Annotated in this window: 34 protein-coding genes and 1 pseudogene (1 of these 35 running past the window's edge); 10 read left to right on the forward strand and 25 right to left on the reverse strand. The window is 73.4% G+C overall.

Annotation, left to right across the window (positions count from 1 at the left end; genetic code table 11):
* Positions 1 to 103: 103 nt before the first annotated feature.
* From AB0G50_RS14575 to AB0G50_RS14600, 6 genes are read right to left on the reverse strand one after another with little or no spacing between them, the layout of a single operon-like run.
* Positions 104 to 1,708: an ABC transporter substrate-binding protein gene (locus AB0G50_RS14575; protein ID WP_360107328.1), complete on the reverse strand. Its 1,605-nt coding sequence runs from the start codon at positions 1,706 to 1,708 to the stop codon at positions 104 to 106.
* Positions 1,705 to 2,754, reverse strand: coding sequence for a MupA/Atu3671 family FMN-dependent luciferase-like monooxygenase (locus AB0G50_RS14580; RefSeq protein ID WP_360107331.1), 1,050 nt, complete (start codon positions 2,752 to 2,754; stop codon positions 1,705 to 1,707). Before AB0G50_RS14580 ends, AB0G50_RS14575 begins: the two co-directional genes overlap by 4 nt.
* A gap of 6 nt (positions 2,755 to 2,760) precedes the next feature.
* Positions 2,761 to 2,931: an MbtH family NRPS accessory protein gene (locus tag AB0G50_RS14585; protein WP_360107334.1), complete on the reverse strand. Its 171-nt coding sequence runs from the start codon at positions 2,929 to 2,931 to the stop codon at positions 2,761 to 2,763.
* 24 nt (positions 2,932 to 2,955) lie between these two features.
* Positions 2,956 to 4,281 carry an MFS transporter gene (locus AB0G50_RS14590; RefSeq protein WP_360107337.1) on the reverse strand — a complete coding sequence of 442 codons (1,326 nt, stop codon included), beginning with the start codon at positions 4,279 to 4,281 and terminating at the stop codon, positions 2,956 to 2,958.
* Between the two features lie 23 nt (positions 4,282 to 4,304).
* A complete protein-coding gene (locus AB0G50_RS14595) occupies positions 4,305 to 8,213 on the reverse strand; it encodes an amino acid adenylation domain-containing protein (protein ID WP_360107340.1) in 3,909 nt (1,302 codons plus the stop codon).
* A gap of 19 nt (positions 8,214 to 8,232) precedes the next feature.
* A complete protein-coding gene (locus AB0G50_RS14600; RefSeq protein WP_360107343.1) occupies positions 8,233 to 14,001 on the reverse strand; it encodes an amino acid adenylation domain-containing protein in 5,769 nt (1,922 codons plus the stop codon).
* A gap of 174 nt (positions 14,002 to 14,175) precedes the next feature.
* Here AB0G50_RS14600 and AB0G50_RS14605 point away from each other — a divergent pair, with 174 nt between their 5' ends.
* Positions 14,176 to 14,667 (forward strand): GNAT family N-acetyltransferase, encoded by a 492-nt coding sequence (locus AB0G50_RS14605; RefSeq protein WP_360107346.1) that lies wholly within the window; start codon positions 14,176 to 14,178, stop codon positions 14,665 to 14,667.
* A gap of 171 nt (positions 14,668 to 14,838) precedes the next feature.
* Complete coding sequence (locus AB0G50_RS14610; RefSeq protein WP_360107349.1) at positions 14,839 to 15,360, forward strand: M15 family metallopeptidase; 522 nt, start codon at positions 14,839 to 14,841, stop codon at positions 15,358 to 15,360.
* Positions 15,361 to 15,390: 30 nt separating this feature from the next.
* Here the strand turns inward: AB0G50_RS14610 and AB0G50_RS14615 are convergent, their stop codons facing one another.
* The 7 genes from AB0G50_RS14615 to AB0G50_RS14645 form a co-directional block, all read right to left on the reverse strand.
* Positions 15,391 to 16,785 (reverse strand): HAMP domain-containing sensor histidine kinase, encoded by a 1,395-nt coding sequence (locus AB0G50_RS14615; protein ID WP_360107352.1) that lies wholly within the window; start codon positions 16,783 to 16,785, stop codon positions 15,391 to 15,393.
* Entirely contained in the window at positions 16,782 to 17,468 is a 687-nt protein-coding gene (locus AB0G50_RS14620; protein WP_360107355.1) for a response regulator transcription factor, read from the reverse strand. Before AB0G50_RS14620 ends, AB0G50_RS14615 begins: the two co-directional genes overlap by 4 nt.
* Positions 17,469 to 17,518: 50 nt before the next feature.
* Positions 17,519 to 18,385 (reverse strand): class I SAM-dependent methyltransferase, encoded by an 867-nt coding sequence (locus tag AB0G50_RS14625; RefSeq protein WP_360107358.1) that lies wholly within the window; start codon positions 18,383 to 18,385, stop codon positions 17,519 to 17,521.
* 222 nt (positions 18,386 to 18,607) lie between these two features.
* The gene (locus AB0G50_RS14630; RefSeq protein ID WP_360107361.1) at positions 18,608 to 19,162 is read right to left on the reverse strand and encodes a hypothetical protein; all 555 of its coding nucleotides are present in this window, start codon (positions 19,160 to 19,162) and stop codon (positions 18,608 to 18,610) included.
* Between the two features lie 86 nt (positions 19,163 to 19,248).
* Complete coding sequence (locus AB0G50_RS14635; RefSeq protein WP_360107364.1) at positions 19,249 to 41,547, reverse strand: hypothetical protein; 22,299 nt, start codon at positions 41,545 to 41,547, stop codon at positions 19,249 to 19,251.
* A gap of 80 nt (positions 41,548 to 41,627) precedes the next feature.
* A complete protein-coding gene (locus tag AB0G50_RS14640) occupies positions 41,628 to 42,020 on the reverse strand; it encodes a hypothetical protein (protein WP_360107367.1) in 393 nt (130 codons plus the stop codon).
* A gap of 33 nt (positions 42,021 to 42,053) precedes the next feature.
* Entirely contained in the window at positions 42,054 to 43,451 is a 1,398-nt protein-coding gene (locus tag AB0G50_RS14645) for a PepSY-associated TM helix domain-containing protein (protein WP_360107370.1), read from the reverse strand.
* A gap of 156 nt (positions 43,452 to 43,607) precedes the next feature.
* Between AB0G50_RS14645 and AB0G50_RS14650 the strand changes: the two genes are divergently transcribed.
* The 8 genes and pseudogenes from AB0G50_RS14650 (at position 43,608) to AB0G50_RS14685 (ending at position 48,298) form a co-directional block, all read left to right on the forward strand.
* Positions 43,608 to 44,660, forward strand: a complete 1,053-nt coding sequence (locus AB0G50_RS14650) for a DNA cytosine methyltransferase (protein ID WP_360107373.1) — start codon at positions 43,608 to 43,610, stop codon at positions 44,658 to 44,660.
* Positions 44,661 to 44,668: 8 nt separating this feature from the next.
* On the forward strand, positions 44,669 to 44,980 hold the full coding sequence (locus AB0G50_RS14655; protein ID WP_360107376.1) for a hypothetical protein: 312 nt from the start codon (positions 44,669 to 44,671) through the stop codon (positions 44,978 to 44,980).
* A gap of 374 nt (positions 44,981 to 45,354) precedes the next feature.
* On the forward strand, positions 45,355 to 45,825 hold the full coding sequence (locus AB0G50_RS14660) for a hypothetical protein (RefSeq protein ID WP_360107379.1): 471 nt from the start codon (positions 45,355 to 45,357) through the stop codon (positions 45,823 to 45,825).
* A gap of 615 nt (positions 45,826 to 46,440) precedes the next feature.
* Positions 46,441 to 46,698: a hypothetical protein gene (locus AB0G50_RS14665; protein WP_360107382.1), complete on the forward strand. Its 258-nt coding sequence runs from the start codon at positions 46,441 to 46,443 to the stop codon at positions 46,696 to 46,698.
* A gap of 101 nt (positions 46,699 to 46,799) precedes the next feature.
* Positions 46,800 to 47,180 (forward strand): annotated as a pseudogene (locus AB0G50_RS14670) (hypothetical protein); the annotation flags it as partial.
* Between the two features lie 43 nt (positions 47,181 to 47,223).
* A complete protein-coding gene (locus AB0G50_RS14675; protein ID WP_360107619.1) occupies positions 47,224 to 47,520 on the forward strand; it encodes a hypothetical protein in 297 nt (98 codons plus the stop codon).
* Positions 47,521 to 47,560: 40 nt separating this feature from the next.
* A complete protein-coding gene (locus tag AB0G50_RS14680) occupies positions 47,561 to 47,806 on the forward strand; it encodes a hypothetical protein (protein WP_360107385.1) in 246 nt (81 codons plus the stop codon).
* Between the two features lie 63 nt (positions 47,807 to 47,869).
* Positions 47,870 to 48,298, forward strand: coding sequence for a hypothetical protein (locus AB0G50_RS14685; protein ID WP_360107388.1), 429 nt, complete (start codon positions 47,870 to 47,872; stop codon positions 48,296 to 48,298).
* Positions 48,299 to 48,316: 18 nt separating this feature from the next.
* Here the strand turns inward: AB0G50_RS14685 and AB0G50_RS14690 are convergent, their stop codons facing one another.
* The 12 genes from AB0G50_RS14690 to AB0G50_RS14745 all read right to left on the reverse strand — a co-directional run.
* Positions 48,317 to 48,733, reverse strand: a complete 417-nt coding sequence (locus AB0G50_RS14690; protein ID WP_360107391.1) for a nitroreductase/quinone reductase family protein — start codon at positions 48,731 to 48,733, stop codon at positions 48,317 to 48,319.
* A 61-nt stretch (positions 48,734 to 48,794) separates the two neighbouring features.
* Positions 48,795 to 49,271: a hypothetical protein gene (locus AB0G50_RS14695; protein WP_360107394.1), complete on the reverse strand. Its 477-nt coding sequence runs from the start codon at positions 49,269 to 49,271 to the stop codon at positions 48,795 to 48,797.
* The gene (locus tag AB0G50_RS14700) at positions 49,268 to 49,630 is read right to left on the reverse strand and encodes a hypothetical protein (RefSeq protein ID WP_360107397.1); all 363 of its coding nucleotides are present in this window, start codon (positions 49,628 to 49,630) and stop codon (positions 49,268 to 49,270) included. The genes AB0G50_RS14695 and AB0G50_RS14700 overlap by 4 nt, the downstream gene beginning before the upstream one ends.
* Positions 49,627 to 50,607 carry a 2,3-diaminopropionate biosynthesis protein SbnB gene (gene sbnB / locus AB0G50_RS14705; RefSeq protein ID WP_360107400.1) on the reverse strand — a complete coding sequence of 327 codons (981 nt, stop codon included), beginning with the start codon at positions 50,605 to 50,607 and terminating at the stop codon, positions 49,627 to 49,629. The genes AB0G50_RS14700 and sbnB overlap by 4 nt, the downstream gene beginning before the upstream one ends.
* Positions 50,604 to 51,653 (reverse strand): beta-ketoacyl synthase N-terminal-like domain-containing protein, encoded by a 1,050-nt coding sequence (locus AB0G50_RS14710; protein WP_360107403.1) that lies wholly within the window; start codon positions 51,651 to 51,653, stop codon positions 50,604 to 50,606. Before AB0G50_RS14710 ends, sbnB begins: the two co-directional genes overlap by 4 nt.
* A gap of 16 nt (positions 51,654 to 51,669) precedes the next feature.
* A complete protein-coding gene (fabG, locus tag AB0G50_RS14715) occupies positions 51,670 to 52,410 on the reverse strand; it encodes a 3-oxoacyl-ACP reductase FabG (RefSeq protein ID WP_360107406.1) in 741 nt (246 codons plus the stop codon).
* Positions 52,407 to 53,327, reverse strand: coding sequence for a beta-ketoacyl synthase N-terminal-like domain-containing protein (locus AB0G50_RS14720; RefSeq protein WP_360107409.1), 921 nt, complete (start codon positions 53,325 to 53,327; stop codon positions 52,407 to 52,409). Before AB0G50_RS14720 ends, fabG begins: the two co-directional genes overlap by 4 nt.
* Positions 53,324 to 54,535 (reverse strand): beta-ketoacyl-[acyl-carrier-protein] synthase family protein, encoded by a 1,212-nt coding sequence (locus tag AB0G50_RS14725; protein ID WP_360107412.1) that lies wholly within the window; start codon positions 54,533 to 54,535, stop codon positions 53,324 to 53,326. The genes AB0G50_RS14720 and AB0G50_RS14725 overlap by 4 nt, the downstream gene beginning before the upstream one ends.
* A complete protein-coding gene (locus AB0G50_RS14730) occupies positions 54,535 to 54,795 on the reverse strand; it encodes an acyl carrier protein (protein ID WP_360107415.1) in 261 nt (86 codons plus the stop codon). The genes AB0G50_RS14725 and AB0G50_RS14730 overlap by 1 nt, the downstream gene beginning before the upstream one ends.
* Positions 54,792 to 55,766, reverse strand: coding sequence for a 2,3-diaminopropionate biosynthesis protein SbnA (gene sbnA / locus AB0G50_RS14735; RefSeq protein WP_360107418.1), 975 nt, complete (start codon positions 55,764 to 55,766; stop codon positions 54,792 to 54,794). The genes AB0G50_RS14730 and sbnA overlap by 4 nt, the downstream gene beginning before the upstream one ends.
* Before the next feature lie 40 nt (positions 55,767 to 55,806).
* Positions 55,807 to 56,694: a 3-deoxy-7-phosphoheptulonate synthase gene (gene aroF, locus AB0G50_RS14740; RefSeq protein WP_360107421.1), complete on the reverse strand. Its 888-nt coding sequence runs from the start codon at positions 56,692 to 56,694 to the stop codon at positions 55,807 to 55,809.
* 450 nt (positions 56,695 to 57,144) lie between these two features.
* On the reverse strand, positions 57,145 to 57,671 hold the 3' portion of the coding sequence (locus AB0G50_RS14745; RefSeq protein WP_360107423.1) for an MFS transporter. Its footprint extends 712 nt past the window's final position; 527 of the gene's 1,239 nt are visible here — the last part of the coding sequence; its start codon lies beyond the right edge, outside the window; the stop codon is at positions 57,145 to 57,147.

The following is a 57,671-nucleotide window of genomic DNA, read 5'->3' on the forward strand; positions in this document are numbered from 1 at the left end:
GGGTGGTGGGCTTCGTCTCCCTACTCCACCTACTGGTTGGGGTCTCATGGATTGGGGGGGGGGGGGCCGGGGGGTTCGCGCCCCCCCCCCCGGCGCGGGGTGGTCAGGTCAGGTGGGCGGTCAGGTAGACCGGGGTGCCCAGGGCCGGGGAGGTGAAGACGCCTCCTACGCGAGGGCCGCCCAGGCCCACGTGGACGTAGGTGAACAAGGGGACGAACGGGAGGTGGTGGCGGGTCAGGTGTTCGTCCAGGGCGCCCCACCGCGCAATCGCCTCGGAGACGGGGAGGGTGGAGAGGTGGTGGATTGTCGTGTTGACGTCCTCGTCGTTCAGATAGGACCAGTTGTCGTTGCCGCGGTCGGTGATGCGGTCGCCGTCGAAGGTGGCCAGCAGGGCCGACGGGCTTGGCCACTCCCCCGGCAGGCACACCAGGTACAGGTCGTACGGGTTGTTCCTGGTGCGCACCAACGGGTTGTGGCGCGGACGGTCGACCACCTCCACCGTGATCGCGAAGCCGGCCGCGCGGAGGCTGTCGGCGACCGCCTCCGAGAAACCGGTGAACTCCGGGCCTCCTCGGCTGATCAGGCGCAGTTCCGGGGTGCGGCCGGCCAGGAGTTCGCGGGCTCGGTCGATCGAGTGGGGGTACGGGTCGGGGTAGGCGCGGTAGCCGGGTGCGGTCGGCCACAGGAGGGTGTGGGTCACCTGGCCCAGGGCCGGGCCGCCCTTCACGTCCAGGATCGCCTGTTTGTCCAGGGCGTGGGCGATGGCCTGGCGCACCGACAGGTCGGTGACGCGGGCCGTGTTGATCGCCAGGTGCCACACCAGCGGGGTCGGGTCGTTGCGGACCCGGGGTGCCAGGGTCGGGTCGGCCAACGCCCGTTCGGCCAGGGCTCGGGGGGCGTGGTTCTCGGCCACGGCGTACGCGTCGTCGCCCTCGCCGTCCGCGGCGCGTTGGTTCTGGTCGGTTTGGTCCACGCCCATCTCGACCTCGACCCGGTCGGGGTAGGCGGTGCGCAGCGGGTCGGTTTCCGGGTCCCAATGCGGGTTCCGGGTCAGCACGAGGCTGACGCCCGGTTCGTGCGACTCGATCCGGTACGGGCCCGAGGAGATCGGGCGGAGGTCGTAGTCGGCGCCGGTGTCCGAGCCGCGGGGAACCGGCGCGGTGACCGGGGTGGAGACGGCGAACGGCAATTCCGGGCGCGGGGTCGGGAAGTGGAAGACCAGGGTCCACGGGTCCTTCACCTCCAGGCCGGGCACCGCGACCGAGCCCGACTCGTAGGGACCGGCGTACGGGCCGTTCTCCAGCAGCCAGTTGCGCAGGTGCGCGGCGCCGTCGGAGATCTCCGGGGCGAACGACCGGGCGATGCCGTAGGCCACGTCGATCGCGGTGACCTCGGAGCCGTTCTCGAAGCGGACGCCGCGTTTGAGGGTGAACTCCCAGGTGCGGCCGTCGCCGTCGACGTCGCGGCCGGGTGACTCGGCCAGGTCGCCGACCAGAACCCCCGGTGCGCCCGGTGATTCGCGGTACGCGGTCAGGGTTCGGTGCACGAGTTGGTTCAGCGCCAACGCTTGCAGGGTCGCGGTGCGCTGGGGGTCCAGGTGGTCGTAGCCCGCGTCCCGGAGCAGGCGCAGGGTGCCGCCGGGCACCGCGCCCGGCACGGCGGGCGCCGGTCCGCTCGAGGCGGTGGGGTCGAACGGTGCGTCGGTCATCGTGCTTCCTCCAGTGAAGACGCCCGGAGTCGGTTCAGGGCGGTCAGGCCGTCGAGCACGGTGTCCGTCGGCAGGCCGAAGTCGACCAGGCACGCCAGTTCGTCCACGCCCGCCTCGGCGAACGCCTCCACCAGCGGGCGAACGCGTTCCACGGTGCCGAACAGGCCGCTGGTCTCGTAGTAGCGGTCGTAGGAGCGGCGCACCAGGAAGTCGATGTCGGACGGGCGCAGGCGGGCCGGGTCGAAGCCCGCGCCCACGCTGGCCGCCGAGCCCGCGATCAGGTGGAACGAGCTCTTCAGGTACTCCACCAGCGGTTCGCGCACCACCTCGCGGACCTCGTCCGGGTCGTCGCCGAGGAACGCGTGCACCATCAGCACGACGTGGCCCGGAGAGCCGTGCGCGGCCAGGTGTTCCGAGCGGTACTCGGCGATGTTCGCGCGCAGCTGGGCCGACTCCTGGCCCAGCAGGTGGGTGAGCACGCCGGTGCCCGCCGCGCCGGCGGCCCGGAACGTCGCCGTGCTGCCCGCGCTGGTGGTCCACACCGGGAGTTCCGGCTGCACCGGCGGCGGGTACAGCCGGATCGAGGTCGCCGAGCCCGCACCGTCCACAACGGACAGCGGCTCGCCGCGCCACAACGACCGCACCTGGGCCACGGTCTCGCCCAGCAAGCGCTTGCGGTCCTGGTACTTCTCCGGGGCCAGCGCGAAATCACCCGCGTGCCAGCCGGAGGCGAACGACAGGCCGACCCGGCCGTCGGAGAGGTTGTCGACCACCGACCACTCCTCGGCGATGCGCACCGGGTGGTGCAGGGGCGCGACGACACTGCCGGCGCGCACCCCGACCCGCGAGGTCACGGCGGCGACCGCGGCACCGGTCACCGCCGGGTTCGGGTAGAGCCCGCCGAACGGGTGGAAGTGCCGTTCCGGTGTCCACACCGCGACGAACCCGTTGTCGTCGGCGAACTTCGCGCCGTCGAGCAGCAGGCGGTACCGGCCGGAGGACGACGCCGTGCTGTCGTCGGCGAAGTAGAACAGGCTGTAGTCCACGGCGCGCTACCGGGCGCTCGCCGGGCGGAGGTCCGTCCACACGGTCTCGACGTGCGCCAGGGCCTCCTCGCGGCTGTCGTGCTCGGCGACCGGGCGCCAGCCGGCGGGCACCGGCAACGCGCTCGGCCACACCGAGTACTGCTCCTCGTCGTTGATCACCACAGTGTGTCGGCTCATCGGTCAGTCCCCCAGGGTGTGCGATCAGGATTGGTCGAGGGTCGGCAGTTCCTTGCCGATCCGGGTCAACGGCGACAGCGCGAGCACCACGAAGCCGAGCATCAGCGCGGCGGCCGAGATGGCGACCGCGGACCTCAGGCCGACCGCGGCGGCCAGCACCCCGCCGAGCAGCGCGCCCAGCGGCGCGGTGCCCTGCGCGAAGAAGCGGACCGACGCGGCCACCCGGCCGAGCAGGCCGTCCGGCGTCACGGCCTGCCGGATGGTCAGCATGGCGACGTTGTTGGCCGTGCCGAACATGCCGAACAGGAAGTTCAGCGCGGTCAGGATCACCACGGTGCCCCAGCCGTTGCCGTGCAGCAGTGCCACGAACTGCATGGAACCGTTGGCCAGGAACGCGGTCAGCAGCAGCGCGCGGCCGTAGCCGAGCCGGCGCGGCAGGCCCACCGCGAACAGCGAGCCGACCAGCAGACCCGGGCCGAGACCCGCGAGCACGATGCCGATCTGCGCGCCGGACAGGCCGAGCGTGCGCGGCAGGAACACCAGGAACACGGTTTCGAAGGCGTAGAAGGCGAAGTTGAACAACCCGGCCATCAACGCGTTGGCGCGCAACGCCGGGTTGTGGAACACCAGGCTGAGGCCTTCCTTGATGCCCCGCAACGTGTTCCGCGCGCCCCGACCGCCCGCGGGCGGCGCGGCCTCCCGGGCGTCGATCCGCCAGAACAGCAACGCGGAACCGAGGTACGCCAGCGCGCCGGCCGCCAGCGCGAAGGGCGCGGTGAGCAGCTGCACGAGACCACCGCCGATGGCCGGTCCGCCGATCTGCGCGGCCGAGCGGCTGCTCTCCAGCAGGCTGTTGCCGCCGCTGAGCTCGCGCCGTGCCACCAGCGTCGGCAGGTACGCCTGGTAGGCGACCTGGAAGAACACGGTGAACCCGCCGATGAGGAAGGCCACCGCGTAGAGCGGGTTCAACGCCAGCACGCCGAACGCCGCCAGCACGGGCACCGCCGCGAGCACCACGGCCCGACCGAGGTCGGAGACGATCAGCACGTCGCGGCGGCGCAGCCGGTCCACCACCACGCCCGCGTACAGGGCGAGGAGCACGTAGGGCAGTTGTGCCAGGAAGTTCAGGGTGCCGACCTGCTGCGGGGTGGCGTTGAGCGCCAGCACGGCGACCAGCGGTACCGCCAGGTTCGTCACCTGGGTGGCGAACTCGGACGCCGCCTGCCCCGTCCACAGCTTGACGAAGTCGCGGTTGCGCCACAACTCCCGGACCGGCGCCTCGCCGGGTGGCGCGGTGGCCTCCGGGCCGGGTCCGGCACTGGACCCGGCGGTGGATTCCTGGGTGGACATGTGTTGCTCCTGGTGCAGAGGTGTCAGACCGCGGTGGCCCGCGGCGATTCGGGGGCGGTGCGGCCGAGCAGCAGGCCGACCAGCCGGGTGACGTTCGGCGGCTCGAGCATCGAGTAGTGGTCGCCGGGCGACTCCTCGATCACCAGGCCGCCCGCGACGCGGTCCGCCCAGCCCAGGTCGCCGTCGCCGAACAGCTCGGTTTCGGCGCGCACCAGGACGGTTTCGCCCCGGTACGGCTCGCGCGGCTCGTCGCGGTACTTGAGCAGGGCGCGGGCGTGCCGCTGGTAGAGCGCGACCAGCCGCTTGATCTCGCCGACGCTGCCCGCGTCGGCGCGGCTGACCCCGTTGCCGGCGGCCAGTTCCAGGACTCGCACGAGGCGGGTCTCCGGGTCGAGCGCGCGCAGCTCGTCCTCGGTGATGTCGAGCTGGTAGGCGAACGCGCCGAGGATGGCGGCGGCCTCGTCCACGGCGTAGCGCGGCGGCACCGGGTCGTTGATGCTGGCACTGACGATCTGGAGGCTGCCCACCCGCTCCCCCGCCGCGTCGAGCTGGCGCGCCATCTCGTAGGTGACCATGCCGCCCATGCACCAGCCGCCCAGGTGGTACGGGCCGGTCGGCTGCACCTCGCGCACGGCCTCCAGGTACAGCGCGGCGATCTCCTCCAGCGTCTGCGGACGCGGTCCGTCCGGTCCGGCGAGGTCGGGCGCCTGGATCGCGTAGAACGGCTGGTCCTCGGGCAGCGTGGCGACCAGGTGGGTGTAGCAGAACACGCTGCCGCCCAACGGGTGCACGAAGAACAGCGGCGGCTTGTCGCCGGTGTCCTTGAGCCGCACCAGAACCGACGTGCTCGCCTCGCGGGTGCCGTCCACGATCTCCGCGACGGTCCGCACGGTGCCGCCCTCGAACAGCACGGCCACCGGCACGTCCGCGCCCAGCTCCTCCTGCACCCGCATCACCAGGCGCAGCGCGGCGATCGAGTTGCCGCCCGACTCCAGGAAGCCGTCGGTGACGCCGATCCGCTCCACGCCGAGCACGTCCGCCCACAACTCGGCCACCCGCGCCTCGGTGGCGGTGCGCGGCGCGACCGAGGGGCCGTCGACCTCGACACCACCGGGCGCGGGCAGCGCGCGGCGGTCCAGCTTGCCGTTCGGCGTCACCGGCCAGCGGTCGATCGTCACGAACGCGCTCGGCACCATGTACGCGGGCAACGACCGCGCGGCCAGGGCTCGCAGCTCGGCCGGTCCGGGCAGCACGCCGCCCGCCGGCGGGGACAGGTAGGCGACCAGGCGCACGTCGCCCGGCCGGTCCTCGCGGGTGACCACGACGACCCGGCCCACCCCCTCGTGCCCGGCCAGCACGACCTCCACTTCACCGGGCTCGATGCGGAAGCCCCGCACCTTGACCTGCTGGTCGATCCGGCCGAGGAACTCCAGCACGCCGTCGGCGTTCCACCGCGCCAGGTCGCCGGTGCGGTACAGCCGGGCTCCGGGCGGGCCGTACGGGTCGGGTACGAACCGGTCGGCGGTGAGACCGGGTTTGCCGTGGTAGCCGTGGGCGAGCCCGACGCCGCCGATGAGCAGTTCGCCGGGCACACCCGGTGGCACCAGGCCGAAGCGGTCGTCCAGCACGCGCACGACGGTGTTGGCGATGGGCCGTCCGATCCGCGGCGCGGCGCCACCGCGCACCCGGTCGACCGTCGACCAGATGGTGGTTTCCGTCGGCCCGTAAGCGTTCCAGACCTCGCCGAACCGCTCGGCGAGCGCGTCGGCCACCTCGGCGGGCAGCGCCTCGCCGCCGGCGATCACCCGCAGCCCCGGGTTCGCGCCCAGACCCGCCTCCACCAGCAGTCGCCAGCTCGACGGCGTGGCCTGCACGACCGTCGCGCCGGACTCCTCCACGGTGGCGCGCAACCTCGGGCCGTCGGCGCCGAGATCGGGCGACAGCACGAGTTCCGCGCCGGTCAGCAGCGGCAGCCACACCTCCAGGCCCGCGATGTCGAAGGACAGCGAGGTGAGCGCGAGCAGCCGGTCCGCCGGGGTCAGCCGGAGCACGTCGCCGAAGGACCGCAACAGGTTCACCAGCGCCCGGTGCGGCACGCGGACGCCCTTGGGCAGCCCGGTCGAGCCGGAGGTGTAGATCGCGTACGCCAGGTCGCCCGGGCGGACGGGGACGGCGGCCGTCGGTTCCGGCAGGCCGTCGAGCAGGTCGGCGGTGACCGGGACGACGGTCCGGCCCTCGACCGGGTCGCCCACCAGGTCCGGGTCGGCGAGCACCACGGGCGCGGCCGAGTCGCGCAGCATGTGCTCGAGGCGCGCCGGCGGGTACTCGGGGTCCAGCGGCAGGTACGCGCCGCCGGCCTTGAGCACCGCGAGCAGGCTCACCACCAGGTTCGGCGACCGCCGCTGCCGCACGCCGACGAACGTGTCCGGCCCGACGCCCGACGCCCTCAGGTGACCGGCGAGCCGGTCGGCGAGGTCGTGCAGCTCGCGGTAGGTCAGGGACCGGTCGGCGAACCGCAGCGCGACCGCGTCCGGCGTCCGTGCCGCCTGGCCCTCCAGCAGCTCGACCACCGACCGGTCCGTGCCGTCGGTGGCGGTGGCGTTCCAGTCGTCCAGCAGGAGCGCGCGATCGGCACCGAGGAGGTCCACAGTGGACGCTTCGACGGCCGGGTCGGACGCGATGAAGCGCAGTGCGGCGGCGTAGGCCTCGCCGATCGACTCGACGCGGGAGAGCGGGAACCGCGCCGCGTCGTAGTTGATCCGCAGGCCGACGCGGCCGGTGACCGGGTCGGTGGCGAAGTTCGCGGTGAACGGGAAGTTGGTCTGCTCGAAGAACTCGCTGCCGGTCAGGGCGATCTTGGACAGCTCGAGGTCGGCGTAGGAGCGGAAGCTGCGGTGGTCCACGACCGTTTCGAACAGCGCGTCGCGGCCGAGGTCCTGCTGGATCTGCGCCAGCGGGTAGCGCCGGTACGGCAGCGCCTCGGTCTCCTGGTCGTGGATCCGCCGGGCGATCTCCAGCCAGGTGCCGGTGCTGTCGACCACCAGCGGCAGGGTGTTGAGGAACAGCCCGGCCGTGCGGTCGCCGCCCGCGGTTTCCAGCCGGCCGTTGCCGACGCGGCCGGTGACGGTCCGGGATCGGCCGGTGAGCAGCGACAACACCCTGGCGTGCGCGGCGAACAGCACCGCCTTCACCGACGCGCCGGCACGGGCCGCCGCGGCCCGCACGCCCTCGGCCACGTCGTCCAGCGGCACCTCGTGCACCCGGTGCGTGCGCACCGGCTCCAGGTCGCCGCCGTCGTGCGGCAGCCCGGCGAACGGGACGTCGCCGACGAGCCCGGTCCAGAACGCGGCGGCGGACGGGTCGGCCAGCGCGGCCTGTTCCAGCGCCACGAACTCGCGGAACGGCGTCGGCTTCGCGGCGGGCTCCCGGACCACGCCGGCGAGCGCCGCGTCGTAGTCCGCGAGCAGCTCGGTGGTGAGCAGCGACAGGCTCCAGCCGTCCAGGATCGCGTGGTGGAAGGCGATGTTGAGCAGGAACTCCTCCTCGGCGAGCCGCTGCACGTGCACCCGCAGCAGCGGCGCGAGGCTGGTCTGGAACGGGGTGGCCTTCTCCTCCTCGCGCCACGCCGCGATCCGCGCCTCCTGGTCGGGCTCGCCGCGCAGGTCCTCCGCGGAGAACGGGATCTCCACGTCGCGGTGGACCAGTTGCAGCGGTGTGCTGAACCGGGTCAGGTCGATGCCGGTGCGCAGGATCTCGTGCCGCGCGGTCAGCGCGCCCAGTGTGGCGCGCAGCGCGTCCTGGTCGAACGGGCCGGAGACGCGCAGGGTCGAGATGTCGTGGTAGGTGGCCGTTCCCCGGTCCAGCGCGCTGTGGAACAGCATTCCGGACTGGAGCAGGGTGAGCGGGTAGGCGTCCTCGATGTCGTTGGTCATGGTGTCCCCCAGGTCGTGGTCAGCCGGACAGCCGCGCCAGGTCGGCCGGGTCGAGCAGGCCGAAGGCGGCGGTCGTGGTCGCGGTGGTGCGGGTGCTCGTCAGCAGGCCGGCGACGGCGGACAGCGTCCGGGCCCGGAACAGGTCCTGCAACGAGAGGTCGAAGCCGTGGTCGCGGGCCAGGCCCACGACGCGCACGGCGTGCATGGAATCGCCGCCCACGGCGAAGAAGTCGTCGTCCCGGCCGATCCGGGACACCCCGAGAACCTGTTGCCACAACCCGGCGAGCAGCTGCTCCTCGCCCGTCTGCGGCGGTTCGCCGGAGGTGGCCGTCGCCTCGGGAACGGGCAGCGCGGCGCGGTCCACCTTGCCGCTCGGGTTGAGCGGCAGCACGGCCAGCGGCACGATCGCCGACGGCACCAGGTGTTCGGGCAGCGTGCGCAGCAGTTCCGCCCGCAGCGCGACGGGATCGAGCCCGACGCCGGTCGCGTAGCCGACGAGCCTGCGGTCACCCGGCCGGTCCTCACGGACCACCGCCACCGCGTGGCCGACGCCGTCGAGCGCGGCCAGCGCCGCCTCCACCTCGCCCAGTTCGATCCGGAACCCGCGCAGCTTCACCTGGTGGTCGTCGCGACCGAGGAACTCCAGCACCCCGGCGGCGGTCCACCGGGCCAGGTCGCCGGTGCGGTACAAGCGGGAACCGGGCTCGCCGAACACCGCGCCGTACGGGTCGGGCACGAACCGGTCGGCGGTCAGACCGGGCCTGCCGCCGTAACCGCGGGCGAGTTGGACGCCGCCGAGGTACAGCTCCCCCGGCACGCCGACGGGCGTCACGCGGTAGTCGTGGTCCAGCACCAGGGTTCGGGTGTTGGCCACCGGCCGGCCGATCGGCACCGACGGCGGCACCCGACCGGGAACCGTGGTGTACGCGGTCACGTCCACCGCCGCCTCGGTCGGCCCGTAGAGGTTCTCCAGCACGACGCCGGGGTGGGCGGCGTGGAACCGGCGGACGGTCTCGGCGGGCAGCGCCTCGCCGCTGCACACCACCAACCGCAGTCCTGGCACGGGTTCGGTGGCGTCCAGGAACGACACGAGCATCGGCGGGACGAAGTGCGCGATGGTCACACCCGCGTCCCGGATCAGGCCCGCCAGGTAGCTCGGGTCGCGGTGACCGCCGGGTTCGGCCAGCACCAGCACGGCGCCGGTGACCAGCGGCAGGAACAGCTCCCACACCGAGACGTCGAAGCTGGTCGGGGTTTTGTGCAGGATCCGGTCGGCCGGGGTCACCCGGTAGTCGTCGCGCATCCACCGCAACCGGTTGACGATGCCGCGGTGCGTGACCTGCACGCCCTTGGGGCGCCCGGTCGAGCCGGAGGTGTAGATCAGGTAGGCGAGGTGGTCCGGACCGGTGCCCGGGTCGCCCTCGTAGGTCGGCCCGGTGGTGCCGGTGTGCTCGTCCACCAGGACGCGCGGCACGTCGGTCTCCAGGCCGCCGGCGGTGAGCAGCACCCGTGCTCCGGAGTCGGAAAGCATGTGCCGCAACCGGTCCTGCGGGTAGCCGGGGTCCAGCGGCAGGTACGCGCCACCCGCCCGGAGCACGGCGAGCAGTGCCACCACCAGCTCCGGCGACCGCTCCAGGTGCACCGCCACGACCGCGTCCGGCCCGACGCCGTGGGCGCGCAGCTCGTGGGCGAGCCGGCCGGCGCGGGCGTGCAACTCGGCGTGGGTCACCGCTGCACCGCGCCACCACAACGCCGTGGAGTCCGATGTGGACGGTGCGAGTAGCGCGCGCAGCGTGGTGGGCGGGAACTCGACCGCGGTGTCGTTCCAGTCGGTCAGCACCAGGTCCGCGCCCGGCAGGTCGACCTCGTCCACCGGGGTGGCGGGGTCGGCGCGCAGCACGGCGGCGAACTGGTCGGCGAACCGGTGCGCGGTGGCGTCCTCGAACAGGTCGGTGTCGTAGTCGAGCCACCCGTGGATCTCGGCGCCCGTGTCGGTGACCCGCAGCGCCAGGTCGAACTGCGCGGTCGCCTCGGCGGCGTGCACGAGCTCGGCGGTGACGCCCGGCAGGTCCGGCGGGCGCACCGGCGTGTTCTGCAACGCGAACAGGACCTGCACGAGCGGGTTGCGCGACAGGTCGCGGTCCGGCGCGAGCCGGTTGCGCAGCGGGGCGAACGGGACCTGCTGGTGCGCCAGGTCTTCGAGCACGTCCTCGCCCACCCGCCGCACGAGCTCGCCGAACGCGGGGCGCCCGGTCAGGTCCACCCGCAGCGGCAGGGTGTTCACGAACGGCCCGATCACGTCCTCGAACTCCGGGCGCGGCCGGTTGGCCACCGGCGTGCCGACGAGCAGGTCGCGACGGCCGGTCCAGCGGGCGAGCACCGCGGAAAAAGCCGACAGCAGCACGGCGAACACCGTGGTGTCGTGCCGGCGGGCGAGGGCGCGCACCCCGGCGGAGGTCGCGGCGTCGACGGTGATCCGGTGACGGGCTCCCCGGCTGCGGCGCACGGCCGGACGTGGCAGGTCGGTCGGCAGGTCCAGCACCGTCGGCACACCCGCGAGCCGCCGTTCCCAGCGGTCGAGCAGCGCGTCCAGCGCGGGTCCGTCGACCTCGGCGCGCTCCCACCGCGCGGCGTCGGGGAAACCGAGTGCCGGTCGGTGCGCTCGGCCAAGGTCGCGCAGCAGCAGGCCGATCGACCAGCCGTCGAAGACGATGTGGTGCACCACGACCACCAGCAGGTGCTCGTCGTCGGCCAACCGCAGCAGCCGGACGCGCAGCAGCGGTGGCGTGCCCAGGTCGAACGGGGTCCGCACCTCCTCGGCGATGTGCGCGTCCGCCGTGTCGGGCGCGGCGCGCAGGTCGTGGACGGTGAACACCGGGTCGGCCTCGGCCGCGACCACCTGGGTCGGCGTGGCGCCGTCCGGGAACGCGGTGCGCAGGGCGTCGTGCTCGCGCACCACCGCGCGGAACGCCTCCCGGAGCGCTGCCACGTCCAGGTGTCCGCGCAGGCGCACCAGCGGGGTCATGTGGTAGGCCGTCGACGTCGGGTCGAGCCGGTGCTCGAACCACAGGCGTTCCTGCGTCCACGACAGGAGACCCGGCGCGCCGCGCGGGATGGCGGTCGGCGGTGGCGCCGGCACGTCCGGCAGCAGCGCGGCCTGCGCTTCGACCGTGCGGTGCCGGAACAGGTCGGCCAGGTCCACCTCCAGGCCGAACCCGGCGCGCAGCCGGGCCAGGAGGCGGGCCAGCACCAGGGAATGACCGCCCAGCGCGAAGAAGTCGTCCGCGCGGCCCGGCGGTGTCGGCAGGTCCAGCAGGTCCTGCCAGAGCCTCGCGATCCGCGTCTCGGCGTCGGTGCGCGGCGGGTCGTGCCGGGTGGTGCGCGCGGTCGGCTCGGGAAGGCCCGCCCGGTCGAGCTTTCCGCGCGCGGTCAACGGGAACGCCTCGAGCACCGCGATCGCCGCGGGCACCGCGTGGTCGGGCAGCGTCGCGGCCGCGAACGCGCGCAGGTCGGCGGTGACGGCGCCGGTGACCCACGCGACGAGACGGGTCGCGCCCGTGCCGTCGACCCGGCCCGCGACGAGCGCGCCGGTCACCTCGGGGTGCGCCGCCAGCACGGCCTCCACCTCGGCGGGCGACACCCGGTGTCCGCGCACCTTGACCTGGTCGTCGGCCCGGCCGGCCAGGTCGATCAAGCCGTCCGGACGCCGTCGGCCGAGGTCTCCGGTGCGGTAGAGCCGCACCCGGTCGGCGCCGGTTTCCGTTGGCGCGAAAGGATCTTCGACGAAGCCGCCGGGACCCTGGTCGTCCGCGTACCGGCCCAGGTGCCGGCCGCGCACCGCGATCTCGCCCAGTTCGCCCACGGCCGCCGGGCGGTCGCCCGCCAGCACGAGCACCTGCGTTCCGCCCGAGCCGGGGCCGATCGGGGCGCGGCCGGAGGCGGAGGTGGTGGTCCGGGCGTCGTGCGCGGAGACCACCTGCGGGGTTTCGGTCGCGCCGTAGAGGTTGAGCTGCACCGCGTCCGGGGCCAGCGCCGCCCACTCGCGCACCGTGGACTCGCGCAGCGCCTCGCCACCGAAACCGATCAGCCGCACCGAGTTCGCCGGTCGGGCCGCCGCCAGCGCGGCGCCCAGGGCCGGGGTCAGGTGGGTGACGGTCGCCCGGCTGCGCCCCAGCCACCCGGCGAGGGCGTCGGTGTCGCGCGGGTCGACGTCGGGGAACACCGCCGTGCCGCCGGTCCACAGTGGAATGAGGACGTCGCGCAGGAACGGGTCGTGGCCGAGGCCGGACAGCACCGTGACCCGGTCGTCGCCGTCGAGGCCGTGCGCCTCGGTGTACCAGGACAGGAAGTGGTCGAGCACCGCGCCGGTGCCGGCGACCACGCGTGGCGTGCCGGTGGTGCCGGAGGTGAACGCCAGGTAGGCCGTGCGGTGCGGGTCGTACGGGATCGCGGGCGGCTCGGCGTGCTCACCGGCGTGCAGGCCCACCAGGCGCAACACCGGTTCGTCGGCGAACGGCGCGGCCCGGCCGGGCGCGGCGTCGATCCACCGGGTCGCACCCGCGGCGCGGGCCAGTTCCGCGGTGCGCGCGGGCGGGTGGGTGGCGTCCAGCACGGCGAACGCCGCGCCCGCCTTCCCGATCCCCAGCAGCGCGGGAACCAGGACCGGTAATCGGGCGGCGTGCACCGCGACGACGTCGCCCACGCCGACACCGGCGGACGCGAGACGGGCGGCGATGCCGTCGCTCTCGCGCGCCACCTCCCGGTAGGACCAGGAGAACCGGCCCCACTCGACGGCCGTGCGGTCCGGCGTCGCGCTCGCGTGCTCGGCGAACCGGGCCGGGAACCCGGTGTGCGCGGCGGTCGGCGGCACCGGCCGCGGCACGTCCGTGCCCAGGGGGTACGAGGTGACGGGCAGGTCGGGGTCCTGGTCGAGGACCCGGCGGATCTGCGCGACCAGGTCGGTGATCCGGTCGACGTGGTGGCGGTCCGGGCGGTAGACGACCTCGACCTCATCGGCGACCCGGATGTCCAGGTCCCAGTCGCCGTCGTCCACCACCGCGACGGTGTCCACCCGCCGGCCGAACAGCTCCGGTGGTGGCGGCACGACGGTCAGCCGCGCCCGCACCGGTGTGTCGTCCGGGCTCACGGACGTGCGCGCGACGAGATCGCGGAAGGTGGGTCGGTCGCTCAGGTCCACGGCGGTGGTGGCCGTGATGGTGTGGTCCCCCACCGCGTTCTCGGCGCCCGGCGGCCTGGTGTCGACCGCGGTGCCCACGCGCACCGCGTCCTGGCCGGTGTGCCGGGCGAGCACGACACCCAGTGCGGACAGCAGGTCCGCCGGGTCGCGGGTGGCGGGCGCGGGCACCCGGACCACCGCCGTGCGGCCGCCCGGTCGACGCGGGAAGTCGGCGGGCAGGTCCGGGTCGGACCGGTCGGCGTCGCGAAGGCGTTGCGGCGCCGGGGTTTCGGCGCGCGGGCCCGGTTCGCCGGTCGGGTAGGCCGCCGAGCTTTCCCGCAGCACCGCCCACAGCGACGCCACGTCCACCCCGGAGGCGGTCAGCACCAGCAGGTGTTCGTCGTGCGCCACGTGGACCGCGAGCAGCCGCGCCCCCGGTCGGCGGGACGCGCGGCGGGCGGCGTCGGACGCGGCACGGCGCGGGTTCGCGGTCTCCCGGACGTCCGACTCGGCGAACTCCAGGTCGTGGAGAGCCGGGTGTCGCGCGGTGACGGCGGTCACGGCACGGCGGAGCGCGGCGACGTCCAGTGTGCCGCCAACGCGTACCGCCAACGATTTCAGTCGTTCAACAGACATGGTTGCCCCCAGACATTCCGTCGATTCCCCAGGTTTGCGGTGACGGCCCCGAAATTGAAAGTACTCGACCGGGAAAGGGCCCTCTCATGATCTGAAATCACGTCCGGAGCCCAGTTGTGGCGCGGCCGGCCGCCGTGCTATGAGAGGTTCATGACTGTCGTGGAACCGAGTTCGTTCGAGACCAGAAGAGTTCGGCTTTCCGATGCGGAGGCACAACCCCTGCTGCACGAGCTGGCGTACGAATACGCGACCAGATACGGCACCGACGAGGAACTGGGCAGCGCGGTCGACGCCGATTTCGCACCGCCGTCCGGCCTGCTCGTGGTGCTGGTGGAAAACGACGTGGTGGTCGCCGGCGGCGGGTTCCGGCGATACGACGACCGCACCGCGGAGTTGAAGCGGATGTGGACGCATTCCGCCCATCGTCGGCGTGGACTCGCCCGGTTGGTCATCACCGAACTCGAACGGGAAGCCGCCGACCAGGGCTATCTCCGGTCGTATCTGACCACCGGGCCGCGGCAGCCGGAAGCGCGGGCGCTGTACCTGAAAGCCGGCTATCGCCCGCTGTTCGACGTGCATTCCGACCCGGAACTGATCGGCGTCCTGGCGTTCGAGAAAGATCTCCGCCCGGGGTCGGCCTAATCACGTCGAGACCCGATCCGGCACCGGGGCGAAGGCCCGCCGCAGGTCGGACGTCCTCCACAGTGGACTCGCCACGTTGTCACCGAATGCGCACACAACGCGCGCACGGTGCGGACATCCGGCGGGGAAGGTCGGAGTCGTCCCAACCGGCTCCACCCAGTGGGGGATCGAATGTCAGCGCACCACAGGAAGATGTCCGCGGCCGTGCTCGTCCTGGTCGCGGCGTGCGGCCCGGTCGGCGGCCCGGCGTCGTCCACCGCCGCGGAGGACGGCGACATCACCGGCAACGGCCGGATCTCGCCCTACGCCGACCACGCCGCCCTCCGCCGGCTGGACCCGGACCTGCTCGCCGCCGTGCGCAAGGCCGCCGACGACGCGAAGGCCGCGGGCGTCGAGGTCGGGGTGACCTCGGGGTGGCGCAGCAAGGAGTACCAGCAGCGGCTGTTGGACCAGGCCGTGGTCAACTACGGAAGTCTTGACGAGGCAAGGCGTTTCGTCAGCACGCCGGACACCTCGGCCCACGTGTCGGGCAAGGCGGTGGACATCGGGCCGACCGACGCGGCCGACTGGGTCGGGCGGCACGGCAACGCCTACGGGCTGTGCCAGGTGTACTCCAACGAGATGTGGCACTTCGAACTGCTGACCACACCCGGCGGCGAGTGCCCGCCGCAGCGCGGTGACGCGGCCGGGTGATCAGGTCCGGCTCGATCAGGTCCGACTCGATCAGGTCCGGCGGGGCAGGGTGAGGGTGAACCGCGCGCCGCCGTCGTTGCGCACCTCCAGCCGGCCGCCGTGCAGCCGGGCGTTCTCCCGCGCGATCGCGAGCCCCAGCCCGCTGCCCTCGGTGTGCCGCGCCCGGTCGCCGCGCACGAACCGGTCGAACACCACCGGCAGCAACTCCTCCGGCACGCCGGGGCCGTGATCGGCGACCCGCAGCCGCACCACGTCCGGCGCGTCGCCGTCGATCGTGACGGTGACCGGCGGGCCGCCGTGCCGCAGCGCGTTGCCGACCAGGTTCCGCACGACGGTGAGCAGCCGGCGCGGATCGCCGAACACCGCGACGTCCCCGGTGCGCTCGACCTCGACCTGGCTCGACTCCACGACCTCCGCGACCAGCGCCTCGAGGTCCACGATCTCGGGCCGGAACTCGGCCGCGCCGGCGTCGAACCGCGAGATCTCCAGCAGGTCCTCCACCAGGGCGCCGAGCCGCCGCGCCTGGGAGCCCACCAGTTCCGCCGAGCGCGTCCGGTCCGCCTCGTCCGGGCTGTGCAGGCCGTCGGTGGCGGCGATCAACGACGCCAACGGCGTGCGCAGGTCGTGCGCCACGTCGGCGGCGAACCGGCGTTGCTGCACGTCCTTGAGCCGCAACTGCTCGATGGACTCCCCGAGCCGCCGCGCCATCGCGTTGAACGAGCCCGCCAGGTCGGCCAACTCGTCGCGCCCCTCCACCGGGAGCCGGGTGTCCAGCGCGCCGTCGCCCAGTCGTCGCGCGGCGAGCGCGGCGGTCCGCACCCGGCGCTGCACGCCCCGTGCCGCGAACACCCCCGCCGTGCCGCCGAGCAGCACGACCAGCGCCGCCACCAGCGCGAGGACGGCGCGCAGCGCGGCCAACTCCTCGTCCAAACCCCGCGTGCGGTAGAACTCGGCGAGCAGCAGCCCGGGTTCGACCTCGCCGAGCACCACGAGCATCGGCCCTTCCGGGGTGTCCACCGGGTACCGGACCGAGCCCCGATCAAGACCCTCCACTGTGGACTGCGGCAGCTGACCGGGGTAGTGGCCCCCGGTGCCCTCGACCGGCACGTAGCGGCCGTCGGTCACCGCGGAGAGCGGCCCGGAGGTCGCGGTGCGGTTGACCAGGGCCCAGGTGAGCCCGAGCCGGGCCCGCATGTACTCCGCGACGCCCTCGACCGCCGACTGGCGCGCCTCGGTGCGCACCAGGAACTGGTGCGCCTGCTGGGCGTCCGAGTCGAACGACGCCTGCGCGGCCGCGGCGAACCGGGCCCTGGTCGCGCCGGCCTGGACCAGGTAGGCCGTCGCGGCCATCGACACCGTCGTCACGACCGTCACCAGCACGACGGTCAGCACGACGACGCCCCGCAACCCGAGCCGACGCGTCACGGCGCGACCAGGCGGTACCCGAAGCCGCGCACGGTCCGCAGCAACGTCGGGTTCGCGGGCTCCGCCTCGATCTTGGCCCGCAACCGCGCGACGGTGGCGTCGACCAGCCGCGAGTCGCCGGCGAACCCGTAGTCCCACACCCGTTTGAGCAACGTCTGCCGGCTGAGCACCTGCCCGGCGTGCTCGGCGAACTCGATCAGCAGCCGCAACTCGGTGGAGGTCAACCGCACCTCGACCCCGCCCCGGGTGACGACCATCGCGCCGGTGTCCACCTCCAGGTCCCCGATGACGTGCACCCCGGTCCGGGCCGACCGCGCGGGCGCGGCCCGACGCAGGATCGCCTTCACCCGGGCGTCCAGCACGCGCGGCTCGACCGGCTTGACCACGTAGTCGTCCGCACCGCACTCCAACCCGACGACGACGTCCACCGCGTCACCGCGCGCGGTCAACAGGATCACCGGCACCGGGTCGCCCACCCGGATCCGCCGGCACACCTCGAACCCGTCGACACCGGGCAGCATTACGTCCAGCAGCACCAGGTCGACCGGGGTCCGCGCCGCGAGCAGCTCCAACGCCCGCTCCCCCGACCCGGCGACCGCGACGTCGTGCCCGAGCCCGCGCAACGCCCGCGACAAGGCCTCGGCCACCATCGGGTCGTCCTCGACGAGCAACAACCGCGGCACGGGGCACTCCTCGCTGGTGACTCGACATCCCGGACCAGGTATACCAGCCGCTACGCCGAACGGCGGCACGTGGTGGGTCGGGGCCCGCGGGCGGACGGACGTGCCACCAGCACGGTGGCCTGGTCCCCGATCGCGTGCGGTCGGTGGGCGAAGTGCTCGGCCAACGCGGGTTCCAGGGCGTGGCGCATGGCGGCGGCGTGCGGGTGGTCCTCGAACCAGAAGTCGACCAGGGTCGTGGCGGCGACGGCGATCCGGTCGGACTCCACGGGTTCCGGGAAGTGCAGCGCCGCCTCCGTGCGCAGGAGCGAGAACTCCGCGAAACCGTGCTCGGCGAACACGACGGCGGCCTCCGTCAGCAGGAAACCCTGGTGGTCGGGCTCCTCGCCGGACAGCGGAACGCACGTCTCGTTGAGCAGGCGCACCAGTTCGTTGTCCGGCGCGCCGCCGACGATGACGACAGCCGCGTCGGGATCCCGGTCGTCGCACACCCTGGCGATCTCGTGCAGCGCCCCTCGCAGGTCTCGCACGTAGGGCAGCACCCACGCGGCGAGCACGAGGTCGAAGGAGTTGTCGGCGAACGGCAGCGCCTCGGCGTGCCCGGGGTGAACCTCCACCACGGCGCCCGCCATCGCGTCGAGCACGGCGACCCGGTCGCGATGGGGTTCGACCGCCGCGCATCGCCCGGCCCGCGCGGCCACCGCAGCGGTCAATTCGCCCGTGCCGCCGCCTACGTCGAGCGCGTGCCGGTGGCCGACCGCGAGCGCGCCGAGAAGCGCGATCTCCTCACCCCGCTCCAGCCGTCCGGCGAAGTTGGTCCAGCCGTCCCGCGACAGCCGGTGCGGACCGCGGTAGGCCAGGGGACGTCCTTCGGCGGGACCACACCAGGGATGTGCCGCGACGGCGTCGGAGTCGAGCATCGACGTGCGTGCAGGCGGGTGACCCGGCCACATTCAGTACTCCTCGGGTTCGTGCAGACCACCGTGCAGGGTCCGGGGCGGGACGTGGTGGCTCGGCTCGTGCGCGCGCTACACGGCGTCGGGTGCACCGCCGAGACGTTCGTCCTGCACCGGACGACGTTCCGGCGGCCTGTGGCGGAACCGGGCACGAGTCCAGGCGGAGCGCTGCGCTCGGTGGCCGGGTCAGAAGCCGGCTCGACGGAGCCGGCCGGCGATGTCGACACCCAGGTTGATCAGCTGGTCCAGGGCGGGGGCCGAGCACCACCAGTCCTGGGATTGCAGGTCGAGGCCGTACTGGTTCAGCCAGAGGGAGCCGAGGGTGGCCGGGCGGGTGTCGTTCGGGCCCCACCACGCCGGTGGCCAGTGCGCGAACCACGGGGTCAGGCTCGGGTCCAGGACGCGGGACGGGTCGTTCACCGTCCACAGTGGACCCAGAATGCCCGGCGGCTCGGGGAGCGGCTTGCGGCCGAAGAGGGACCTCAGGGTCGGGGTGGAGGACCTCGGCTCGACCACCAGTTGCCGGGTCGGGTCGGTGGGTGAGGCCCTCAGGTCCGGGCAGCGCCAGAGGATCGACGCGGGGAGTTCGCCCGAGGCCGGGGTCAGGGTGGTGGTCCAGGACGAACCCGGGGTGCCGCCGGAGAGGCGCCACGGTGAGCTTCGGCCGCCGGTGAGGTGGTAGCCGCGGCGGGTGGCCACCTCGGTGATGAAGTCGTGCTCGTGCCAGCGGTACTTCGCCATGGTTCCACCGTTCCGCTCGGCGGCCGGACCTCGGACCTCGACAGTATGTCCTCCCCCGGTGTCGACGGGTGGTCGGTTCGGCGAGGTCACGGCGTGGTCCAGCGGCGGGCGAACGCCGGTGCGGTCAGGTCTTCCCGGGCTTCCACCAGGGCCGCGGTCACGGTCAGGAGGTGGCGGACGCGGGTGGCCCGGTCGGTCGGGTGGCCGTTGCCGAGGGTCCGCGCGAGGGCGTCCAGGTGGGCCAGGGCGGTGTGCGGGTTGTCCAGGGGGATGCCGGCGGTGACCGCCAGGGTGTACAGCGTCGCCAGGCTGTCGAGGGTGAGCCCGGCGGGTGCGCGGTGCAGTTCCTCCAGGGTCATCGCGGTCTGCCACAGGGTGCGCCCGTCGGCGATGCCCAGCAGGGCGGCCAGCGGGGACAGGGCGGCGGACGTGGTCGGCTCGATGCCGTTGTTGAGGGTGGTCAACGCGGTCAGCAGGGTGGCGCGGGCCTCCCGGCGGCGGGGTTCGTCGGCGGTGCCCGGGGTGTGCGGCGGGAACGGGAGGTCCGGGCCCAGTTCGACGGCGGTGATCAGGGTGTGGGCCGGGGTGTAGCCGGCGGCCGGCACCGGGGTGACGTCGAGGATCCTGGCGTGGGTGTCCGGGAGCAGCAGGACCTCGTCCTCGTCCTCGGCCAGCCGGGCGAAGGGTTCGATGTGGAAACCGCCGCGGCCGGTGGTCTCCAGCCGGATCAGGGTGGGGCCGTCGGGTTTGAAGAACGTCGTGGCGACGTCCTGGCGGTGGCTCGTGCTGGTGAACTGGCCGAAGCCGATCGTCGCGCCGGGGGTGGCCCGGGCGGCGAAGGTGTGGGAGCCGTCGAGGTGCGCGGTGCCCCGCCAGACCTCGCCGAGCGCGGGCGGGAGTTGGCGCAGGGCGTCGGCCAGCATGTGGCTGTGCAGCGCGACTTCGCGTTCGATGCCGGGCAGGAGTGGTTCCAGGGCGGCCATCGACGTGGCGACGAAGGCGTCGCGCTCCTCGGTGTCCGGGTGCGGGAGCGCGTCCTCGAAGTCCTCTTCGGACTCGTCCGCGTCCGACGAGGCGGGGATGACGGCGCGCTTCAGCAGCACCGGCCAGTCGACGGGCGACTTCTCCGCCAGCAACCGGGCGAGGCCGGCGCGCAGGGTCGCCCGGGGGTTCGCGGTCGGCGACTCCATCAGGTTGATCAGGCGGTGGGCCATGCCGGTGTAGACGTCGAGGGCGAGGAAGTGCGCCGGGCCCAGGCGGTCGGTGACGTCCTGGTGGGTCAGCAGGTGGCGGGTCAGCCACGGCCGCACGTCGGCCGAGTCGGTCAGGAACCCGTTCCGGCGGGTTTCGGAGTCGTTCCGCTCGTCCTCGGTGATCTCGGCGAACACGTCGTTCTCCGCGTGGAACAGGTACACGCGCTCGTGGGGCAGGTCGCCGACAGCGCGCAGGTCGCGCGCCGTCACACCCGGGATGCCCCGGTACACCTCGATCGGGTCGCCCGCGAGCACGGAACGCAGGCCAGGGAACAAACCGCTGGGCAGGGCACCGGTCAGCGCGGCGCGGAGCGCGCCCGGGTGCGTGGACAGGACGTGGCCGAGAACGCCGTGCAGGAAGCCGATCCGGTCGCCGCCCACCGAGCGGAACGCGGTGAGCGCGTGCGCCACCGCGGTGTCCGGCGGGTGGGCCGCGGTCGGCGCGGTGAGCCACCTCAGGTGCGCCTCGAGGGTGCCGGGCGGCGCGCCGAGCCTGGTCGCCACGTCCCCGACGGCGGCCCGGGTGGTCGGCCGGGAGAGCAGGTGGGCGGCCAGGTCCCGGTCGAACTCCCTGGTGTGGTGGGGAATGGTCGGGTCGGTGAACAGCGCCTTGTCGGCGGCGGCGAACCGGACCGCGCCGGGGAGGTCGGCGGTCAGCTCGTCCGGCGTCGCCACCCGGTCGTAGCCCGCCGGGTGGTCGACGGCCTGGGTGGCGTCGGGCGGCACGTGGGCGCCGATCCACTGGTCGGGTTCGTCGTGCGCCACCCGGATCCACCCGCCGTCGGCGAGCACGGCCGGGTGCCCGGTCGCGGTGAGACCGACGGCGGAGGTCACGACGAGGTGGCCGCGCGCGGTCGGCGTCGTGTCGGGGACGAAGTACACCGGGCCGTTCGGGGCGAACGCGGTGGCGGTGATGCCCCGGGCGCGCAGTTCGGTCAGCACCTCGGCGGCGAACGTGCCGGCGGCGTTGCAGGTCGCGAACATCAACGGGCGGGCGGCGGGGTCCCAGACGCCCTGGGTTCGGGCGTCGGCCAACAGGTCGGCCACGGCCCGGGCGCTCACCGGGCGGCCGGCCAGCTGCGGGCGGCCCTGGTCGTCGCCGTGCGCCACGAAGGTGAAGAACCGGTGGTCGGACGGGAATCTCCGCACGGCGTCGACGGTCCGGTCCGCCGAGTCGGGGTCGGCCAGCCAGACGCCGCCGTGCGCCGGGAGTCCGCGCACCACCGACGGCGGGACGCGCGTGATGTCGTTCTCCAGGAAGTGGTGCAGTCCCGGGTGGCCCGCCCACTCGGCCAACCGGGTCACGTCCGCCGCCGTGGTCGTGGCGAAGTCGGTGACGCCGTGGGCCTGGAGCAGCCGGCGCACGGCGTGCAGGCGGTCGAGGGTGATCACGTCCGGGTCGCGGTAGGCGCCGGCCAGCAGCAGGGCCAGGCCCCACGCCTGGTCCCCGTCGGCCACGCCGAGGTGCTGCGCGAGGCCGGCCAGTTGGGCGCTGTGGACCACCGGGATGCCGCCGCCGAGGGTGGCCAGGGCGGTCCGCGCGTGGGCGTGGGCCTCGCGGCGGTCGGCCTCGTCGTCGAGGGGGTCCAGGTCGGGGTCGGACGGCGGGAACGGGAGGTCCGGGGCGACCTCGGTCGTGGTGAGCACGCGGTGGGCGCGCACGACGCCGTTGTCCAGCACCGCCGTGTGGCTGGTCACCACGACCTCGGAATCGGGCAGCAGCAGCACTTCCGCCTCCCCCGGCGAGTCGGAGAAGGGCGCGATGTCGTAGCCGCGCGCGCCGGTCAGGTCGACCCGCAGCAGGGCCGGGTTGTCCTTGGTGGCCAGGAAGTTCAGCGCGGTGTCGTGGTCGCGGCTGGTGCTGGTGAACTTACCGAGGCCGACCGGCGCGTCGGCGGCGGTGGTGGCGCGGTGCTCGAAGGTGTCGGGGTTGGTGCCGACGTTGGTGCCACGCCACACCGTGCCGAGCGCGGGCGGCAACTGGCGCAGCGCGTCCATCAGCATGTGGCCGTGCACCGAGACCTCCCAGGTGATCTCGTCCAGCTGCGGCTCCAGGCCCGCCATGGCCTCGTCCACGAAGTCCTCGGGGTCCGCGGCCTCGCGCGCCTGTTCGACGGCCGCGTTGTCCTGCAACAACTTCGGCCACGCGTGCTCGGGCAGCGTCAGCACGGCGCGGATCTTGTCGCGCAGCGCGGACCTCGGGTCCTCGGGCCGGAGTTCGACCTCGTTGATCAACCGGTGCAGCTCGCCGGTGTAGAGGTCGAACGCGACGAAGTGCGCCAACCCCAACCGGTCCACGACGTCCTGGCCGGCCAACCGGTGCCGGGTCAGCCAGTCGGACAGGTGCTCCGCGTCGTCGGCGAACGCGGTGCGGCGGTCGGCGGCGGCCTCGCGTTCGTCCTCGCCGGCCTCGGCGAACAGGTCCTGGCCCAGGTACTCCAGGTACAACCGCTCGTGCGGCAGGTCGCCCGCCTCGCGCAGCTCGCCGGGGGTCAACCCGGGCAGGCCGCGGTAGACGTCCGCCGGGTCGCCTGCCAACACCGTGGGCAGCGTCGGGAACAACCCGCTCACCCGCGCGCCGGTCAGGGCCGCGGCCAGCGAACCCGGTTGTGCGGTCAGCACGCGGCCGAGCACGCCGTGCAGGAAGCCGGCCGGGTCGACGCCGCCCGCGACCTGGAACACGTGCAGCGCCTCGGCGACCGTCCTGGCCACCGCGGCCGGGCCGTCGTCCCGCCAGAGGAGTTCGGCGACCGCGCGGACATCGTCCTCCCAGCCCTCGACGCGGGTGGTCAGCGGGCCGAGCACGCCGGTGATCCGCAGCGGGCCCTCGGGGTCGAGCGCGGCCCGGTCCGGGTCGGCCTGGCGCACCACGTCCAGCACGGCGGCGTAGCCCTGCGCGCGGTGGGCGGCCTGGGCCGCGACGGGCTCGGGCGCCAGACGTCGTTGTGCCCCACCGGGGTGGTTGATCGCGGCGTCCACCAGCACGCTCAGGGTCGGGGTCACGCCGGAGGCGGGGTCGAGCAGCCAGCGGACGCCGTCGGTGTCCGGCGCGTCCGGCGGGGTCAGGCCGAGGCCGACCGCCAGTCCGGTCACCAGGTCGCCGACGGCCTGTCGCGCGGCCGGGCGATCGCCCAGCACCGCGCCCAGTCCGGCCTCGTACTGCCGGCTCACGGGCGCGTAGGCCGCGTCCTGGAACAGCGCGCGGTCCGCCGCCGCGAACCGCGTCGCGCCCGGCAGGTCGGCCACCACGTCGTCCGCCGACGAGGTGGCGTAGGCGGGCGGGGCCTCGGTCGCGGCGCGGGTGTCCGGGTCGAGGTGCGCGCCCAGCGAGCGCGCGGGTTCGCCGGGGGTCAGGTGCAGCCAGCCGCCGCCCGCGACCACCAGCGGACGGCCGTCGGCGCCGAAGCCGACGTCGTTCGCCACCACCAGGTGCCCGGGGCCGTCGGGGTCCTGCCGGTTCGGCACGAACAGCACCGGGCCGTCCGGTGCCACCGCGGTGGCGTGCACGCCGAGGGCGCGCAGTGCGGTCAGCACGTCGGCGGCGAAGGAGCGGCCGGCGTTGCAGGACACGAACATCACCGGTGTCGCCGGGTCCCAGGCGCCCCGGTCCCGTTCGGTGATCAGCAGGTCGGCGACCGCGCGCGCGGAGACCGGACGGCCCGCGAACACCGGGCGGCCCTGGTCGTCGCCGTGCGCGACGAAGGTGAAGTACCGGTCGTCGGCCGGGAATCGCCGCACGGCGTCGAGGGTTCCCTTTGCTGCCAACGGGTCTGCGAGCAGCACGCCGCCGGGCAGCGCCTCCACCGCCGGGGCGAGGTCGCCGGAGCGCCACTCGACACCCGGCACGTTCCGGTGCAGCTCGGCGTCGGGACCGGCGAGCACCGTCGTCAAGGTCGGGAACAACCCGCTCGCGCCCGTCAACGCCTGCCGCAGCGTGCCGGGCCACCGGGTCAGCACCGCGCCGAGCACGCCGTGCAGGAAGCTCTCGGCGTCCTCGCCACCGGCCTGGCGGAACGCGGACATCGCCCGGGCGACGGCCCGCGCGGAGTCCCGACCGGCGGCCGTGCGCTCGACCTCGGCCCGTGCCTCGGCTGCCGTCCGCCGGGCCGATTCCGCCGCCGAGATCGCCTCTCCGGCGCTGTCCGGGGTCAGAACCTCGGCCAGCTCGGCGGCGAGCGTCGCGGACCGGGCCGCCGCCTCGGCCTGCTCGGCCGCGATCTCCGCCTCCCGCACCACGTCCGCGAACGCCCGTGCGCCGGCCTCGTCCGCCGCGACCGTGTCCCGCGGCGCGATCGCCGGGTCGAGCAGCCAGTCCACCCGTCGGTCGGCGGTCGGCGGCACCCGGTTCAGCCTGGTCGCCACGTCGGCCACCGCGCCCGCGACACCGGGTCGGGTCAGCAGCTGGGTCGCCAGGTCCCGGGTGAAGGAGAACGCGCGGTCCAGCGGCTCGACCAGTTCCGGCTCGGTCTTGACCTTGGCGTACCCCTCGGGGGTGTCCACGCCGTACACCGGTGACGACGAGTCCGCCTCCAGGTGCGCGCCCAGCCACTCCGGGTACGCGCCCGACGCGTACTGCACCCAGTTGCCACCACGCACCACGGCGGGTTTGCCGGCGGCGTCGACCCCGACGCCGGACGTCACGACCAGGTGCCCCGGCCCGTCGGGGTTCTCCAGGTCCGGCACGAAGAACACCGGGCCGTCCGGCGCCACGACGGTCGCGCTGATCCCCTTGGCGCGCAACACCTCCAGCACCTGTTCCGCGAACGACCCGTCGACATCCGGGCGACCCGTCGAGCAGGACACGAACATCAGCGGGGTTTGGCTGTCCCACGCCTGGAACTGCCACAGCGTCGTCAGCACCTCGGCGAGCGCGGCCGGCGTGACCGGACGGCCGCCCAGCACCGGACGACCCCGGTCGTCGGCGTGCGCGGTGACGGTGAAGAACCGGTGGTCGACGGGCAGGTGCCCCACCACGGCGGTCAGCGCCGGGTCGCCCGCCGGGTCCTCCAGCCAGATGCCGCCCCCGGTCATCCGGATCACCGAGTCGTCGATCCGGTCGATCCCGGCCGACGCGTCGCGCGGTGACCAGGTCGTCACCTCGACGTCGGCGGCCAGCAGGGAGCGGTACCGACCCAGCTCGGCCTGGAGCCGCCCGGCGAACGCGTCCAGCCCGGCGCGGTCGTCGGTCGTGCCGAAGACCAGCCGAACCGGGCTCGCGCGGTCCCACACCCCGCCGTACCAGCCGAGGTGGACCAGCGTCGCGGCCAGGTCACCGCCGGCGAGCCGACGACCGTTCCACGCTACCTCCGCGCCCTCGACCGCGGCGTTGTCCAAGGCGATCGTGAGGGTGGTCGGATCGGGTTCGAGACGGGCGACGAACTCGTGGAACGCCGCCGCCCGCGCGTCGTCCGCGGCGGGGTTGCCGATCCGCACGAAGCCCGGTCCGGGCACCGCCGCGCGCAGCAGCGCCCGTCCCTCCTCAGTGGACAGTCGGTCCACCAGGTCGGCGGCCGGGTCCGCCGGCGGCCGCACGGGGGCGGACGGCGGTTCGGCGGGGGCGTCGCGCAACGTCACCACCGACACCGGGGCGCCGGCCTCGATCAACGCCTCGGCCGCCGCCAGCACGCGCCGGACCCCGGCGGACCGGTCGCCCGGCACGTCGAGCCCGGCGATCGCGGCCAGCGCGTCGACCGCGCCCATCGCGTCGGACAGGCCGGAGGTGGTGACCGGGTGCGGGAAGTTGCGGGTCAGCACGGCGCGCAGCGCGCGCAGCCGACCGACGGTGATCGCGTCCGCGCTCCGGTACACCTCTTCCAGCGCCAGCGCCAGGTTCCACGTCTCCGCGCCGGTCAGCGGCCGGGTCACCCACGCCTCGGTCGGCACGTCGCCGAGGCTGTCCACCCGCTGTGCCACAGCGTCCAGGTCGGCCGCCCGGCGCACCGGCACGCCGTCGTTGAGCGCGGTCGTCGCCGCCAGCACCCGGGACCTGGCCTGCCGCCTCCGGCGCTCGCCCTCGACCGGATCGTCCGAAGTGGACGGTGGGAACGGCAGTTCCGGCCCGACCTCCTCGGCGGTCACCAGGACGTGGCCGGGCGTGGCCCGCGCGCGGTCCCGCTCGACGTCGGTCACCTCGAGCACCCGGACCTCGGCACCGGGCGGCAGCAGGACCTCGGCCTCGGTGGGCAGGTCGGAGAACGGCGCGATGTCGACGCCGGACCCGCCGGTGGCGTGCAGGCGCAGCAGCACCGGCTGCTCGACGCCCAGCAGGAACTGCTTCCCGATCTCGTCGTCCCGGCTGGTGCTGGTGAACTTCCCCACCGGCAGCGGCTCGTCCGGGTGCAGCACGGCCTCGTTGAGGAACGCGTGCGGCATCCGGTCGATCCTCGTGCCGCGCCACACCTCGCCGAGCGCGGGCGGCAGCTGACCGAGCGCGTCGGCGAGCAGGTGGGCGTGCAGCGCGAGCTGCCGCTCCAGGTCGACCAGGTCGTCCGCCAGCAGCCGCATCACGTGGTCCAGCTCGGCCGCCGTCACCTCGCCCGGCGGGCGGTGGCGCACGAACGCCCGCACCGCCGCGTTGGCGGTCGCGACCTTCGGCCAGTGCGCGGGACTCGGGCCCAGCATCGAGCGGAACCTGTCGCGGACCACCGCGCCCCGGTCGCCCCGCGCCTCCTCCAGCGCGTTGACGATGGAGAACAGCGGGCCGGTGTAGAGCCCGATCGCGGCGAAGTGCACCACCCCCAACCGGTCCCGGACCTCCTGACCCGTGAGGTCGTGCCGGCGCGACCACGGTCCGGTCACCGGGTCGTCCAGCGCGGCGAAGGCGTCCCGCCGTCGGGTGGCCGCCTCGACCTCGGCGGGACCGAGGTCGGCGAACCGGCCGTCGCCGAGGTGGGACCCGTAGACCAGCTCGTGCGGCAGCGGGCCGAGCGCGCGGCGGTCGGCGGCGGACAACCCCGGCACCGCGCGGTAGCGGGCCGCGTCGTCACCGGCGAGCGTCGCGGCCCACGCCGGGAACAGCCCGCTGACCGACGCGCCCGTCAGCACGTCGCGGACGGTGCCCCCGCCGGTGGTCAGCGCCCGACCCAGGAGACCGTGCAGCAGCGGCACCGGGTCCACGTCGCCGAGGCGGCGGGCCGACACCAGGGCCCGCGCCGTCGACAGCACGGTCCGCGCGACGTGCGGCGGCGCGGTCCCCAGCACGCCGGCCAGGGTGCGGACGTCGTTCTCCCACCCGGAGGTGGACGGGACCAGCGGGTGGATCGACCGGGCCAGGTCGACGGCCAGGTCGGGGCTGCCCGCGCCGGGCGTGGCGCGCACCTGGGCCACCACGGCGTCCAGCTCGACCTCGGCGGTGAGGTCCGGCCCGCGGGCGTCGAGTCGGGCGAGTGCCTCGCGCACCTCGGGTTTGGCCAGCAGGTGCCGGCCGAGGGTGCTCTCGTACCCGGCTCGCGCGTCCGGGTAGCGGGGGTCGTCGTACAGCGCCCGGTCGGCCGCGCCGAACCGCACCGCGCCGTGCACCGGCCACGGGACGGGGGACGTCGGGTCGACCGCGCCGTACCCCTCCGGTGCGTCCACAGTGGACAGAGTGCCGTCGTCGGACACCACGACGTGCGCGCCCAGCCGCTCGCTCGAGCCGTCCGCCGCGAACCGCGTCCACCCGCCGCCGGTGGCCACCACCGGTCGACCCGTCGGGTCCAGGCCGACGCCCGTCGTCACCACCAGGTGCCCCGGCAGGGTCTCGTCGTCCGCGTGCGGCACGAAGAACACCGGGCCGTCCGGCGCCAGCACGGTCGCCTCCACGCCCGCGCCGCGCAGTTCCGCCAGCAGGTCGGCCGCGAAGTCCGACCGACCCGAGTCGCAGGTCACGAGCATCAACGGCTTCACGCCGTCCCACGCGCCGCGGTCCCGGGCCGCCAGCAGCACGGCCGCCAGCTCGTCCGCGTCCAACGGCCGACCGGCCACCACGGGCCGACCGGAGGTGTCGCCGTGCGCCACGACGGTGAAGAACCGGTCGTCGGTCGGGAACCGGTCCACCACCCACGTCGGCCCGGAATCCTCCAGCACCACACCGAGTCCGTCGGCGAGGTCGCGGGTCGCGAGCGGCGGCACGGGGTGGGGCGGCTCGTAGTCGGCGTCCGCGTCCGGGCCGAACGCCAGCGCGCCGACGACCGGCTCCAGGTCGGTGTCGTCGTCCGCGAGCCGGGGCCCGGCGGAGGAGTCGTCGTCCGGTTCGGGCAGGTGCTCGGCGACGGGGCGCCAGTGCACGTCGGTGTCGGTCGCCTGGAACTCCAGCCAGGCGTCGTCACCGCCGTGGAAGGCCACGGCCCCCTCGGACGTGCCGACCCGGTAGGCCACGACGAGGTCGCCGTCCGGGGTCGCCCACAGCCGCCCGTTGGGGGCGAGCACCCGCACCGGAGCCGCGAGCAGGTGTTGGTACGCGGCGAGTTCGACCGCCAGGTCCTGCGCCACCGACTCGTCCTCGCCGGGTTCCGCGCTGCCGCTCGCCGCGAGCCGGATGGGCCGCGCGCCGTCCCACGTGCCCTCCTCGCGCAACCGCAGCAGCACGTGCGCGAGGTTGCGGCCGTCGACCTCCCGCCCGGCCCAGCCCAGGGTGGGCTCGCCGGGTGTCAGGTTGTAGACGGCGAGGGTGAAGTAGGTGTCGCTGGGCCGCAGGTTCGCCACGGCCGTGCGCACCGCCGCCGCCCGCGCGGCGTCCAGCACCGGATCGACGAGCAGCACCCGGTCGTGGCCGAAGGCGACCAGCTGGTCGACCACGTGCTGCTCGACGGCGGTCAGCGGTGGCGCCTCCGGTGTCGGCGGCACGTCGTCGGGCGGTGGTGGCAGCAGGTCGGCGAGCGCGGTGTCCTGCCAGTGCTGCCACAGGGAGTTCGGGTTGACGGACTCGCCCTCGTCGGTCAGCGCCTTGGCGGCGAGCAGCAGGCGGCGGATCCGTTGCGGCGGTGCGTCTCCGGGCGTGGTGAGCTGGGCGAGCTTGGCCAGCGCGCCCAGCGCGGCGTGGTGGCGGTCGACCGAGATCGGGCCGAACCGCAGGACGTCGGTCAGCACGCGGCGCGTGGCGCGCAGCGCGTCGGCGGTGATCGCGCCCGGCCAGCGGTGCACCTCCTCGACCACCAGGCCGAGGCCGACGAGTTCCCGTCCGTCGGTCAAGCCCAGGCGAGCCGCCAGCTCGTCCAGCCGCGCCACCGTGGTGACCGGCACCCCACCGTCCAGTGTGGACAGAGCGGTCAGCAGGTTCGCCCGCGCCCGCCTTCGGCGCGGCTCGTCGTCCGCCCCGCTCGGGTGCCCGGGCGGGAACGGGACGTCCGGGCCGACCTCGCGCACGGTCAGGAGGTGGTGGCCCAGGCGGCCGTCGGGCGTGCGCACCTCCTGGTGCTCGCGCACCTCCAGCACCGCGTCGGGCAGCAGCAGGACCTCGTCCTCGACCGCGTACTGGGAGAACGGCCGGATGTCGTAGCCGCCGACCCCGCCGGTCTCCAGGCGCAGCAACGCCGGTTCGGGCTTGCCGGTCATGAACCAGCGCGCGGTCGCCTCGTTCCGGCTGGAGCTGGTGAACCGGCCCGCCCGCAGCGGCGCGCCGCCGACCTGGCCGAGCGCCCGCCGCACGAAGTCCTCCGGACCCGCGCCGACCTTGGTGCCGCGCCACATCCCGCCCAGCGCGGGCGGAAGCCGGCGCAGCGCGTCGAAGAGCAGGTGCGCGTGCAGCGGGACCTGCTCCTCCAGCGCGCGCAGGTCCGCCGCCAGCTCACCCATGGCCCAGTCCACGAACTGGTCCCGCGCCGGGGTTCCGGGCGCCGGCACGTGCGCCGCCTGCGCCGCGACCCGGGCGTTGGCCTTGACGGTTTTCGGCCAGGAACCGGGGTTCTCGCCCAGCTGCTTGCGAATCGTCCGGCGCAGCGCGGGCCGCCAGTCGGCGCCGGCCTCCTCGACCGCGTTGATCACCTGGTACAGCTCGCCGGTGTACACCTCGATCGCCACGAAGTGCGCGAGGCCCAACCGGTCGAGCACCTCGGCGCCCGCCAGGTCGTGCCGGGCCGACCACTCGGCGACCACGCGCGTCGGCGCGGGGTGCCGGAACTCGTCGCGCCGCCGCCGGATGTCGACCAGCAGCTCGGGCCCGGCCTCGGGGAACCCGCCGTCGTTGAGCTGGGCGAGGTACACCTGCTCGTGCGGCAGCGGTCCCAGCAGCCGGCGGTCCGCCGCCGTCAACCCCGGCACACCGCGGAACACGTCCGCGTCGTCACCGGTCAACGTCGTCGCCAGGCCCGGGAACAACCCGCTGACCGCCGCGCCCGCCAACGCGCCCCGCAGCGTGCCCGACTCCACCCCCAGCACGTGCCCCAGCACGGCGTGCAGGAAGCCCACCGGCTCCCGCCCGCCCAGCAGGCGGAACGCGAACAGCGCCTTGGCCGCGTACACCGCGCTGTCCACATCGGACTGGTCGCCGTGCCGGACCACGTCGGCCAGCGCGCGGGCGTCGTCCTGCCACCCGTCGGACCGGGTGAGCACCGAGCTGATCATCCGCGCGACCCGGTCCACCTGCTCGCCCGGCGCCGGGTCGCCCGACTCGACCAGGGCCCGCACCGCCGCGCCGTCACCCTCGCGGTGCTCCAGCAGTGCCGCCAGGAGGTCGACGTCCAGCAGCGGCGAGCCCTCCCACGCCTCGACCAGCCGGTCCACCAGGTCGTCGGCCTGGTCCGGTGGCACCAGGCGGTCGTCGAACGCGGCGTCGACCAGCACGTCCACGCCGGCGTCCTCGGGCAGCGGGGTGCCCAGCGAGATCGCCAGCAGTTCGACCAGGTCCGCGAGTTCGGCCGGTGGCGAGCGGTCGAGCAGGTACCGGCCCAGGTTCTCGGTGTAGCGCGCGCGGGCCCGCGGGTAGCGCGGGTGGTCGAACAGCGCGCGATCCGCGGCGGCGAACCGGAAGGCGCCGGGCAACCCGTCCGCGACGGCGGCGGCCGGGGTGTAGCCCGCGGGCAGCGCGTCCGGTGGCGGGCGGTCCGCCGCGCCGTCCGCGTCGATCGCCGTCCACCCGCCGCCCGCGACCACCACCGGCCGGCCGGACGCGTCCACGCCGACGGCCGCGGCCACCACGAGGTGGCCGGGCGCGGTCGCGTTGTCCCGGTCGGGCACCAGGAACACCGGTCCGTCCGGCGCCACGGCGGTCGCCGGCACACCCCGGCCGTGCAGCACGGCCAGCACCTCGGCCGCGAACGAGCCCGCGCCGTTGCGCCCGGCCTCGCAGGTCGCGAACCGCACCGGTTTCACGCCGTCCCACGCGCCGCGTTCCCGGGCCGAGACCAGCACCTCGGCCACCGCGCGGGCGGACAGCGGACGGCCGTCGAGCACCGGGCGGCCGGCGGCGTCGCCGTGCGCCACGAAGCTGAAGTACCGGTCGTCGGCGGGAAAGCGGTCGAGCACCCCGGCCACTCCCGGGCCGTCGAGCCACACACCGCCGTCGAGGTCGCGCACCGCCAGCGGGTCCACCCAGCCGAGTTCGTCCGCGGTCGTCGCCGGGTCGGACACCAGGGCCTGGAACACCGGGTCGACCGGGCCGACCACCAGCCGCAGGGTCGCCCGCATCCGGTCCAGGTTCTCCCGCTCCACCTCGGTGTGCGGCGCGGCGGGGTCGTCGCGCAGGTCCGGGCCGGTGAGCAGGGCGGCGGCGCCGGCGACCGGGTCGTGCCCGAACGCGGAGGTCTCCCACCGCACACCGTGCGCGGCGGACAGCGTCCGGAACAGGTCGGCGAGCACCTCGGTGTGCGCGGCCAGTTCGGCGAGCAGCTCGGGCATCCGGGCGTCGACGGCGGCACGGGAGTCCGCCACCGCGCCGCGGACTCCCAGCACGGGCGGCAGGTCGCCTCGGTCGACCAGCCGGTGTGCCGCGGCCCGGACCGCCTCCGCCCGTTCCGGCCCGGGCGTGCGCAGGAACGCGTCGAGCAGCGGGAACGACTGTCCGTTGTGGACGAACAGGGCGTGCAGCTGCGCCCGGGAGAACGCGCGGGGCAGGTCCGTCCCGGTCAACGGGCTGCGCGCCGCGCCGGTCGCGGTGGCGGCGGCGCGGTCGATCTCCGCGAGCCGCCGCTCGGCGAGCACCCGGCGGTCCCGGCTCGGCTCCAGCAGGTCGCCGCTGGTCGCGCGGGCGAGGTAAACCGCCTCGTGCGGCAGCACTCCCCCGTCGATCCGGGCCACCTCGGGCAGTCCGATCACCGGCAGGCTGCGGTACATCGCGGCGCCGTCGGACAGGTCCACATCGGACCGGGGCCACACCATCGCGGTGCCGCCGAGGATTTCGTAGAGCGAGTGGTCGTGCAGCGGCAGCATGTAGCCGAGCAGCGCCTGGGTGAAACCGTCCCGGTCCTCCACGCCGAGCAGGGTCGCCACGGTCGCGAGCCGCGCGGAGGTGGCCGACATGCCCGCGACGGTGCGCAGACCGTGCGCGGACAACCCCTCGTGCCACGGCGAGTTCCGGTCGACCTCGAACACCTGGCGGCCGGTCAGCCAGGCCAGCGGCAGCAGCGGACCGGGCACGTCCGGCGGCACGTCGCCCTCGCGGTTCGTCGGCACGGCCGGGGCCGCGGCCGGGTCGACGGGTGCGAGCTGGAGCGCCAGTTCCCGTTCGCTCAACGCCATTCCCAGCGCGGCCAGGCCGCGCGGGTCGACGCTGATGCCGCCCGCGAACCGGTCGTCCACCGGCCGCGGCGACCGGGCCTCGATGCTCGCCGGGTACTCCACACCGTCGGCGAGGCGGGTCGCGCTGCCCGCGATCAGGTTGCCGGCCGCGAACACGTCGAAGTCGAACAGCATCCGCAGTCGCGGCATCGGCTGGGTGAGGGCGTGCAGCAGGGTCCGGGTGGTGCCGTTGAGGTACGCGGCCTGCTCCTTGAGCGGTTCGACGGCCAGCCCGACGCGCTCGGCCCGTGCCCAGTCCCGCTCGCGGATCACGTCCTGGAGCACACCCCGGAGCGTGTACGGGGAACGGGACGCGTTGCACCAGCCGCCGTTGTACACCAACGTCATCAGCTCGCGCAGGTTCGCGGTCCGGACGTGGGCCGCGAACTGCTCGGCCGTCAGGTCGCCGACCTGACCCGCCGAGCCGACGTCGGAGTCGAGGAACGCCCGGTGCACCTCGTCGGCGTGGTCGGGGTACGCGGCGCGGAGCACGTCGTGGAGCCGGCGCACGACGGTGCGGGCGGCCCTGGTCGCGCGCGGCGAGGCGTAGGCGAGCGCGCCGATCCGCTCCTCCAGGTCGGCTGTGCGCCGGTCGTAGTCCGGATCCCTTTGCAGCACATGACGTTCCGGATCGTCCTTTGTGGAGGGCTCGGGCCGGCCGGACTCCGGGAGGTAGCCGCCGAGGTCGGTGCGGGTGATCTCCGAGGTCGCGGTCCTGGCGACCGCCGTCCACGAACCGAACCGCTGCTCGGGCACCTCGCCCGGCTCCGCGGCGACGGCGAGCGACGCGACCAGCGCGCCCGTCGACGCGCCCTCCGGCCCCGGCACGGACCACACCGGCCCGGACGGCACGACCACCCGCACCGGCCCCTCGGCCGGGTCCCGTCCCTGCGCCAACCCGGTCACCATCGCCTCGGCGACCGCGAGCAGACCGCCGTCGCCCGCGCTCGACACCAGCCGGATCGGCCGCGCGCCGTCCCACACCCCTTGCCGGCGCAGGGAAAGCGCCACCTGGGCCAACCGGTCGCCGGTGTACCCGGTCGCGCCGACGACCAGGGTCAGGTACCGGGAGTGCGGGCGGATCGCGAGCGCGGCGGCGCGGAACGCGGCCCGTTCGTCGGCGCCGAGCCCCGGGTCGTCCAGCCGCACGCGGCCGTCGCCGAGGTCGACCACGTGCCGCAGCACCTCCCGGTCCCCGTCGTCGGCGACCGGTGCCGGGCGGGCGGGTTCGGCCGCGACCGGACCCATCGGCGGTGGGTCGAGTTCGTCGGCCAGGTCGCGCCGCGCCCGCCACCACGCGTCCTGCCGCACGTCCAGCAGGTCCCGCCACGCGGCCTGGACCTGGGCGTGGGTGTTGGCCAGCAGCACGCGCAGCGCGGCGCGGTCGGCGGTGTCCCGTGCCTCGGAACCGGTGGTCGCCCCACCGTGCCGCCGATAGGTCTGCCGCGCCTCCTCGCGCAGTCGGCGTTCCGCGCCGAACCGCCACACCAGTTCGGCCTCGTCCTCCTCCGACGTGCCCGCCCGGACCGCGCGCAGCCGGGCCGCCAGGTCGCGCCACCGGGCGTTGGCCTCGGTCAGGGCGGCCCGGGCCTCGGCGAGGTCCGCCGCCGTCCGCACGGTCGCCAACCGCTGCTGGGCGAGGCGCAACGTCGTCTCGGCGGTGACCGCGTCCTCGGGCCGGTCCCGGAAGAAGTCCGCGGTCTGCTCCCACGCGTCGCGAAGATCGTGCCGCAGCACCACCTCCTCGGCCTCGTGCAGGTGGGCGCGCGCCTTCTCCTCGGCTTCCCGCCACGCCTTCGCGGTCGCGGCCACCGCGTCCGCCTTCGCCCGGCCGGCCGCCGACAGCGGCTGCCCCACCAGGGTTTCGGCGGCCGCGAGCGGCATCCGCAGGTCCGCCGACCCGGGCAGGCCGACGTCGACGACCTCCGCGCGCTTGCCGACCCGGACGACCACCCGGTACTCGACGTCGAACCGCACCAGGCCGGTCCGCCCCGAGGGCTTGACGTTGGCGACGTCGGCCATCGTCGCGCCGTCACCCCGGGCGTCGGCCGGCTCGCCCGTCCAGCGCGCCTCCACCGGGTTGATCGGCGCGGCCAGCGTGTCGTCGGCGTTGGCGGCGTTGAAGGTCGGCGCGGACGCGGCCAACTCGCCGATGTCGACCCGCTTGCCCTCGGCCGTGGTGGTGGACGAGGTGCCCTGGCGGTTCTCGTGCTTCACACCGTCGCTCACCCCGACCAGCCGGGGCGCGACGACCTTGGCGTGCACCTCGACGGTCGCCTTGACCCCGCCGAGCGCCACCGACTCGCGCAGCACCGGCACGGGCAGCGACGCGGACGTCATCGTCGGCAGGAACGCGTGCAGCGCCTGCGGGCTCAGCGACGACCACAGCACGTTGAGCGCGGCCGTGCCGAACCCGGTGACGCCCGAGCCCGCGCCGGCCCGGATCAGCGCGTCCCGTGCCGCGTCCCGCAGCATTCCCGCGCCGTGCACGGATTCCACCGACGCGCCCGCCGGGAACGCCACCAGGCCGTCGCGCCGCCACTCCGACAGCGGCTCGACCTCGGCCGGCAGCCGGCGCACCGAGGTGAGCACCGTCCTCGGGCCGGCGTCGGTGCGGGGCACCGGCGGGACCGGCGGCAGGTTGTCGGCGAGGAACCACACGCCGAGCGGTCCGGTCGCGGACTCGGACCGGGCCACGACCTTGGTGCCGCGCCGCACTTCCAGCTCGAACCGCACCGGCAGGTCGAACCGGGCCGCCGGGCCGCCGCCGGTGCGCTGCCTGCCCTCCAGCTCCACGGTGATGCCGGTCGTGGTGGTCATCCGCGCGGTGCCGGCCGCCGCCGACAGCACCCCGCCGATGCCCACCTTCGGCTCGCCGAACTTGTGCTGCCCACCCAACCTCGGTCCGGCCGAGGACGACCGGGACGTGCTGCCGACGGTGGTTTCCCGCTGGGACCGCACGGTGTTGTGCTCGACCGCGCGCCCGTCGTTGACCACACCGCGAAACGCCGGGTCGCCGACCACCCTGGCGGTGAGCACGACCTGGAAACCCTGGTCCACGAACACCTTCGGCAGGTGGGCGTGCAGCGGCGCGCCACCGTCCAGCGCGCTGTCGACCAGGGCTTCGAGGCTGCTCGGCGACACCAGGTCCAATAGCCGGACCCAGTTGTTCATCACGTCGTCCACCGACGTGCCGGGCAGCAGCTTCACCCCGGCCGCGCGCAACCGCGCGTCGAGCCCGGACACCAGGCCGGACAGGTCGGGCAGCCGTTCCACCGCGCCGAGCCCGAGCACGCCGTCCCGACCGGGCGCCAACACCGGTGGCGGCGCGAGGCGGTCGCGGCGCGGCGCGGGACCGGCGGGTTCGGGCGCCAGCACGCCGGCGGCCCGCGCCTGGTCCTCGGAGAGCCACAGGTAGACCGACCGGGGCAGCGTCACCCTCCGACCCGCGACGCGCGCGCTGGGCCGGTGGACGGCGTTCTGCTGCCGCGATTCCGCCAGCACCGTCATGTCGAGGTCGAAGCGCGCCAGCACCCGGCGCGTGCCGGCCGCCGCGGTGATCTTCCGGTCCACGGTCACCGTGGTTTCCCGGCCGCTCAACCGGGTCGTCGTCTTCGCCCACGGCTTGGCCGTCACGCCGCCCGCGCCGACCCTGGCCTTGTCGTCGGTCCGCGCGCCGCTGACCGTGCCGGACACCCCGGTGGACAAGCCGGTCGCCCGGCCGGAGGTGTCCTCGACCCGGTGGCCGCCGCTGGCCAGGCGCTCCATCGCCGAGTCGTCCGCGATCAGGACGAGTTCGGGTCGGGTCAACGCGGCGCGCGCGCCGAGCCGGCCGACCCGGTCGCGGACCCGGCGCGGGTGCACCAGGTCGGTGCCCAGCGTGCCGTGCTGGAACGACCGGAGCATCGCCTTCACGTTCTCCGGGCTGAACATCGCGTCGACGGCGGCCCGCGCGTCGCTGCCGGGCAACGTCAGCACCCGGTCCTCGTCCGAGGCCTCCACGAGCGCCTCGACGGCCGCGTCGACCAGGGTTCCGGTGCCCAGCACGGCTTCCACGGCCAGCCAGTCGTCGTGCGCCGGGCGCGGCGCCTCGGCGAGGTGCTCGGTGATCGACTTCGGCAGGGCCGGCAGCGGGTCGATCGCGGTCGGCGGCACGGGTCGCACGGGCTCGGCGGCGTGGTCGTCCTTGGGCGTGGTCAGGCTGTGCGGCACCAACAGCGTGTAGGCGACCGGGATTTCCGGGCGTTCGTCGGCGGGTGTCGTCCACCGCTCCGGCGGGTCGAGGCCGGGCGCGCCGGGCAGCACGTGCCGGATGCCCGGGTTCAGCCGGGACAGCGTCGACACCGAGATCCGCAGCGCGCCCTCGTGCTCGAACACCTCGGAGTCACCGCCGCCGATGCCGGTCACCGTGGCGTCGGCGACCGGACCCGCGCCGGTGCGCCGGATCCGGGACCGCCCGACCTTGGCCGTCGCGGAACCGGCGAAGCCGACGACGGAGGTGTCGATCGTGCCGCCCGCGCCGACCCTGACCTCCGGTCCGGCCGCCACGCCGCCGGTCGTGACGGAGGTCGACCCGAGCGCCGGTCCCGTCGTCGTGCCGGAGCGGACCGCGCGGCCCTTCACCCGACCCGCGTGCTTTCCAGGCTTCGGGTCCAGCTTCACCACGATCTGGATGGTGTGGTGGTGCAGCGCGCCCCGGTGCTTGAGCAGCACCACCACGCCGGTGCCCATCAACGCGTCCATCCGGTTGCGCAGCGCGGCGGGCGAGAGCACGTCCCGCAGCCGGCGTTCGTTGGACAGCAGGTCCTCGACGTCGCCCTTGTGCTTCAACCCGGTGCCGGTGACGTCCCACTCCGGCAGCAGGTCGCCGAACCTGGTGTGCTCGGCCAGGTACTTCCGCACCTCGGGTAGCACCCTCTCGGCGCCGGCGAACCGGGACACCTTGACGCTGCCGGCCGCCAACCCCTCGGCCAGATAAGGGGGTTCGACCCGTTCCCGGCCGTCGGTGAGCAGGCCGACCGGGGTGTCCGCGGGCACCGGCAACCCGTGGTCGGCCGCCTCCGCGAGTCCGATCCGGGTGTGCGCGACGGCCTGGGTGGCGAACCGGCCGCCGTCCATCGACTCGACCTCGACCAGCACGCCCATCCGGTACAGGGCGACGTCGCCGGTCAGGTCGAGCCCGGACCGCGCGGTCGAGGTGCGGCCGGCCGCCGTCGTGTCCACGGTGTGCGCGGCGGCGTTGACCCCGAGACCGGCCCACACCCGGGCCACCTTGGCGTCGACACCGCCGCCCAGCAGCAGGGAACCGTCGACGCCGCGCTTGCTGTAGGAGGACACGGTCGAGCTGGTGCCGGCGGTTTCGTTGAGGCGCAACGCCGATTTCTTCGTGGTGCCGACGAGCGTCGCGCCGGTCGGCGTCACCCGCATCCGCACCGCGCTCGCGTGCGTGCCGTGCCTGCTGGCCAACGGCGGCGAGACGACCCAGCCGTCCAGCATCGCGCCGAAGTTGTCCCGGACGCTCTCCGGGCCGAGGAAGTCGCGCAACGTCGTGCGGCCCGGAGCGCCGAGTTCGGTGGTGCAGCGGCGAACCAGGCTCGCGACGGAGTCGAACACGTCGTCGCCCAGCCCCGTGACGGCCTCCGCGACCGGGAACCGCAGCTCGCTCGGCGGTCCCGGTCGCCGCACCACCTCGGCCGGTGTGGTCAGGCCGATCAGGTCGTCCGGCACGCTCAGCTCGACCTCGCCGCGCACGGTGCCCGGTGGCGCGTGGTCGGCGCCGCGTTCGTCGAGCACGGTCACCTCGTAGGCGACCGGCAGCGACACCGTGCGCACGCCCTCGCCCGACCGGATCTCGCGCTGGTCCGCGGTGGCGCGGGTGATGGCCTGCGACGCGCCGGGCGTGGCGAAGGCGACCTTCGCGCCACCCGCGACGACGGCACCGCCGACCACCTGGACGCCCGCGCCGAAACCGACGTCACCGGTTTTGTACACGGTCAGGTTCTCGGTGTGCGCGCTGCCGGACTGGACCGCGAGGTCGACCTTGGTCTTGGCCTTGACGCCGTCGCCGGTGGGCGGCTCGAGCGTGGCCCGGATCCGGACCTCGTAACGCTTCCTTCCTTGGCGCACGGTGAAGTGCCGGCCGCCCAGCAGCGATTCGAACTCCTGGCCGAACACCTCGCCGATGGCGCGGAGGTCGTGGTCCCGCACCCCGACGAGCACCCGCGACACCTCGGCCTGCACCGCTCGTGCGCCCTGCACGGCGTGCACGGCCGACGAGCCGATGGCGTGGCCCTCGGTGATGAACGTCGACAGGGAGGCCCAGAGCGTCGGGGCGGCGGGGAGCACGACGGGTTCGTCCGGCGGTGGAACGGGTTGCAGGGGTGGCTGAACGGGCGGCGCGCTCCCCTCGCCTTCCTGCCGGGTCACCACTTCGGTGACGTCGGTCGACTCCCGGGTTTCCTCTTGCACCGACTCCTGCTGCGGCTCGACCTCCGCGTTCTCCTGGTGTTCCACTGTTTCCGGGACCTCGGACTCGGTCTGCACCGGCGCGGGCGAGGTCAGCTCCGTCAACTCGACGTCACCGGTCGCGCTCACCTCGGTCGACTGGTCCACTGTGGACACGCTTTGCACCCAGTCGCGCACGTCGACCGACTCGGCCACCACCTCGGCGCCGGAGGTCGAGCCGGTCCTCGCCGGGCTCGACGCGGCCGGAGCCGTCGTGGAAGTCGTGGCGGGCGCGGGTTTCGCGGCCGTCGTCGGACCGGACCTGGTGTCGGTCGGCCGGGTTTCGGTCGTCGTGCTCGTCGTGGTGGTCGTGGTGGTCGTGCTCGTCGTGGTGGTCGGGACCGGCGCGACCACGGGAGTGGTGTCGTAACCGACCACGTCGTCCGTGTCGTCCGTGTCGTCCAGGTCGGTCACGTCGCCCAGATCGCCGACGCCGCCGACATCCGACACGTCGCCCACGTCCGACGTACCGCTTCCGAGGTTCGACACGCCACCGGCGGTGGGCACGTCGGACCGGGTCGGCGCGCCCAGGTCGAGGTCGCCGCGCAGCAGGTTCATCTTGTCGCTGATCGAGCCGACGGCGAAGTCCAGCGCCTTCTCGCCGTAGTGCTCGGTGAGGTGCCCGACGCCGCCCATCACGGTGCCGCTGAGGAAACCCATGGCGTAGTCGCCCGCGCTGGAGTCCTCGGAGTTGATCACGCCCATCGCGGCCATCGAGGCGATGCCCGACGCGCCCTCGGCGAGGAACATGGTGCTGTACATGGCGGCCTTGTAGGCGAGGTTGCCGCCCAGCCGGTCCATCGCGTTGCGCGCCAACACGTCCGGCACGTGGTCGCGCAGCAGGCCGGTCGCGCCGTCGCCGAGGTCCTTCGCGTGGGGTTGCAGCACGTCGCCCAGGGCGCGCCGGAGTTCCTTGGTACCGGCCTCGTCCAGGCCGTGCCGGGCCCAGTTGTCCACGAACGCCTTGGCGTACTGCCGTCCCAGCTCGCGGGCCGCGTCGTCGCCCAGGGTTTTGCCGAACGCGGTGACGAAGTGCTTCGCCACGTCCTCGCCGAACCGGTCGGTCGCCGACCTGGTGAACGCCAACCCCGGCGCGCTGAGCTGCCGGCCCGCGCGGTCGGACAGCGTGCGACCGAGGTCGCGGGTCCAGGTGTCGGGGACACCGGTCGGCAGCTTCAGGTCCTTGGTCAGCCGCTCCAGGTCGGCGACGGCGAACTTGGTGTAGTCCTTGCCCAGCAGGCTGCCGAGCCGACGTCCCAGGTACTCGCCCAGCTCGCCGATCCCACCGCCGATGATGCCGCCGATGAACCCGGACAGCGCGGTCTGCCGGGTGGTCTCGGTGTCCCAGGCGTCGCGCTCGTGCTGGAGCCGCTGCACGACCGCGTCGATGATCAACCCGCCGCTGATCCCGATGAACGTCTCCATCACCGCGACCCGCGCCAGGTGCTTGAACAGCGCCACCAGGAACATCCGCGTCGCGGCGTACTGCCACGTGAGGTTGGCCAGCGACAACCCGCCGGTCACCGACGCCAGCGCGTACTCCATCGCGATCTCGTACGCCAGCAGGAAGAGCTGACCCACCGCGGAGTACTTGGTGTACTCGATGTCGAGCGCGATCTTCCGACTGCTGTCCGCGACGCCCCGGGCCGCCGTCTCCATCTCCGAGAGCAGGCTGGGCGAGCCGTCGGTGAGCGGCTTCATGCTGTCGCGCACGTACAGCGACGCCTCGCCGGAGTAGTTCTGGTGGACCTTCTTCTCGGTCTGGAGGATCTTGTCCGGCGCGCCGGCGAGCCGGTCGCCCACCTCGTCGTACTTGCTCCCGAGCCGCTGGAACCGGTGTTGGTTCGCCGCCGGCCACGAGACGCCGAGGATTTCGAGCAGGGTGCGCGCCCAGTCCGGCAAGTCGCCGAAACTGCCGAAACCCTCCTTGCTGGGCACGCGCCACCCCCTGTCCTCACCGTCGCCGACGAAATCGACCGCCCCGGCGGTTCATTCCGGCGGCGGACGTCACACGGGGGTCAGCGCCTGTTGCGGCGGGTGAGGTTGTCCAGCACGTCCAGTTCGGTGTGCGCGAGCTTGTCCGCCATCGCGTCCATGACGTTCCTGGTGTTGGCCACCGCCAGCCCGCACCCGAGCACGGCCTCCTCCGTGGTCTCGACCACGGGCAGCAGCTGGCCGAGGATCTCGAGCCCCATCTCGTCACCGCCGCAGGCTTCCTTCAGCAGCCGGATCCGCTCCTCGCGGTCCTCGGAGATGAGGCCGAGGTAGCTCCCGATCTCGCTGAACCCGCGCGACACGTGCTTGATCGCGCCGGGATCGGCGGTGATGTCGTACGGCACGCGCTGCTCCTTGTCGTCGGTCCGGTGCCCCAGCACACCGGACCGGCGGAGTCGTTGACCACGCGGAACCACCGGCAGAACCCGACCGCCGGTGGTTCCGCGCCGTCACGCGACCCGGCGGCGGCGGGCCAGGCCGACCAGGCCGTCGAGGACCAGGAACGCGACCAGGCTCAGTCCCAGCAGCGGGATCGCCCAGCCGACCGCGATCAGCACCAGCGGCGCCGGCACGACCACCCACAGCGGGAGCTGCTGCCACGTGCCGCGCCGCGGCGGCGCGCCGAGGGGTGAGCGGCGGTCGGACCGGGTCGGCCGGCGCTGCCACCACATCCGGTAGCCGAGCACGACCAGCGCGACGATCGCGGCGGCCAGCAGGAACAGCACGACCTGGTTGGCGATCCCGAACAGCCGGCCCATGTGCGCCTGGATGCCCAACGAGGACAGCTTGGCCAGGAACGGCCGGTCCGCCCAGTCGGCCCGAGCGGTCACCTCGCCGCTGTCGGGGTTCACGGCGACCTTGTCCCACCGCACCGGCCAGGTGTTGTCGACCTGCGCGACCGTCCACGCCGTCCCGGCCGCGCCGGCGGTCACCTGCACCGGACCGTCCAACCCGGCCGCACGGCCCGCTTTCAGCACCCGGTCGACCGTCGCGGGGTCCACCGGGACCGCCTTCGTGCCGGTGGTGTGCTGCTCGTGCTCCCCGGCCGGCGCGGTCCGACCGGAGAGCGCGGTGTCGAGGACAGGTGCCTTGGCGTGCAACGCTTCCAACGCGGAGGCGAAGTTCTCGCCCGCGTAGGTGGACCACGTCAACCCGGTGGCGGACAGGAACAGCGCGCCGACCGACGCCCACACCCCGATGCTCCCGTGCCAGGACCGCGTGCGCCGAACCCCGCGCGCCCCCTTCTCGGGCGCCACCACGGCCCGCACCCGCCGCCGAGCCGCCCGCTGCCGCCCGAGCCACAGCACCACCCCGCCGAGCGCGACCACCCACAGCCAGCTCGCCGCCAACTCCGAGTACACCCGCCCGGGCTCACCGAGGTTGAGGTGCCGGTGCAACCCGTCCAGCCACGTCGTCACCGGCGTCGCGCCGAACCACGTGGTCAACTGTCCGGTGACCCGCGCCGTGCCGGGATCGACGTACACCGTCCGCGCGTAGTCCTCGGCCAACCCGGGCACCGCGAACACCACCTGCGTCGCGACCTCGGGGTCGTCCGCCAGCACCACCCCGGTGACGGCACCCTCCGGCGTCGCGGCCTGGGCGGCGGCCACCTGCTCGGCGACCGGAAGCGCGGTACCCGCCTCGACGGTGAGCACATCGCCGTAGAAGAGGGCGTCGAGCTGCGGCGCACACGCGTACAACAGCCCGGACAACGCCGCCACCAGCACGAACGGCGCGATCAGCACGCCGGCGTAGAAGTGCAGGCGGCGCAACAGGGGCACCACCGAAACGCGCACGGACCCGGCGACCTCGCCGGACCGCACGTCCTCGACCGGAGGAGCGGACATCGAACACCTCTTGCAGGGAGTCGGGAAACCTGAGCACTGGTCGGATGGAACCCCCGATCGGTTCCCGGCGATGTACCGTGCGCGACGGGTGTTCGCGAAGTCGCCACCGGCCGCGGCCGGGCTGGGCCGTTCGGCGGACCGGTAGGCTCCCCCGCCATGATCCCCACGCAGCCGACCGCGATGGTCGACCTGTTCGCCGGTCCCGGCGGGCTGGACGTCGCCGCGCGCTGGCTCGGCGTCGAGGTGGACGGGGTCGAGTGGGACGCCGACGCCTGCGCGACCCGGCGGGCCGCGGGGTTGGGTACCTGGCAGAACGACGTGCGCGACCTGGGCCCGGCCGATTTCCCCCGCGCGACGGTGCTCGCGGGCGGGCCGCCGTGCCAGACCTACACGGTCGCGGGTGGCGGTGCCGGGCGGCGGGCGCTGGACCAGGTGCTGCGGTTCGTGAAGCGGATGGCGGCCGGTGACGACGTCGGGCCGAGCCTCGCGGGATTGGACGACGAGCGCACCGGGTTGGTGCTCCAGCCGTTGCGGTGGGCGCTGGAGGCGATCGAGCTGGGCCGGCCGTACGAGGCGATCGTGCTGGAACAGGTGCCCGCCGTGCTGCCGGTGTGGCACGCGGTGGGCGAGGCGCTGGAAGGCGCGGGCTACCGGACGGTCAGCGGCATCCTGCACACCGAGGAGTTCGGCGTCCCCCAAACCCGCCGCCGAGCCATCCTGATCGCCCGCCGAACCGGCACCCCGACCCTGCCCACCCCCACCCACTCCCGCTACCGCAAGGGCGCACTACCGATTGCCGCCGACCCCCTGCGCCCCTGGGAAACCATGGCCTCGGCCCTCCGCCGGACCGACCCCTTCGTGGTGATCTCCAACTACGGCAGCGGCGGCGACCCGAAAGCCCGAGGCCGCCGCACCTCCGCGGAACCATCGGCCACCGTCACCGGCAAAATCTCCCGAAACCGCCTGACAACCCCGGAAGGCCGAGAACTCCCCCGCTTCACCCTGTCCGAAGCCGGAGCCCTCCAGACCTTCCCTCACGACTACCCGTGGTCGGGCCACCAGGTGTCCCAACAAATAGGCAACGCGATCCCCCCACGCCTGGCCGCCCACGTCCTGGCCACCGCCCTGAACCGCCCACTGGACACCGCCGCGCTCGACCAGGCCGTCCGCACCTCGTGGGTCGACTCGCGGGCCTTGCTGGCGACCTGAAGGCGGCGATGAACACGACTCCGTTCGAACGGTTCGCGAACGTGGCGAATCGCCCCGGCTTGTACGGCATCCGCACCCTCGACCAGGCGACGTCCTTCATGCTGGGTTTCGACGCCGCGTTGGGCGGAACCTTTCTCCGCGGCTTCTCCGACTGGTTGACGCGCCCGTCCGGACACGGCCGGAACCTGGTGTGGCCACTGCTCGTGACGCGGCGGATCCTCAGTGAGATCCCGAATGATCCGCCTGTTGTCGAGGATGAACGGGTAGTCGCGTTCTTCGTCCTGGTGGCGGAATTCCTCGACTCGACCGAACACGGATAACCCGCCATCGGGCACCGCCGGCTGAAAACCACGAGGTATCCGCCGTCCACGTGCAACAACCATCCTCCAGTGCCGAACAACGAGGGGACACAGCTGACGATAAATTGTCGCGGCGGAGTGAGTTCCATTGACAACCAGACTGGCCACTACACGCCGTTCCTTGAATGTTCCGGTCAATTCCCGATGAATGGAGTCAAGACATTCAAGTACCCTGAAGTTCCAGTGCCGCGAAACAGGATTCGGGACTACGACAGAGGCCAATGATATCCGTTGATGAAGATTTTCGACAGCTCCGCCGGCGACCTGTCGGATCGTGGGCGTCATGGCTACGCGAATCGGTGCCCGGGAGTGCGCGCCCGCACTGGTGGATGGCCATGGTGGTGCGCGCGGAACACGATTTGAGCACCTTGAGGCCATTTTCGGTCGAGCAGCGTCGAGAGCACGTGGAGTTTGCGGCCGCGTTGTTGGCCCTGGCCTGCGAAGAAGGCGCCTTCACTGCGTGCCAAACCGCTGCCCGCACAATCAGGGTGGCGAAGATCGCGCTGTCCTACGATCCGCCCGTCGACGGCCTGCCGGAGTCGGCGACGCCGGACGGCGCGGCGCGGTTCGGCCTGCGGAGCCTGCCTTTGTCGCGTGAGGAGGCGTTGGCGTCGGCGGAGAAGCGTCGAGAGGAGTCCGAGGACGATCCGGAAGCCGCCGAAGCGCTCGACCGCGCCGGCTGGGAAGCGTTGCAGGACATCGACCTAGTCCTGGTCAAGCTTCCGTGGATCGTTGACCGGATACTCGACCGGGAATTGGCGGACGAAGTCCGAAGTTGGATCGAACTACGACCGCAGTTGCTGTGACGGACCGATAGTCCCTGCCGACTGTTTCCGGCAGGGACTATCGGACCAGAAGCTGCCGCACGTGGCTTTGAGTCCGGTCGCACTTCATGGAGGTACCCGACCACCACCCAACGGTCGACTCGGCGACAAGCGCCAACGGACGAAGAAACCCGGGTATCGCGGCTCGGCGGGGTGTTGTCTGTGGGCAGCTCACCGGCCGGATTCACTATCCTGGAATACGGCTTCCGTCCGGAAGTCCTACAACATTTCGGCGTTTGCCGATCAGACGGCGACCGGGAAATTCGTGGGCACCGAGGACCGCCGCTTCAGGGTTTCTTCGCCGTGGACAAGGCGGTTGTGCCGGGCAGGTGAAACGTCGTGGATCGGCAGACGGATATGAAGGTCTGCGGACAAGGCCGTGGTCTGTGCGGCCGGGGCCGTGCTGGAGTTCGTGGAGGGGGACCTGCCGAGCGTCACTCCCCAGGGGACGCGGCTCGCGGCGGTGAAGGCCGGGCCGGTGTCCGGGACGGCGTTGTAGGCTGTCACCGCGGTCGGTGACGGTGTCGCATTGGACTTCGGGGGGCGCGGCCCTCCACTGAATATCAAGGAGATCGCGATCGTGTTGCGTGGTCATAAGTGAGTGAAAAGCGCCCCGACTTGATTCAGTTTATGGAGGATTCAGGCAGGGCGGGCGTCACTGTTTCGTTCAGGATCGACCATCAGCGAACTGCCGAAGGCGGTAAGCCCTGGACGATGATGCTCACCGGCCCGGGCATGGGCACGGAGGGCAGTATTCGTACCGATGACTACAGCGTGGATGACTGCATCCAGTACGCGGTGAGCGTGCTTCGCACTCGCCCCGGCGGTGGGGAATGGCTCGACCAGTACATGTAGTGCAGGTTATCGGAAATCTTCCTTCAAATTATCCGACGAGGTATGCTTTCTGGCGCGTGACGCGATTCGTGCGGATGTTGTCGGACCGCAAGTCGGCGGCGATGGGCCTGGATGTCCGCGTCCGTTCCGTGACCACGGCCTCATCGATTAGGTGTATTAAAAGCCGCAGGCGCTCAAGAACGTCAAGGGGTAGCGTGTTCGAGATCGAGTTGGAGGAGTCCGGGGCGGCTGATGGCACCGCCGGGCGCATCGCGATCGGAGAGTTCTTCGGGCGTTTTCGCTCCCCAATCGACTTCTGGACCATCTCCGACTACCGGGCGAGTTGGCGCAAGGCGTTCGCCCAGTTGGAAAGCGCTCCCGATGCAACCTCCTGCCTCCTGACGTCCGTCACGGATCCGGCGAACAGCAACTTTCTGGCGAGTTGGCCCATGTACCGCGACGGGGAGCGGGTCTACTTGCAGAACGCCATGATAATTCTGGAAGAGCTCGATACCCCTACTCCGGCGATGTTGAGATCGGGGCCACATGACAACCAGCCGCACGTCTCTCGCCGAGTTCGTCGCCCAAGGGGCCGGGTGCTTCGACGTGGTGGAGTATCTGACCGCCAGGGAACGGCCCGCCGAGCTCACCTTCTTCAGGTTCCTGTTGATCCTCCAGGAGGAACTGGGCATCCCGTTCGGCGAAACCAGGAAGCTGGGCGTCTACTTCAAGCCCGACTGGACTCCGATGGCTGATGTCGAACTGATCGACAGGTTCGGCCGTCAACTCTTTCGCGACAAGAGGTTGCCGGACCTGCTGCCGCTCGGGGACACACACGACTAAACAAGCCTACCCGCGCCAAGGATCACCCAGGTGGTGGAGAATGCGGTTCGTCATTCGTTCTGATCGGCAGGTCGTCGTCGCTTTCGAGCCGACCGCCGCCGAGTACGTGCTCGAACCCGGCGCCACGGTCGCGGTCGAGTGGTTCGGCGAGCGCGAGGACGGCATGGTTTCCCTGGAGGCCGGCAAATTCGTGATCGCCGCGCCGACCGCCGGGTACATCAGGGCGTGGGATCGGGACGGGGTCGAGATCTACATCGGGCCGGAGTCCGGGCCGGACGCGCAGTAGACTTGGGGACGGCATTCGGTCGACCGCGCGTTCGACTTGTTCGGCCGACCCCAGGAGAGTGCGGTGTCCGTGTTCGGCCCTCGAAGCATCACCGTTCTCGAACTGCACGACCAGGTCCGGAAGAATCAGCACCTGCACTTCCGCAGCGGTTCCTACACGCCGAATGAGGCTGCGCTGTCCATCGCCGCCGAGGCGCTGCTGGCGGGTGCCGAGGACGTGCGGATCACCTCGATCGACGGGTGGGTGGGCGTCTACGCGGACCTGGATTGGCTCGACGGGGTCGAGGAGACCGTCTTCACCCGGTTCCTCCCGTTCCCTCCCGGCGGTCAGAACGCGGTTACCGCGGAGGTCCTTCCGGTGGTGTTCGCCCGAGGTGTCGCGACGGCGACACCTTCCCGGGCGAAGGTGATCAAGGGTGAGACGTTGGGGCCGCTCGCCGAAGGGCTGACCGGCTGGGCACGGGCCGTGGTCATCGAGGTCGCTCTCGCCTGACCGGCCAGGCCACCTCGGTCAGCGCGGGTCGAGGATGACCAGGGGGATGGTGCGGGTGGTGGCCTCGGTGAACTTGGTGAAGAAGCGGGTTTCCTCGTGGAAGCGGGTGGTGAGGGAGTTGTGTTCTGCGGACTTCGCCACTCGGGCCGTTACCGGGACGCGGGCGGTGTTCACTTCGAGTTCGGTGTCCGGGTTCGCCAGGAGGTTGTGGTACCAGGACGGGTGGTTCGGGCGGCCGCCGGCGGCCGCTGCCACGGCCCAGCCCTCGCCGTGGGGGAGGTAGACCAGGGGGGAGACGTACGACTCGCCCGTCCTGGCACCCGTGTGGTGCAGCAGGAGCAGGGGGATGCCGGCGTAGTTGCCGCCCACCTCACCGTCGTTCGCGCGGAACTCGCGGATGATTTCCTGGTTCTTGAGGCGGCGTTCCTCGGTCATGCTCGTCGTCCCTCGGCTCGGTTCCCGCAGTGTCGCGACGATGGTGCCACGGGCGAGTTGGTCAGGCGCCTAGGACTGGAGTGCCCGGGATCAGCACCGTTGCCGGGCGGAACGTCAGCAGGGCCCGGTCCACGGTCAGGACCGGGTGGCCGTCGACTGTCGTGTCACCCGTCACCACCAGCGTGCCGGCTGCCTGCTTCAGCAGCCGCACGTGGTGTTCGGCCAGGTCGCCGGGGAGCACCGGGCGCACCACGCGCACGTCGGTGAGCCTGCCCGCCAGCGGGACCTGCCCGTCGGGGACGGCGATCCCGGCGGACAGGCCCACCAGCAGGCCCGCCGCCTGCATCCACGACTCCACCAGCAGCGACGCCGGGTAGGCGTGGTCGGCGTGATCGGGCAGGTCCGCGTACCACGGCTCGTTGGCGGTGATCGCCTTCACGGCGGTGAGCGTCGTGTCGTCGTACGAGGTCACCCGGTCCACCAGCAGCATCGGGTACCGGTGGGGCAGGTGGCGCTTGATCTCGGCGATCCCGATCACAGCGTGCTCCGGTAGGTCAGGGCGACGGACGCGACCGCCCGGGAGTCCACCGCGACGGACGCCTTGCAGGACAACGAGTCCCGCCAAGACAGGGTGATGTCCACGGTGTCGCCCGGGAACACCGGCGCGAGCAGCCGCACCGAGTCCATTGTGGACAGAACGGCACCGGGCGAGGACGCGACCGCCGCCCGGTGCACGCACTCGACCAGGCACACCCCGGGGAAGATCGGGAACGCCCGGTAGTGCCCGGCCAGCACCGGCTCGTCGGGCGCGACCGTGTACCGCGCCGTCACCACCGGGCCGTCGGGGGTCGGGGTGACGGCGGTGACCACGACCTCGCCCGCGAGCGGCGTCGTCACGGCGTGAAGAAGTCGGGCACGGTGTGCAGGGCCCCGGTGGCGGACGCACGCTCGTGGACGTGCTTGGCCAGCACCAGGTCGAGCACGCCGAGGCCGAACGGCGAGAAGATCACCGGGCGGTCGGCCGGGATCGCGAGCGTGTCGGTCAGCACGTCGTACAGGGTGCCGTCGACGAAGTCCCGGTTGCCGACCCGCTGCTCCGCCAGGTGCGGCGAGGTGTCGGCCTTGAGGCAGTGGTCGACGTCGTCCACCACGTTCACCGCCGACAGCACCACCTCGGGCGACAGGTCGCGCAGCGACACGTGCAGCACCACGGGGTTGTGCGCGAACCACGACGGGTCGTGCACGTGCGGGGTGCCCGCGACGGTCGCGAAGACGATCAGGTCCGACGACCGGATCAGCGACTCCGCCGAGTCGTGCACCACGGCGCCCTCGGCGAACGCGGCCGCGGCGGCCGGCGAGGTGTCGAACACCCCGATCTCCTCGAACTTCCAGCCGGTTCCCGCGAGGTAGGTGTGGATCTGGCGGGCGATCACGCCGGTGCCGACGAAACCCACCCGCGTCGGACGGGGTCGGCTGCGCGTCAGGTGGTCGGCGGCCAGGGCGGCGGACGCGGCGGTGCGGGCGGAGCTGATCGTCGCGCTTTCCAAGCAGGCGAACGGGTATCCGGTCTCGGCGTCGTTGAGGATCAGCACCGCCGAGGCGCGCGGCAGGCCGTGCGCGCCGTTGGTGGGGAAGCTGGAGATCCACTTCAGGCCGTGCACGTCGACGTCGCCGCCGACCGACGCGGGCAGCGCGATGATGCGCGCCGACGGCCGGTCGGGGAAGCGCAGGAAGTGCGACGGCGGGTTGACCGTGCGGCCGAGGCCGTGCAACCGGTACGCGGACTCGACCAGCGCGGTCACCTCGGGCTCGGCGCCGTCGAGAACCGCGTGGACGGCGCCGGCGGTGATCACGGCGAAGGGTGGCGGGGTCATCGTTGCTCCTGGGTGGTGGGGATCCGGAACACCGCGCAGCCGACCTGGCCGTCGGGGTCCGAGGAGGTGATCACCGCGAGGTCGCCCTGGTGGGGCACCTGGGCGATGGCGGTGGCCAGTTGGAACGCGGCGGACGCGCCGTCGGTGTCGCCGATGCGGCTCGCGGGCTCCAGCACGCGGGTGCGGGTGCCCAGAACCGCGGCCACGGCGGCGAGTTCCGCGCCGGCCCACGGTCCGGACACCACGACGGTCGGGCGGTCGGCCGGGTCGACCGACGCCTTGCGCAGCACGCGCGACAGCACGGTGGTCATCGTCTCGGCGAGCAGGTCCGGGTTCGGCGCGAGGCCGAATTCCAGCGCCACCAGCTCGGCGATCGGCGACCGACCGCGTGCGGCCGCGCCGTCCCGGCTTTCCACCAGGAACGCGCAGCAACCCTCGCCGAGCGGGTCGGTGGACTGCGCGCCGTGCCCGTGCCAGGTCAGCCACGAGCGCCGCGGGTTGAGGTCCTCCACGGCGGTGGCGACGACCATCGGCGCGCGACCCGCGGCGTGCAGCCGACGGGTGTAGCCGAGCGCGGACAGGCCGCTCATCCGGCCGGTGGTGACCGTCGTGTTGGGACCTTGGAGGCCGAACCGGATGGCGCACTGCGCGGCCGAGTTGTTCATGACGCTGCTGGGGAACTGCTTGGTGTCGACCTGGAACGGGACCGGGTTGGTCATCGACTCCCGGGTCAGCTCCATCGCGCGGTCGGTGCCGATGAGGTCGCCGCCGAGCACCAGCGCGCGGTCGGTCGACGGGTAGTCGGTGAGGTCGTGCTCACGGGTGAGCAGGGCGACCGTGCCGACGGCCAGGCTCGCGGCCCGGCCCAGCACCCGCAGGTTGCGGGTTTCGCCGAGGATGTCGCCGATGTCGAACCCCGGCACGACGCCCTGCTCGGCGTAGGGCACGTCGAGGTCGGCGGGCACCGGGGTCAACCCGCGCCTGCCCTCCCGGATGCCGGCGGTGAACACGTCGGAGCCGAGGCCGAACGGCGAGATCACGGCCATCGCGGTGATGATCACGTCAGCCGCCGAGCCCGCCGTGGACCTCGAGCACCGAGCCCGTGACGTACGAGGCGCGGTCCGAGCTCAGGAACGACACCAGGTCGGCCACCTCGTCGGGGGTGCCCGCGCGGCCGAGCGCGATCCGGTCGAGCATCCGCCGCCGCACGTCGTCGGGCAGCCCGCCGGTCATGTCGGTGTCGATCAGGCCGGGCGCGACCACGTTGACCCGCACGCCGTACCGGCCGACCTCACGTGCCAACGCCTTGCCGAACCCGATGATCCCGGCCTTGGCCGCCGAGTAGTTGGCCTGACCGGGGTTGCCGTGCAGCCCGGACACCGAGGACAGCGCGGTCAGCACGCCGGCCCGCCGCTTGAGCATCCGGAACACCACCGCGCGGCTGACGTGGAACGCACCGTCGAGGTTGGTCCGCAGCACGTCGCCCCACCGGCTGTCGGACATCGTCACGAGCGGCCCGTCCTGGACCACGCCCGCCGACGTGACGGCGACGTGCACCGGCCCGAACTCCTTCTCCACCCCGGAAACCCACTCGGTCACGGCCTTGGACTCGGTGACGTCGACCCGCACCGCGCGCACCCGCGCGCCCAGTTCCACGAGCTCCTTCTCCAGCGAGGTCGCGGCGGCCTCGTCGGAGCGGTAGGAGAACGTCACGTCGTACCCGTCGCGGGCCAGCCGCAGCGCGCAGGCGCGGCCGATTCCCCGTGAGCCGCCGCTGATCAGCGCGACCCGGTTGTCCGTCACTGTGCTTCCCCCGTCGAGTCGGCCAGGCGCAGCAGCGCACCGGCGGTGGTGCCGTCGGCATCGTGGGCGAGCACCAGCACGTGCTCGCCGGGCTCACCCCGGCCCAGCGCGGTGGCCAGGGCGAACGCCCCGGACGCGGCGCCGGTGTCGCCCAGGCCCGGCTCGGGCAGTCGGCGCGTGACGGCGTCCGGGAACCCTTCCACCGGCCCGAGCACGGCCCACACGTCCGACCGGTCGAGCCCGGCGCGGCGCAACAACGCCGTCGCGCAGGTCTCCGGTGGGCCGAGGACTCCGTGCGTGGCAAGGACTTCCGCCAGCACGGGTCGCGGGCCGCCGGCGCGTTCCAACCGCACGACCGCACCGCCCTCGCCCAGCGGTCGGACGCCGTGCGCGGCGTGCTCGACCGCGGTGCGGGACGGTGTCGACTCCTCCACCGCGCCCACGAGCACGGTGTCCGCGCGGTCGGCGACGAGCAGCCGGGCCGCGTAGCCCAGCGCGTGCAGCGCGGCGCCGGTGCCACCGGCCAGCGTGGTGTTGGGACCCGTGACGCCGTACCGCATCGCGCACTGGGCGGCGGCGCAGTTCATGGTGCCGCTGGGGATCGTCTTCGGGTCGAGGTGGTGCGGCCGCTTCTCGGTGAGCGAGGACCGCATGTGCTCCATCTCGGTGTGCAGGCTGCCGGACGTGGTGCCCAGCACCAGTCCGGCGCGGTCGCCGGTGTCGACGTCCGCCACCAGTTCCTCCAGCGCGGCCAGGGCGAGCAGGCTCGCCCGGTCCAGTCGCACGCCGCCCTGGCCGGGGGTCGCCGGCACGTCCGGCACGAGCGGATCCGCCGGTGTGGAGCCGAGTCCGGCCAGGAACGCGGCGCGTCCCCGACCGTGCGCGGACACCGCCGACCAGCCGGTGATGACGGTCATCGGCCGTACCTCCCGAACAGCACCACGGCGTTGTCGCCGCCGAACGCGAACCCGTTGTTCTGCACCACGTCCAGCTCCGCGACCCGCGCCCGGTTGGGCACGCAGTCGACCTCGCACGCCGGGTCGGTCTCGCGGTGGTTGATCGTGGGCGGGATGAACCCCTCGGTCAGCGCGAGGCAGCAGGCGATCGCGGCGATGGCCGAGGCCGCGCCCATCGCGTGGCCCAGCATGGACTTCAGGCCCACCAGCGGTGGCGGTGCGTCGCCGTAGACGTCGCGCAACGCCTCGCACTCGGTGCGGTCGTTGAGCTTCGTGCCGGTGCCGTGCGCGGAGACGAAGCCGACCTCCTCGGGTTTCACGCCCGCGTCGTCCAGCGCGGACCGCATGCACCGGGCGATGCCCGACCGCGACGGCGACACCGGGTGGTCGGCGTCGCAGGTGAGCCCGTAGCCCAGCACCTCGGCGTGGATCCGCGCGCCGCGCGCCCGTGCCGAGGCCAGCGTCTCCAGCAGCAGCACGCCCGCGCCCTCACCGGTCAGGATCCCCTTGCGGCCCCGGTCGAACGGGCGGCACGCGTCCTTCGCGATCAGGCCGAGCCGGTGGAACGCGGCGAAGGTCTTGCGGCTGATCGCGTCCGCGCCGCCGACCACCGCGTACTCGGCGTGCCCGTGCCGCAGCGCGTCCACGCCGTCGCCGATGGCGTAGTTGCCCGCCGAGCACGCCGTCCCGATCACGTAGGCGTCCACATCGGACAGTCCCAGCTCGGTGGCGACGGAGGTGGCGATGCCGCGGCTGGACACCCGTCGCGCGGCCACCGGGTCCAGCGGCCGGCCCCGGACCTCGGCCGTGGTGAGCGCGTCCACGTCCTGCGACTCGCCGTTGGTCGTGCCGATCGACACCAGCCCGCGCCGATCCCGCAGCACGGCCAGGTCGGTGTCGGCCACCGCCATCCGGGCCGCGGCGGCGGCGAACTGGGCGGCCCGGCCGAGATCGGCGGGGTCGAGCGCGCGCAGCCACCGGGACGGCGTGAAGTCGGCGACCTCGCACACCACGTCGGACGGAAAACCGGTGGCGTCGAACGCCGTCGCCGGTCCCGCGCCCGAGCGGCCGGCGCGCAGGCCGGCGGTGAAGTCCGCCGACCCGACGCCGATGCTCGACACCACGCCCATCCCGGTCACGACCACCCGGCGGGCGTCGTCGGCGGGCATCAGTCCCGGTCCCAGCCGGCGGCCTCGGCCACGACCTCGTAGACCGCGTCCAGGGTGACCAGGCGGACCACGTCCTCCTGGTCGATCTCGACGTCGAACTCCTTCTCCAGCGCGGCGAGCAGGTCGATGGCGCTCAGCGAGTCCACGCCCAGGTCGTCCACGAACCGGGTCCGCTCGGTCAACTCGTCCGCGTCCACCTCGAAGGCGGCGACCGCCAACTCCTTGATCCTCGCCCTGCGCCCGGTGATCGTCGTGCTCATCGGTGTCCTGCCCTTCCGTTCGGGGCCGCCAGGACCTCGGGTCCGTAGTTGGCGGCCAGCCAGTCGTCGTCGTAGATCGAGTCCAGGTAGCGCTCGCCGAGGTCGGGTGACACGGCGACGGCGGTGCGCGCGCCGTTGGCCGCCAACCACCCGGCCGCGCCGGCCAGCACGGTGCCGGTGGAGCCGCCGAACAGGAAGCCGCGCGCCGCGAGGTCGCGGCACACCCGGATGGCGTCCGGCTCGGCCACGTGCACCACTTCGTCCACATAGGATGGTTCGAGGATCTCCGGTCGCACGCCCGCGCCCAGTCCCGGTATCAGCCGGCGCCCCGGCGTGTCGCCGAACGTCACCGAGCCCGCCGCGTCCACCGCCACCACCGTCGCCGGGTGGCCCTGGTCGTGGAAGTACCGGGCGCAACCCATCAGCGTGCCGGTGGTGCCCGCGCCGACGAACAGCACGTCCACCTCCGGGAACCGGCGCAGGATCTCCGGTCCGGTGGTCCGGTAGTGCGCGCGCCAGTTGTCCGGGTTCGCGTACTGGTTGAGCCACAGGCAGTTGTCGTCCGCGGCGCACATCGCCCGCACGTGGTCCAGCCGCGCGCCGAGGTAACCCCGGTCGCCCGCCTCGGTGTCGACCACGTCGACGCGCGCGCCGAACGCCCGCATCAACCGGACCGCGGCCGGGTTGCACCGGATGTCGGTGACGCACACGAAGCGGTGGCCCCGGTTGGCCGCGATCATGCTCAGCGCCACGCCGAGGTTGCCCGACGAGGACTCGACGATCGTGGTGTCCGGGCCGACCAGGCCCAGCTCCTCCACCGCGCCGATCATCGCCGCGGCGGCCTTGAGCTTGACCGAGCCCGCGAGGTTCAAGCCCTCGCACTTGAGGAACAGCGTGCCGCCGAGCACCCCGGACAGGTCGACGTAGAGGTCGTCCACGTTGAACTCCTGCGGCGCGGAGATCACTGGCATGCCGGGCTCCCGGGCGGTCGAGGGGTCGGGCGGACGCGGTTCACCGGGCGACCGGCCGGGGTGCGGACGCGCCACCGGTCGCCACCCGACCGGTCAGCAGCGGCACTTCCTGCACCAGGCCCGCCAGCGCGTCCATGTCGGCGGGGCCGAGCGCCTGCGCGCCGTCGCACAGCGCGGTGGCCGGGCGCGGGTGCAGCTCGATGATCAGCCCGTCCGCGCCGACCGCCATCGCGGCCCGGCTCAGCGGCAGCACCAGGTCGCGGCGACCGCCCGAGTGCGACGGGTCGACCACCACCGGCAGGTGGGTCAGCGCCCGGGCCACCGGCACGGCCGCGATGTCGAGGGTGTTGCGGGTGCTGCGCTCGAACGTGCGGATGCCGCGTTCGCACAGCACGATGTCGAGGCAGCCGGACGCCGCCACGTACTCGGCGGCCATCAGCCACTCGTCCACGGTCGCGGACAGGCCGCGCTTGAGCAGCACCGGCCGACCCGCCGCGCCGACTGCCCGCAGCAGCGCGAAGTTCTGCATGTTGCGCGCGCCGATCTGGAGCATGTCGGCGTGCGCGGCGACCAGGTCGACGTCGCGGGTGTCGAGCACCTCGGTGACGATCGGCAACCCGGTCTCCTCGCGGACGTCGGCGAGGATGCGCAACCCGGCGGGGCCGAGACCGTGGAACGAGTAGGGCGAGGTGCGGGGCTTGAAAGCACCGCCGCGCAACAGGACCGCGCCGGCGGCCTTCGCCATCCGGGCCGCCTCCAGCGTCTGCTCGGCCGACTCGACCGCGCACGGCCCGGCGATGAGGGTGAACGTGTCGGGTCCGATCACGGCGCCGCCGACGGCGACCGCCGAACGCCCGGTCCGGCTCTCCGCACCCACCAGCGGGTACGGCGCCGCGGCGCTCCCGTTCTCCCGACGGACGTCGGACATGGCCACTCCAAGGTTCGGTGGGACGGTTGTTTCCGGTCGCCCGCGACGGCGCGGACGACCCGTTGTAGGGCCGTTGTGTCTCGGCCGCCAGGTCCGGCGGCCCGGCTGTTAGGCCCCGCAGCCCCGTTGCCGGAGCCGACGGCCCCGTTGCCAAGTCCGACGGCCCCGTTTCGAGGTCCAGCGGCCCGGTAGCCAGGGCGCGGCGACCGCTTGCCAGGTCCGACGGCCCGCCAAGCCCGATGGCCCCGTTTCGGAGTCCAGCGGCCCGGTAGCCAGGGCGCGGCGGCCCTTGCCAGGTCCGACGGCTCCGTTTCGAGGTCCAGCGGCCCGCTTGCCAGGCCGCGCCCCCTTGCCGGAGCCGACGGCCCGGTTGTCGGGAGTTGGCCGCCAAGGCCGGCGGCCCGGTTGTGGGAGCCGGCGACCCCGTTGCCAGGGCCGGCGGCCGGGTTGCTAGGGCGCGACGGCCCGGTCGACCGACCGGATTCCCTTGCCCAGCGCGGCGAGCAGTGTCAGCAGTGCCATCGCGCCCGCCACCGCGATGACGGTCCCGGCCACGCCGAACCGCTCCAGCGCGACCCCGCCGAGGGCCGAGCCGAACGCCAGCGGTCCGTACGCGATCAGGGTGGCGATGCCCGCGATCCGGCCGCGCATCTCCATCGGCACGATCACCAGCAGGTGCCCGCTGATCCCGACGGTCCAGACCGCGCCGACGTACGCGGCGAGCCCGAACACCAGGCCCAGCACCACCGGCTCGTCGCTGAACGCCAGCACGGGCACCAGCAGCGTCCACGCCAGGTTCGCGCCCACCACCATCCGCGCCAGGCTGACCCGCTCGACCCAGCGCGGTCCGCTCAGCGCGCCGAGCACACCGCCGACCCCGGCCGCGCTGGTCACCAACGTGGCGGTGAGCGTCGTGCCGCCGCCCGCCTTGACGATCACCAGCACGGCCAGCACCAGGATCTGGAACAGCAGGTTGC

It is taken from the genome of Actinosynnema sp. NPDC020468 (genome assembly GCF_040642015.1).
Classification (GTDB): Bacteria; Actinomycetota; Actinomycetes; order Mycobacteriales; family Pseudonocardiaceae; genus Actinosynnema.

Bases quoted from the DNA above. Each gene is read 5' to 3' on its own strand.
- AB0G50_RS14575 (WP_360107328.1), bottom strand. From the start codon at position 1,708: ATGACCGACGCACCGTTCGACCCCACCGCCTCGAGCGGACCGGCGCCC.
- AB0G50_RS14585 (WP_360107334.1), bottom strand. From the start codon at position 2,931: ATGAGCCGACACACTGTGGTGATCAACGACGAGGAGCAGTACTCGGTG.
- AB0G50_RS14590 (WP_360107337.1), bottom strand. From the start codon at position 4,281: ATGTCCACCCAGGAATCCACCGCCGGGTCCAGTGCCGGACCCGGCCCG.
- AB0G50_RS14595 (WP_360107340.1), bottom strand. From the start codon at position 8,213: ATGACCAACGACATCGAGGACGCCTACCCGCTCACCCTGCTCCAGTCC.
- AB0G50_RS14605 (WP_360107346.1), top strand. From the start codon at position 14,176: ATGACTGTCGTGGAACCGAGTTCGTTCGAGACCAGAAGAGTTCGGCTT.
- AB0G50_RS14610 (WP_360107349.1), top strand. From the start codon at position 14,839: ATGTCAGCGCACCACAGGAAGATGTCCGCGGCCGTGCTCGTCCTGGTC.
- AB0G50_RS14625 (WP_360107358.1), bottom strand. From the start codon at position 18,385: ATGCTCGACTCCGACGCCGTCGCGGCACATCCCTGGTGTGGTCCCGCC.
- AB0G50_RS14630 (WP_360107361.1), bottom strand. From the start codon at position 19,162: ATGGCGAAGTACCGCTGGCACGAGCACGACTTCATCACCGAGGTGGCC.
- AB0G50_RS14645 (WP_360107370.1), bottom strand. From the start codon at position 43,451: ATGTCCGCTCCTCCGGTCGAGGACGTGCGGTCCGGCGAGGTCGCCGGG.
- AB0G50_RS14650 (WP_360107373.1), top strand. From the start codon at position 43,608: ATGATCCCCACGCAGCCGACCGCGATGGTCGACCTGTTCGCCGGTCCC.
- AB0G50_RS14655 (WP_360107376.1), top strand. From the start codon at position 44,669: ATGAACACGACTCCGTTCGAACGGTTCGCGAACGTGGCGAATCGCCCC.
- AB0G50_RS14660 (WP_360107379.1), top strand. From the start codon at position 45,355: ATGGTGGTGCGCGCGGAACACGATTTGAGCACCTTGAGGCCATTTTCG.
- AB0G50_RS14675 (WP_360107619.1), top strand. From the start codon at position 47,224: ATGACAACCAGCCGCACGTCTCTCGCCGAGTTCGTCGCCCAAGGGGCC.
- AB0G50_RS14680 (WP_360107385.1), top strand. From the start codon at position 47,561: ATGCGGTTCGTCATTCGTTCTGATCGGCAGGTCGTCGTCGCTTTCGAG.
- AB0G50_RS14690 (WP_360107391.1), bottom strand. From the start codon at position 48,733: ATGACCGAGGAACGCCGCCTCAAGAACCAGGAAATCATCCGCGAGTTC.
- sbnB (WP_360107400.1), bottom strand. From the start codon at position 50,607: ATGACCCCGCCACCCTTCGCCGTGATCACCGCCGGCGCCGTCCACGCG.
- AB0G50_RS14710 (WP_360107403.1), bottom strand. From the start codon at position 51,653: ATGGCCGTGATCTCGCCGTTCGGCCTCGGCTCCGACGTGTTCACCGCC.
- AB0G50_RS14720 (WP_360107409.1), bottom strand. From the start codon at position 53,327: ATGACCGTCATCACCGGCTGGTCGGCGGTGTCCGCGCACGGTCGGGGA.
- AB0G50_RS14725 (WP_360107412.1), bottom strand. From the start codon at position 54,535: ATGCCCGCCGACGACGCCCGCCGGGTGGTCGTGACCGGGATGGGCGTG.
- AB0G50_RS14730 (WP_360107415.1), bottom strand. From the start codon at position 54,795: ATGAGCACGACGATCACCGGGCGCAGGGCGAGGATCAAGGAGTTGGCG.
- sbnA (WP_360107418.1), bottom strand. From the start codon at position 55,766: ATGCCAGTGATCTCCGCGCCGCAGGAGTTCAACGTGGACGACCTCTAC.
- aroF (WP_360107421.1), bottom strand. From the start codon at position 56,694: ATGTCCGACGTCCGTCGGGAGAACGGGAGCGCCGCGGCGCCGTACCCG.